Annotated in this window: 64 protein-coding genes (2 of these 64 running past the window's edge); 41 read left to right on the forward strand and 23 right to left on the reverse strand. The window is 70.7% G+C overall.

Translation table 11 applies throughout. The features are described 5' to 3' along the window. Nucleotides 1–78 carry the beginning of an ankyrin repeat domain-containing protein gene (locus LX16_RS08040; protein WP_147135382.1) on the reverse strand. Its footprint begins 330 nt before the window's first position, so 78 of the gene's 408 nt are visible here — the first part of the coding sequence; it begins with the start codon at nt 76–78; its stop codon lies off the left edge, out of view. An 81-nt stretch (nt 79–159) separates the two neighbouring features. Between LX16_RS08040 and LX16_RS08045 the strand changes: the two genes are divergently transcribed. After that, nucleotides 160–726 (forward strand): DinB family protein, encoded by a 567-nt coding sequence (locus LX16_RS08045; RefSeq protein WP_147135385.1) that lies wholly within the window; start codon nt 160–162, stop codon nt 724–726. A gap of 80 nt (nt 727–806) precedes the next feature. On the opposite strand, the gene LX16_RS08050 is transcribed toward LX16_RS08045, so the two are convergent. After that, nucleotides 807–1889 carry a coiled-coil domain-containing protein gene (locus tag LX16_RS08050; protein WP_211354341.1) on the reverse strand — a complete coding sequence of 361 codons (1083 nt, stop codon included), beginning with the start codon at nt 1887–1889 and terminating at the stop codon, nt 807–809. Between the two features lie 235 nt (nt 1890–2124). Between LX16_RS08050 and LX16_RS08055 the strand changes: the two genes are divergently transcribed. After that, nucleotides 2125–2946 carry an MBL fold metallo-hydrolase gene (locus LX16_RS08055; RefSeq protein ID WP_147135388.1) on the forward strand — a complete coding sequence of 274 codons (822 nt, stop codon included), beginning with the start codon at nt 2125–2127 and terminating at the stop codon, nt 2944–2946. Between the two features lie 89 nt (nt 2947–3035). Here the strand turns inward: LX16_RS08055 and LX16_RS08060 are convergent, their stop codons facing one another. Beyond that, nucleotides 3036–3767, reverse strand: coding sequence for an HAD family hydrolase (locus LX16_RS08060; protein ID WP_147135392.1), 732 nt, complete (start codon nt 3765–3767; stop codon nt 3036–3038). A 279-nt stretch (nt 3768–4046) separates the two neighbouring features. On the opposite strand from LX16_RS08060, the gene LX16_RS08065 reads away from it, so the two are divergent. Then, nucleotides 4047–4988, forward strand: coding sequence for a phosphotransferase (locus LX16_RS08065; protein WP_147135395.1), 942 nt, complete (start codon nt 4047–4049; stop codon nt 4986–4988). 129 nt (nt 4989–5117) lie between these two features. On the opposite strand, the gene LX16_RS08070 is transcribed toward LX16_RS08065, so the two are convergent. Continuing rightward, complete coding sequence (locus tag LX16_RS08070) at nt 5118–5663, reverse strand: hypothetical protein (RefSeq protein WP_147135399.1); 546 nt, start codon at nt 5661–5663, stop codon at nt 5118–5120. 349 nt (nt 5664–6012) lie between these two features. Between LX16_RS08070 and LX16_RS08075 the strand changes: the two genes are divergently transcribed. From LX16_RS08075 to LX16_RS08120, 10 genes are all read left to right on the forward strand, one after another. Beyond that, complete coding sequence (locus LX16_RS08075) at nt 6013–6504, forward strand: VOC family protein (RefSeq protein WP_147135403.1); 492 nt, start codon at nt 6013–6015, stop codon at nt 6502–6504. A 41-nt stretch (nt 6505–6545) separates the two neighbouring features. After that, nucleotides 6546–7376 carry a MerR family transcriptional regulator gene (locus tag LX16_RS08080; protein WP_147135406.1) on the forward strand — a complete coding sequence of 277 codons (831 nt, stop codon included), beginning with the start codon at nt 6546–6548 and terminating at the stop codon, nt 7374–7376. A 64-nt stretch (nt 7377–7440) separates the two neighbouring features. Beyond that, nucleotides 7441–7806 (forward strand): iron chaperone, encoded by a 366-nt coding sequence (locus LX16_RS08085; protein ID WP_147135409.1) that lies wholly within the window; start codon nt 7441–7443, stop codon nt 7804–7806. A gap of 158 nt (nt 7807–7964) precedes the next feature. Next, nucleotides 7965–8759, forward strand: coding sequence for a thioesterase family protein (locus LX16_RS08090; RefSeq protein ID WP_147135413.1), 795 nt, complete (start codon nt 7965–7967; stop codon nt 8757–8759). Nucleotides 8760–9010: 251 nt separating this feature from the next. Further along, nucleotides 9011–11152, forward strand: a complete 2142-nt coding sequence (helR, locus tag LX16_RS08095) for an RNA polymerase recycling motor ATPase HelR (protein WP_147137252.1) — start codon at nt 9011–9013, stop codon at nt 11150–11152. Nucleotides 11153–11538: 386 nt separating this feature from the next. Further along, a complete protein-coding gene (locus tag LX16_RS08100) occupies nt 11539–11736 on the forward strand; it encodes a hypothetical protein (RefSeq protein ID WP_147135416.1) in 198 nt (65 codons plus the stop codon). A 296-nt stretch (nt 11737–12032) separates the two neighbouring features. After that, nucleotides 12033–12452: a helix-turn-helix transcriptional regulator gene (locus LX16_RS08105; RefSeq protein WP_244615722.1), complete on the forward strand. Its 420-nt coding sequence runs from the start codon at nt 12033–12035 to the stop codon at nt 12450–12452. Between the two features lie 28 nt (nt 12453–12480). After that, nucleotides 12481–12891: a VOC family protein gene (locus LX16_RS08110; protein WP_147135422.1), complete on the forward strand. Its 411-nt coding sequence runs from the start codon at nt 12481–12483 to the stop codon at nt 12889–12891. A gap of 39 nt (nt 12892–12930) precedes the next feature. Next, the gene (locus tag LX16_RS27905) at nt 12931–13887 is read left to right on the forward strand and encodes a tyrosine-type recombinase/integrase (protein WP_147135425.1); all 957 of its coding nucleotides are present in this window, start codon (nt 12931–12933) and stop codon (nt 13885–13887) included. A gap of 250 nt (nt 13888–14137) precedes the next feature. Then, nucleotides 14138–15022 carry a sigma-70 family RNA polymerase sigma factor gene (locus LX16_RS08120; RefSeq protein ID WP_244615723.1) on the forward strand — a complete coding sequence of 295 codons (885 nt, stop codon included), beginning with the start codon at nt 14138–14140 and terminating at the stop codon, nt 15020–15022. A 54-nt stretch (nt 15023–15076) separates the two neighbouring features. Here LX16_RS08120 and LX16_RS08125 read toward each other — a convergent pair whose 3' ends face one another. Next, a complete protein-coding gene (locus LX16_RS08125; protein ID WP_147135432.1) occupies nt 15077–15655 on the reverse strand; it encodes a DapH/DapD/GlmU-related protein in 579 nt (192 codons plus the stop codon). 120 nt (nt 15656–15775) lie between these two features. On the opposite strand from LX16_RS08125, the gene LX16_RS08130 reads away from it, so the two are divergent. Then, on the forward strand, nt 15776–16474 hold the full coding sequence (locus tag LX16_RS08130) for a GNAT family N-acetyltransferase (RefSeq protein ID WP_147135435.1): 699 nt from the start codon (nt 15776–15778) through the stop codon (nt 16472–16474). A gap of 80 nt (nt 16475–16554) precedes the next feature. Here LX16_RS08130 and LX16_RS08135 read toward each other — a convergent pair whose 3' ends face one another. From LX16_RS08135 to LX16_RS08145, 3 genes are all read right to left on the reverse strand, one after another. Then, entirely contained in the window at nt 16555–17004 is a 450-nt protein-coding gene (locus LX16_RS08135; protein ID WP_211354344.1) for a DUF6228 family protein, read from the reverse strand. Nucleotides 17005–17118: 114 nt separating this feature from the next. After that, nucleotides 17119–19494, reverse strand: coding sequence for an ATP-binding cassette domain-containing protein (locus LX16_RS08140; RefSeq protein WP_147135438.1), 2376 nt, complete (start codon nt 19492–19494; stop codon nt 17119–17121). Nucleotides 19495–19822: 328 nt separating this feature from the next. Then, nucleotides 19823–20734, reverse strand: a complete 912-nt coding sequence (locus LX16_RS08145; protein ID WP_147135441.1) for a LysR family transcriptional regulator — start codon at nt 20732–20734, stop codon at nt 19823–19825. Nucleotides 20735–20827: 93 nt separating this feature from the next. Here LX16_RS08145 and LX16_RS08150 point away from each other — a divergent pair, with 93 nt between their 5' ends. After that, a complete protein-coding gene (locus LX16_RS08150; RefSeq protein WP_147135443.1) occupies nt 20828–21415 on the forward strand; it encodes a flavodoxin family protein in 588 nt (195 codons plus the stop codon). Nucleotides 21416–21442: 27 nt separating this feature from the next. Here LX16_RS08150 and LX16_RS08155 read toward each other — a convergent pair whose 3' ends face one another. Then, nucleotides 21443–22243, reverse strand: coding sequence for an ArsR/SmtB family transcription factor (locus tag LX16_RS08155; protein WP_147135446.1), 801 nt, complete (start codon nt 22241–22243; stop codon nt 21443–21445). Nucleotides 22244–22363: 120 nt separating this feature from the next. Here LX16_RS08155 and LX16_RS08160 point away from each other — a divergent pair, with 120 nt between their 5' ends. Beyond that, complete coding sequence (locus LX16_RS08160) at nt 22364–23872, forward strand: hypothetical protein (protein WP_147135449.1); 1509 nt, start codon at nt 22364–22366, stop codon at nt 23870–23872. Nucleotides 23873–23918: 46 nt separating this feature from the next. On the opposite strand, the gene LX16_RS08165 is transcribed toward LX16_RS08160, so the two are convergent. Continuing rightward, nucleotides 23919–24404, reverse strand: coding sequence for a glutathione peroxidase (locus LX16_RS08165; RefSeq protein ID WP_147135452.1), 486 nt, complete (start codon nt 24402–24404; stop codon nt 23919–23921). 73 nt (nt 24405–24477) lie between these two features. Between LX16_RS08165 and LX16_RS08170 the strand changes: the two genes are divergently transcribed. Beyond that, nucleotides 24478–25284 (forward strand): aminoglycoside 3'-phosphotransferase, encoded by an 807-nt coding sequence (locus LX16_RS08170; RefSeq protein ID WP_147135455.1) that lies wholly within the window; start codon nt 24478–24480, stop codon nt 25282–25284. On the opposite strand, the gene LX16_RS08175 is transcribed toward LX16_RS08170, so the two are convergent. Both LX16_RS08175 and LX16_RS08180 read right to left on the reverse strand, forming a co-directional pair. Beyond that, nucleotides 25257–27368 (reverse strand): hypothetical protein, encoded by a 2112-nt coding sequence (locus LX16_RS08175; protein WP_147135458.1) that lies wholly within the window; start codon nt 27366–27368, stop codon nt 25257–25259. The two genes, LX16_RS08170 and LX16_RS08175, sit on opposite strands and share 28 nt — an antisense overlap. A 12-nt stretch (nt 27369–27380) precedes the next feature. Beyond that, nucleotides 27381–27701 carry a TipAS antibiotic-recognition domain-containing protein gene (locus LX16_RS08180; protein ID WP_147135461.1) on the reverse strand — a complete coding sequence of 107 codons (321 nt, stop codon included), beginning with the start codon at nt 27699–27701 and terminating at the stop codon, nt 27381–27383. Between the two features lie 104 nt (nt 27702–27805). Here LX16_RS08180 and LX16_RS08185 point away from each other — a divergent pair, with 104 nt between their 5' ends. Continuing rightward, on the forward strand, nt 27806–28243 hold the full coding sequence (locus tag LX16_RS08185; RefSeq protein ID WP_147135463.1) for an SRPBCC family protein: 438 nt from the start codon (nt 27806–27808) through the stop codon (nt 28241–28243). Here the strand turns inward: LX16_RS08185 and LX16_RS08190 are convergent. Then, nucleotides 28240–28725: an NUDIX domain-containing protein gene (locus LX16_RS08190; protein WP_147135466.1), complete on the reverse strand. Its 486-nt coding sequence runs from the start codon at nt 28723–28725 to the stop codon at nt 28240–28242. The genes LX16_RS08185 and LX16_RS08190 overlap by 4 nt on opposite strands. Nucleotides 28726–28808: 83 nt before the next feature. On the opposite strand from LX16_RS08190, the gene LX16_RS08195 reads away from it, so the two are divergent. From LX16_RS08195 to LX16_RS08240, 10 genes are all read left to right on the forward strand, one after another. Continuing rightward, on the forward strand, nt 28809–29621 hold the full coding sequence (locus tag LX16_RS08195; protein WP_147135469.1) for an exodeoxyribonuclease III: 813 nt from the start codon (nt 28809–28811) through the stop codon (nt 29619–29621). Between the two features lie 77 nt (nt 29622–29698). After that, a complete protein-coding gene (locus LX16_RS08200; RefSeq protein ID WP_147135472.1) occupies nt 29699–30271 on the forward strand; it encodes an HhH-GPD-type base excision DNA repair protein in 573 nt (190 codons plus the stop codon). A 197-nt stretch (nt 30272–30468) separates the two neighbouring features. Further along, nucleotides 30469–30993 (forward strand): hypothetical protein, encoded by a 525-nt coding sequence (locus LX16_RS08205; protein WP_244615724.1) that lies wholly within the window; start codon nt 30469–30471, stop codon nt 30991–30993. A gap of 152 nt (nt 30994–31145) precedes the next feature. Beyond that, complete coding sequence (locus LX16_RS08210) at nt 31146–31946, forward strand: DEAD/DEAH box helicase family protein (protein WP_147135474.1); 801 nt, start codon at nt 31146–31148, stop codon at nt 31944–31946. 9 nt (nt 31947–31955) lie between these two features. Further along, the gene (locus LX16_RS08215; protein WP_147135477.1) at nt 31956–32234 is read left to right on the forward strand and encodes a DUF2277 domain-containing protein; all 279 of its coding nucleotides are present in this window, start codon (nt 31956–31958) and stop codon (nt 32232–32234) included. 25 nt (nt 32235–32259) lie between these two features. Continuing rightward, nucleotides 32260–33156, forward strand: a complete 897-nt coding sequence (locus LX16_RS08220) for an oxygenase MpaB family protein (protein ID WP_147135480.1) — start codon at nt 32260–32262, stop codon at nt 33154–33156. Beyond that, nucleotides 33153–35225 (forward strand): RecQ family ATP-dependent DNA helicase, encoded by a 2073-nt coding sequence (locus LX16_RS08225; RefSeq protein ID WP_147135483.1) that lies wholly within the window; start codon nt 33153–33155, stop codon nt 35223–35225. The genes LX16_RS08220 and LX16_RS08225 overlap by 4 nt, the downstream gene beginning before the upstream one ends. A 98-nt stretch (nt 35226–35323) precedes the next feature. Then, nucleotides 35324–35521 carry a hypothetical protein gene (locus LX16_RS08230; RefSeq protein WP_147135486.1) on the forward strand — a complete coding sequence of 66 codons (198 nt, stop codon included), beginning with the start codon at nt 35324–35326 and terminating at the stop codon, nt 35519–35521. A gap of 72 nt (nt 35522–35593) precedes the next feature. Further along, nucleotides 35594–36115: a chloramphenicol phosphotransferase CPT gene (cpt, locus tag LX16_RS08235; protein ID WP_244615725.1), complete on the forward strand. Its 522-nt coding sequence runs from the start codon at nt 35594–35596 to the stop codon at nt 36113–36115. A gap of 9 nt (nt 36116–36124) precedes the next feature. Then, entirely contained in the window at nt 36125–36544 is a 420-nt protein-coding gene (locus LX16_RS08240; protein ID WP_147135489.1) for a contact-dependent growth inhibition system immunity protein, read from the forward strand. A 10-nt stretch (nt 36545–36554) separates the two neighbouring features. On the opposite strand, the gene LX16_RS08245 is transcribed toward LX16_RS08240, so the two are convergent. After that, nucleotides 36555–37229 (reverse strand): ribonuclease FAU-1 family protein, encoded by a 675-nt coding sequence (locus tag LX16_RS08245; RefSeq protein WP_147135492.1) that lies wholly within the window; start codon nt 37227–37229, stop codon nt 36555–36557. Between the two features lie 105 nt (nt 37230–37334). Here LX16_RS08245 and LX16_RS08250 point away from each other — a divergent pair, with 105 nt between their 5' ends. Beyond that, nucleotides 37335–38141, forward strand: coding sequence for a potassium channel family protein (locus tag LX16_RS08250; RefSeq protein ID WP_147135495.1), 807 nt, complete (start codon nt 37335–37337; stop codon nt 38139–38141). Here LX16_RS08250 and LX16_RS08255 read toward each other — a convergent pair. Both LX16_RS08255 and LX16_RS08260 read right to left on the reverse strand, forming a co-directional pair. Further along, nucleotides 38120–38503, reverse strand: a complete 384-nt coding sequence (locus tag LX16_RS08255) for a MerR family transcriptional regulator (protein ID WP_147135501.1) — start codon at nt 38501–38503, stop codon at nt 38120–38122. The two genes, LX16_RS08250 and LX16_RS08255, sit on opposite strands and share 22 nt — an antisense overlap. A gap of 142 nt (nt 38504–38645) precedes the next feature. After that, complete coding sequence (locus LX16_RS08260; RefSeq protein WP_147135504.1) at nt 38646–38855, reverse strand: PspC domain-containing protein; 210 nt, start codon at nt 38853–38855, stop codon at nt 38646–38648. A 135-nt stretch (nt 38856–38990) separates the two neighbouring features. Here LX16_RS08260 and LX16_RS08265 point away from each other — a divergent pair, with 135 nt between their 5' ends. Together LX16_RS08265 and LX16_RS08270 are read left to right on the forward strand one after the other, a co-directional pair. Then, a complete protein-coding gene (locus LX16_RS08265; protein WP_147135507.1) occupies nt 38991–39677 on the forward strand; it encodes an alpha-ketoglutarate-dependent dioxygenase AlkB family protein in 687 nt (228 codons plus the stop codon). A 7-nt stretch (nt 39678–39684) separates the two neighbouring features. Continuing rightward, on the forward strand, nt 39685–40011 hold the full coding sequence (locus LX16_RS08270; protein ID WP_147135510.1) for a cupin domain-containing protein: 327 nt from the start codon (nt 39685–39687) through the stop codon (nt 40009–40011). Nucleotides 40012–40023: 12 nt separating this feature from the next. Here LX16_RS08270 and LX16_RS26535 read toward each other — a convergent pair whose 3' ends face one another. Next, complete coding sequence (locus LX16_RS26535; protein ID WP_158645524.1) at nt 40024–40683, reverse strand: pentapeptide repeat-containing protein; 660 nt, start codon at nt 40681–40683, stop codon at nt 40024–40026. A 121-nt stretch (nt 40684–40804) separates the two neighbouring features. Here LX16_RS26535 and LX16_RS26540 point away from each other — a divergent pair, with 121 nt between their 5' ends. Together LX16_RS26540 and LX16_RS08280 are read left to right on the forward strand one after the other, a co-directional pair. Beyond that, complete coding sequence (locus tag LX16_RS26540) at nt 40805–41434, forward strand: alpha/beta hydrolase (RefSeq protein ID WP_158645525.1); 630 nt, start codon at nt 40805–40807, stop codon at nt 41432–41434. 57 nt (nt 41435–41491) lie between these two features. Further along, on the forward strand, nt 41492–42292 hold the full coding sequence (locus tag LX16_RS08280; protein ID WP_147135516.1) for an SDR family NAD(P)-dependent oxidoreductase: 801 nt from the start codon (nt 41492–41494) through the stop codon (nt 42290–42292). 18 nt (nt 42293–42310) lie between these two features. Here the strand turns inward: LX16_RS08280 and LX16_RS08285 are convergent, their stop codons facing one another. Continuing rightward, nucleotides 42311–42733 (reverse strand): secondary thiamine-phosphate synthase enzyme YjbQ, encoded by a 423-nt coding sequence (locus tag LX16_RS08285; RefSeq protein WP_147135519.1) that lies wholly within the window; start codon nt 42731–42733, stop codon nt 42311–42313. Between the two features lie 52 nt (nt 42734–42785). On the opposite strand from LX16_RS08285, the gene LX16_RS08290 reads away from it, so the two are divergent. Continuing rightward, nucleotides 42786–45296, forward strand: coding sequence for a DEAD/DEAH box helicase (locus tag LX16_RS08290; protein WP_147137264.1), 2511 nt, complete (start codon nt 42786–42788; stop codon nt 45294–45296). A 4-nt stretch (nt 45297–45300) separates the two neighbouring features. Here the strand turns inward: LX16_RS08290 and LX16_RS08295 are convergent, their stop codons facing one another. Next, nucleotides 45301–45777 (reverse strand): MarR family transcriptional regulator, encoded by a 477-nt coding sequence (locus LX16_RS08295; protein ID WP_244615726.1) that lies wholly within the window; start codon nt 45775–45777, stop codon nt 45301–45303. A 61-nt stretch (nt 45778–45838) separates the two neighbouring features. Between LX16_RS08295 and LX16_RS08300 the strand changes: the two genes are divergently transcribed. Further along, nucleotides 45839–47023, forward strand: coding sequence for a questin oxidase family protein (locus LX16_RS08300; protein ID WP_147135522.1), 1185 nt, complete (start codon nt 45839–45841; stop codon nt 47021–47023). Nucleotides 47024–47175: 152 nt separating this feature from the next. Here the strand turns inward: LX16_RS08300 and LX16_RS08305 are convergent, their stop codons facing one another. From LX16_RS08305 to LX16_RS27910, 3 genes are all read right to left on the reverse strand, one after another. Further along, on the reverse strand, nt 47176–48099 hold the full coding sequence (locus tag LX16_RS08305; protein WP_244615727.1) for a bifunctional helix-turn-helix transcriptional regulator/GNAT family N-acetyltransferase: 924 nt from the start codon (nt 48097–48099) through the stop codon (nt 47176–47178). Between the two features lie 64 nt (nt 48100–48163). After that, nucleotides 48164–48817, reverse strand: coding sequence for a response regulator (locus LX16_RS08310; RefSeq protein WP_147135528.1), 654 nt, complete (start codon nt 48815–48817; stop codon nt 48164–48166). Beyond that, nucleotides 48814–49932, reverse strand: a complete 1119-nt coding sequence (locus LX16_RS27910) for a sensor histidine kinase (RefSeq protein ID WP_147135533.1) — start codon at nt 49930–49932, stop codon at nt 48814–48816. Before LX16_RS27910 ends, LX16_RS08310 begins: the two co-directional genes overlap by 4 nt. 196 nt (nt 49933–50128) lie before the next feature. Between LX16_RS27910 and LX16_RS08320 the strand changes: the two genes are divergently transcribed. The 4 genes from LX16_RS08320 (at nt 50129) to LX16_RS08335 (ending at nt 52658) form a co-directional block, all read left to right on the forward strand. Next, the gene (locus LX16_RS08320) at nt 50129–50539 is read left to right on the forward strand and encodes a hypothetical protein (protein WP_147135536.1); all 411 of its coding nucleotides are present in this window, start codon (nt 50129–50131) and stop codon (nt 50537–50539) included. After that, complete coding sequence (locus LX16_RS08325) at nt 50536–50862, forward strand: winged helix-turn-helix domain-containing protein (RefSeq protein ID WP_147135538.1); 327 nt, start codon at nt 50536–50538, stop codon at nt 50860–50862. The genes LX16_RS08320 and LX16_RS08325 overlap by 4 nt, the downstream gene beginning before the upstream one ends. Before the next feature lie 91 nt (nt 50863–50953). Further along, complete coding sequence (locus LX16_RS08330) at nt 50954–51739, forward strand: hypothetical protein (RefSeq protein WP_147135541.1); 786 nt, start codon at nt 50954–50956, stop codon at nt 51737–51739. 91 nt (nt 51740–51830) lie between these two features. After that, complete coding sequence (locus tag LX16_RS08335) at nt 51831–52658, forward strand: aldo/keto reductase (RefSeq protein ID WP_147135544.1); 828 nt, start codon at nt 51831–51833, stop codon at nt 52656–52658. A 46-nt stretch (nt 52659–52704) separates the two neighbouring features. On the opposite strand, the gene LX16_RS08340 is transcribed toward LX16_RS08335, so the two are convergent. After that, nucleotides 52705–54159, reverse strand: a complete 1455-nt coding sequence (locus LX16_RS08340) for a M81 family metallopeptidase (RefSeq protein ID WP_147135547.1) — start codon at nt 54157–54159, stop codon at nt 52705–52707. A 137-nt stretch (nt 54160–54296) separates the two neighbouring features. Here LX16_RS08340 and LX16_RS08345 point away from each other — a divergent pair, with 137 nt between their 5' ends. Both LX16_RS08345 and LX16_RS08350 read left to right on the forward strand, forming a co-directional pair. Next, a complete protein-coding gene (locus tag LX16_RS08345; protein ID WP_147135550.1) occupies nt 54297–54818 on the forward strand; it encodes a hypothetical protein in 522 nt (173 codons plus the stop codon). A gap of 190 nt (nt 54819–55008) precedes the next feature. After that, nucleotides 55009–55321, forward strand: partial view of a TraR/DksA family transcriptional regulator gene (locus LX16_RS08350; protein ID WP_147135554.1) — the 5' portion only. 47 nt of this gene lie beyond the right edge of the window; the window shows 313 of its 360 coding nt (coding positions 1–313); it begins with the start codon at nt 55009–55011; its stop codon lies beyond the right edge, outside the window.

Genomic DNA, 55321 nt, shown 5'->3' on the forward strand with positions numbered 1-55321 from the left:
GGACCGCGCCATGTCGAACACCGCCTCGGCGATCTCCAGCAGCCGGTCGGACTCCGCATCGTCCCGTTCGTCGCTCATGACCCCAGTCTGCGGCACACACGTCACCGTGATCCGGCAACCCGGTTGCGGACCCGCGTCGCGCCGACCACAATCGGCGCGATGACCGACGAGAAGCCCACACGATGGACCCGCGCCACCGTCTATCCGGACATGTGGCTGGACCCCGCCGACGATCCACGTGACAACGACGGCCCCGGTCCTGAGGGCGAACTGGAGACCTACCGCGACTACCTGCGCAACTACCGGTTGACGCTGGAGATGAAGTGCGAAGGGCTGAGCCCTCGACAGTTGGCGCACCGTTCGGTGCCGCCGTCGCACATGTCCCTGCTGGGGCTGGTACGTCACCTCGCCGAGGTCGAACGGGACTGGCGCACCTGGATACTGCCGCAGGAACCCGCCCGGAAGCTGTACGGCGCCCGTGACGCCGACTTCGACGAGGCCGTCGGTGAACAGGCGCCGGTGGATTCGGCGTTCGCCGACCTGGCGCGTGAACAGGCCTCCACCGATGCGGCCCTGGACGAGTACCGCGACCTGAGCCGGCGGCTGCCACGCGACGGCACGTCCATACGTGAACTGTTGTGGGTGCACCGGATCGAGGAGTACGCCCGCCACTGTGGGCACGCCGACCTGTTGCGAGAGTGCCTCGACGGCCGGGTCGGCCAGTAACGACCTCCACCGCGCGCGCCGCGAAGTCGTGGCGACGTCGTGGCGGCCGGTGTCGCCGTCCTTTCCGGCCGCCACGCAGATCACTCCTCGCCGTCGGCCTCCACCGAGTCCTGTGACCGGGCCGCCGCCTCGGCCGCCTCAGTGGCCGCCCGCGCGGCGATCTCGGCCGCCACGGCACGTTCCCGCAGACCGTCGGCGTCACGTCGGGACCGGTCGAGTTGCCGACGCACGTCCGCGAGTCGTTCTTCGGCGGCCTCGGCACGCCGTTCGGCCGCCGTCGCGCGATCCGTCGCCTCCTGCGCCCGCGCCGAGACCTCCGCCACGCGCACGCGCGCGTCCTCCCGCGCGGCCTCGGCCGCCGCCTCGGCCTGCTCACACCGCCGCACCGCCTGCGCGCGTTCGGCCTCCGCCACCGCCGCCGCCGACACCGCGCGCAACCGTTCCCGCTCGGCGGCCGCCGCGGTCCGCTGCGCCACGTCACGCTCCACGGTCATCACCGCCAGGTCCCGGCCCGCCGCGGCGGTCTCGGCCTGGGCGGCGGCCCGGGCAGCGGCCGCCTCCTCGGCCGCCGTCCGGGCGGTGCGGGCCTCTTCCTGCGCGTGCGCGGCCTGTGACGCCGAGACGGTCGCGTCGGCGCGGGCCTGTTCGGCCTCGGTCACCGCGGCGGCCGCCGCCTCCTCGGCGCGTGTCTTGGCCGACTCGGCGTCGCGGGCACGCGCCGAATCCTGTGCGGACTGCTCCAGGGCGTCCCGGGCCTGCGCGGTGGCGTCGTCGAGCCGCCGAGTCGTCTCGGCGAGTTCGCGTTCGAGGGCCTCGGCGCGTTGCCGGGCGTCGTCGCGTTCGGCCCGCGCGGCGGCGACCCGGGTGTCGGCGTCGTGGGCGGCCTGCGCGAGCCGGGCCTCCACCCGCGCCGGATCCAGTTCGGCGGCCAGACTCTCCGCCAACGGCGCGATCGCGGCGGCCAGTCCGGACTCCATCCGCTCGTACAGGTCTTCCGCACGCGCCAACGCGCCTTCGAGGCCGGGAGTCGCGCGCCGCAACTCGCGTTGCCGCTTGGCGATCGACTGGCAGTCGCCCTGTTCGCAGTACTGCCGGGGCCTGCCCCTACCGGGCTGCTGCGCGATCGGTGCGCCGCAGCGCTTACATGTCGTGGCTGTCTTCACGGGAGCATCATAATATGATTTCCGTATTTCTGGTAAGTCTAAATAAAAAATAATAAAAGCCGCCATTCCTGTCAATCCCCATAACTTACGAGAAGGCTAGTTCCCGCAAGTAACTTCGTCGCGGTCCCTACCCGACACCCGGGGCGTCGGCGCGGGACGTGTTCCGCGAGGGCGGGAACGTCGGTGCCCGCGGTTAGGCTGCCGCCCGAGTAAACGACAACTGGAAGGAGCCGCCGTGCTGACGCAGATCGCGGAAGGCGTGTGGACGCACCGGAGTGAACTGCTGAGGAACAACACCGTCGTCGTGCGGGGTCGAGACGGTGTGCTGGTGGTGGATCCGGGCATCACCGGCTCCGAGATGGCCTGCCTGGCATCCGACCTTCGCGAGCTGAAGCTGCCGGCGGTGGCCGGTTTCGCGACGCACCCGGATTGGGATCACGTCCTCTGGCACACCGAACTCGGCGAGGTGCCCCGGTACGGCACCGAGCGTTGCGCGGCCTTCATGCGAGACGAGCGGTCGACGCCGGACTGGCGGGCCCGTGCCGCCGAAGGACTGCCACCGGAGATCGAGGGCGAGGTTCCGTTGGATCTGTACGGCCTCATCACCGGCCTGCCCGCCGGGACGACGGACATCCCGTGGGACGGCCCGCGAGTGCGGATCATCGAGCACCCGGCGCACGCCCCCGGCCACGCCGCCCTGTTCATCGAAGAACACGGTGTCCTCGTCGCCGGGGACATGCTCTCCGATGTCTTCGTGCCCATGCTCGACACCTGGACCGACACCAACGACCCGGTCGAGGAGTACCTCACCGGACTGCGGCTGCTCGAGGCGGTCGCCGACGACGCCGAGTCCGTCGTCCCGGGCCACGGCACGGTCGGCGGCCCCGGCGAGGCACGCGCACGACTCGAACACGACCGCGCGTACCTGCACGCCCTGCGCGACGGCAGGACCGCCGACGACTCGCGGGTCACCTCGCCCGAAGCGGGCTGGGAATGGGTGGCCGACATTCACGAAGGGCAGGCCCGAGGACTCGCCGAGAGGCGCCGAGCGGCCTGATCCTGAGAACGTCACACGGCAGCCGCCGGGAAATCGTCGGTGTTCAGGTCACGACACGGGGCTTCCGATGACCTGATGTGCGGGCGTTGTCAGCGCGGGGGTGAGGTGAGGGCGGCCGGGAGTTCGTCGAGGGAGCCGATGACGTGGATGCCGGGGTCGATTGCGGTGCTGACTCCGGTGTTCGCCCGGTCGAGCCAGTAGGCGTGTAGTCCCGCCTCGTGTGCGCCTACCGCGTCGATGTCGTACTTGTCGCCGACATAGGCCACCTCATTCGGATGGAGGCCGAGCAGGGCGCAGCCGGCCAGGAAGATGCTCGCTGCGGGCTTGGCGACTCCGTGCTCGTTAGAACACACGAGCGTGTCCCCGAAGTAGGGCAGGAGCCCGAAGAGGTCGAGCTTGTGACGCTGACGTTTGACCGAGGAGTTGGAAACGACGCCAAGGCGATAGTCAGGCACGAGTTTCCTCAAGACCGGTTCGGCGTCGGGGAAGGCCGACCGGACGGCATGGCGATGGGCCTTGTATCCGGCGAACCACGCAGTGGCTTCGGCGTCCGACAGGTCAGCGTGGGTGCTGTTGATAGTGTGGGCGAGAAATTCGCGGGTACGTGCAAGCTGCTGCCCGGTGTAGGTCACTTCTCCTTCGAGGAAGCGGGCGTAGTGCCGGTCCATGATGTCCCGCCACACGCTGAGCGCGGTGGCGTGGTCCGGGAACTGGTCAAGCAATCCTTCCGACTCCAGATGGGCGAGTAGACCGACCGCTTCCGAGGCCGAGTGATCGACCAGGGTGTCATCGATGTCGAAGAGCACACCCATGATCGGCATAGACTTCGTCCCTTCTGGTCTTAGCGTCGCGGATTCCGGTCAGGTGATTCTGCGGTACTGATGCCGCCAAACGTAGTTGTCGTCGCTCCCAGACCGGCACGACGGTGCCCCAACCACCTAATCGCTTCTCACCTCGCGCAACAGTCTCAGATCACCGTGTTCCACTATGTCCTATTGCCCCTTTCCGGTGTATTGTGTTCGCCCCCGTGGTGGCCACCGGCGCCGTCCTTTGAAGCGGCTTCGAGAGGCGGCGTCGCCGGCACATGTGACAATGCGCGGATGTCACCGCGCGTACCGGCCGTTGATTCGGCCCGCCTCACCCAGTGGTGCGTGGAGCATCTGGGGAGCCCACCGAAGCAGGAGATCTTCAGATCCGGGCACCTGTCCGCGGTGGTGGGGCTTCGGTTGGCCGATGACCGCGAGGTCGTGGTCAAGGTGCGTCCCGGCTCGCCGCGGGTCGCCGCGTGCGTCGAGGTCCAGCGCCGCCTGCGCGATGCCGGTTATCCCTGCCCCACGCCGCTCACCGGTGCCGTGCCCTTCGGTGAACACGTCGCGACCGCGGAGGCCCACGTCCCCGGCGGCGCCCCGCTCCCCGCGACGGACGACGCGCCCCGGCTCTTCGCCGAGGCGTTCGCGCGACTGATCGCACTCGCCCCGGAACCCGCCGAGGTGCCCACGCTCGCACCCGTGCCGTCGTGGGCGGACTGGAACCACACCGGACACGGACTGTGGCCGCCTCCGGAAGACGCCGAGGTCGACCTCGACGAGGCCCCAGGTCCGGAGTGGATCGACGATGTGGGGCGCCGTGCCCGCGACCGGTTGCGCACCGGTCGGTGGGAACCCGTGATCGGCCACTGCGACTGGCTCGCCGGGAATCTGCGTTGGGACGGCGACACGCTGCTGGTGGTGCACGACTGGGACAGCATGATCGCCGAGAGCGAAGCCGTCCTCGTCGGTTTCGCCGCCGCACTGTACTCGACCGTCGACCCCGACGTGCCGGCCACCGTGGAGGACACCGAACGGTTCCTCGCCGCGTACTGCCGTGCCCGGGGTCGACCGTTCAGTGCCGACGAACGCGAACGGTCGTGGGCGGCCGGTGTGTGGACCAGGGCCTACGACGCCAGGTACCAGCACGCGATCGGTGGACCGATAACCTCGTTGTCCGAACCCGAGGCCCGCGAACGCCTGCGCCGCACCGGCACCGACGCCGGCACGCTCTGACCCGGCACAGCCGCCTCGCGACGGAACCCCGGTGTGACCGTGTGCTTCCCGCTCCGCACGGTCCCCCGGATCGGAGCCGGTGGCCGGCTTCTCGCCGGGGCGTTCAGTGCCGAGAACGCCGGCGGGGCCTCAGCCGAGGGTCGCCGCGACGGTCGCGTCGTCGCCGTCGTGTGCGAGCAGCTCCACCACGATGCCGCCGGAGCCGGGTGCACCCGGTTCTTCGTCACAGGTGAGACCTCCGCTGCCGTCGGCGCGGAACAGCAGTGCGCACGACGGGTGGTCGAGGTACCCGCCGCCCCCGCCCATGCCGTCGGGGTCGGTCAGGCTGATCTGTACCCCACCGTCCTCGATGGCGGCCTCCACCGTCCACTGGCCCTCCCCGCCGAGCGGGAACTCGACCGCACCGGAGAAGGACACGTCACAGACGCCGTCGTCGCAGGCCCCGAAGTCACCGTCCTGCGAGTCCGTCTCCGCTTCCTGACCTTCGACCTCGTCGGGTGTGGAGGAAGCGGCCTCGGACGGCGTGGCCGAGGACGGCTCAGTGGACGCGGCGGTCTCCGACGCCGAGGCTTCGGCGTCGGGCTCCGCGTCGGCTCCGCAGCCGCTCGCGGCCAGGACCGCCAGGAGTGCGCCGGCCGCCAGGACCCGCGTGAGGAACGGTCGAGAAGGGATCACCCGGCGAGTCTAAGCAGAGCAGCGGGAATCGCTCCCACAGGCGGTGCGCGGTGTGACCCGGCGGACGGCGTCGAGTGCCGCAAGCGTGGTGACGCGACAGGGTCCAGACGTCCTTCGGCGAGGTCACCGGGGTGGACCATCCACGACACGGCGGTTCTCGGAGCCGGATCCGCTAGTGCCCCGCCCAGGACGTGGCCTGCCCACGTCGCACCCGCCGGGGGCCGCGACATCACGGGGTTCCTCTCCCGGCCACCGGTACCGGCCCACGATCGCCCGCCCGTGGCCGGGCGTGTGAACCGGGCCACTGCCGATTGACCCTGACGCGACGTGAGGGCCGACGATTCGGGACATGACCGAATACCGAAGCCCCGTACCGACCCCCGCCCTCGACGCCGAGCCACCCGAGATATACCGGGAGTTCTACGGCATGCCGATGTTCACGATCTCCCACACCACCGACCTGGAGGCGTCCCGCGACTTCTGGGTCGAGGGCCTGGGATTCATCGACATCTTCACGATCCCCGGCCAGGTGACCCACCTACGCCGGTGGGCGTTCCAAGACGTCCTGTTGGTACCGGGCACGCCCTCACGGGAAACGCCCGGAGTGAGCGTCAACTTCTCGTGCGTGCCACGCCAGATCGAGGAGGTGCGGCAACGCTGCGAGGCACTGGTCCCCGGCTGCACCGACGGGCCGCGGGAGATGCCGTGGAACTCGATCGAACTGACGGTCCTCACGCCGGAGAACACCCGGGTCGTGATGACGGCCGCCCGACCCATCGACCCCGACAGCCGGCTCGCGCGGGAACTGCATGAGGTCGGCATCACGGTCCCCAGGCCGTGACGGCGGTGAACTCGGCGGGCCGGGTGGCCGACACTGGTGTCATGACCAGCGACGCCACCCGGCCCACATCCGGCACCGACGACACGCCCGAAGGCATGACGGTGGGCCGTATCGCGGAACTGGTCGGAGTGAGCGTCCGGACCCTGCACCACTGGGACGACATCGGACTGGTGCGACCCGGAGGCCGCACCTGGGCCGGATACCGCGTCTACTCCGGCGAGGACCTCGCCCGTGTTCACCGTGTCCTGGTGTACCGCGAGCTGGGATTCCCGCTGGCGCAGATCGGCAGGATCCTCGACGACCCCGACACCGACGCCGAAGACCACCTGCACCGGCAACGAGACGCCCTCGAGGAACGGATAGCACGGCTGCGTCGCATGGTCGACGCCGTCGACCAGATGCTGGAGGCGTCGAAGCGGGGGATCCGGCTCAGCCCGCGACGGCAGATCGAAATCTTCGGGGACGACTGGCGGCCCGAACAGGTCGAGGACGCCCGACGGCGCTGGGGCCGGACCCCGCAGTGGGAGCAGTACGCGCAGCGGGCCGCCGCACTGTCGGAGGCCGACTGGGAGAAGGTCGCCGCCGACACCGACACCTTGCACGCCGACCTGGCGGCGGCCAGACGCCGCGGCGTCGCACCCGGGTCGCCCGAGGCCGACGCCCTCGCCGAACGGCACCGCGCCCTGATGTCGACGTACTTCGACTGCACCCACTCGATGCAGGTGTGCATGGGACGCATGTTCGTCCAGGACCCCGGATACACCGCCTACTACGACCGGTTCGCGCCCGGACTGGCACGGTGGCTGAGCGAGGTGCTGTCGGCCAACGCGGCGGCCAACGGCGTCGACCCGCGGACGGCGGTCTGGGAGTGACCCGGCCCCCGGCCGGAGGAACACGTCCGGTCGTACCCGGCGCGGCGGAGGATATGGTGACCGCATGGTGCGTAGCGAGGCGACCGACGTGGACGAATACCTGGCCCTGGCCGCACCCGACCGCGTCGAGGTGCTGACCGCGCTGCGGCGGCTGTGCCGGACCGAACTGACCGGGTACCGGGAGAAGATGGCGTACGGGATGCCGGCGTACACGCGGGACGGAGTCGTCGAGATCGCCTTCGCCGCCCAGAAACGGCACCTGGCGATCTACCTGATGCGCCCCGACGTGCGCGAGGCGTTCGCCGCGCGTCTGGCCGGACACGACGTCGGCAAGGGGTGCCTGCGGTTCCGGACACCGCGCGACGTCGACCTCGACCTGGTCGGGGACCTGCTTCGGGCGACCGCCGCCACCCACGGGACCGCCTGCTGAGACCACGGACCGGTGGCGCGTGGTCAGGTGGAGTCGCCCCGGCGTCACACGGCGATGCCGGACCCGTCCACACCGCGGCGACCGTCGATGCGCGACGGGCGCACGGGAGGGCATGATCGACCGCGATCACTCACCGGTCGCACCCACCAGGAGGTCCCATGCCGCCGACTCCGCCGGCGTACTTCACCCGGCTCGACACCCACCGCTTCGCGCCCACCGGGCACGCCCAGGGCGCGTGGGCTTCCGACGAGCAGCACTTCAGCCCGTTGGGCGGCCTCATCACCCACGCCGTGGAACGACACGCCCGCCTGGACGACCGCACCGGCACACTGCTGAGCCGCATCTCCTTCGACATCCTCGGGCGGCCTGCCCTCGACGCGTGCGAGATACACGTCGAGACGGTCCGGCCGGGACGCACCATCGAGTTGATCGAGGCGACCGCGCGCATCGGTGGGCGGCAGGTGGTGCGTGCCCGCGCGTGGTGCCTGGCTGCGCACGACACCGCCGCCGTCGCCGGTGGTGGACCCGACCGGCTTCCCCACCCACGTGACCTCGACACGTACCCGCTGTCGCAGGCGTGGCCCGGCGGGTACATCGCTTCGCTCGACTTCCGGCCCGTCACACCGCCGCGCCCCGGACGCACCCGCGGGTGGGTGTCGACCGGCCTGGACCTGGTCGCCGGTGAGAAGGCGGGACCGTACGCCCGGTACCTCGCCCTGGTCGACACCGCCAACGGCATCGCCGTGCGGCGGCCACCCACCGAATGGATGTTCCCCAACGTCGACCTCACCGTGCACCTGCACCGCCGCCCCGAAGGCGACTGGACCGGACTGGACACCACCGTCGTGTTCGGTGCGACCGGTCTGGGGGTGACCGCCACCGTCCTGCACGACGTCACCGGACCGGTCGGATACGCCCAGCAGGCGCTGACAGTCCGGGCGTTGCCGGCGTGAATCGGGAAGTGCGGCCCGACCGGGCCTGAGAACGAAAAAGGCCGGGAGGTTCCCCCGGGCTCTTTCAATGTATAGCGCACGGCCCCCTTCACCAGGCACACCGGGGTCCCCGCGCGGCCGCGACCGTCCTGCACAATTGCCCGCCGAGACCAGATCACCACGACCGGGGGCGGGGTGGGAGCACGTGTGCCGGTGCCGCGGCGACCCGCCCGGAGGTGCCCGTGACCCTGTCACACGAGCGGAGCCATGACGTGAACCTGCCGACCACCAGTGCGTTCAACCTGACCGACGACCTCGCGCACAAGGCCGATCCGAGACTGATCGCCGCCGACGAGAACCACTTCGCGGCCATCGCCGCCGGCCTGCGCCGGTCGATCGCGGAACTGACCGACCGGCGCGACGCCGCCCGAAAGGAACCCGCGGGGACCGGGCAGAAGGCGCTCGACCGGGACATGGAGATCCACCGGCTCACCGCCCGGCTGCGCACGCTGCGCCGGTTCGGACTGGACCTGTGCCTGGGGCACATGGTCGGCGACGACGGCGAACCGGTGTACGTGGGACGGCTGGGACTCACCGACGACGAGGGACACCGGTTGCTGCTGGACTGGCGCTCCCCTTCGGCCGAGCCGTTCTTCGGTGCCACCCACGCCAATCCGATGGGGCTGGTCAGCCGCCGCCGGTACCGATGGACCGACGGCCGCGTCAGCGACTACTGGGACGAGGTGTTCACCACCGAGGCGCTGGAGGACCACGCGGCCGCGCTCGACGACCAGTCGGCGTTCATCGCCAGCCTGGGCGCCAACCGTTCGGGCCGGATGCGCGACGTCCTGGGCACCATCCAGGCGGACCAGGACGCCGTCATCCGCGCCGGCTCCCGTGGCGCGCTGGTCGTGGACGGCGGCCCCGGCACCGGCAAGACGGTCGTGGCGTTGCACCGGTCGGCCTACCTGTTGTACGCCGATCCCCGCCTGGGGCACCGCAACGGTGGTGTCCTGTTCGTCGGCCCGCACGCGCCGTACCTGGCGTACGTGTCGGACGTACTGCCGGGCCTGGGCGAGGAGGGGGTGCAGACCTGCACCCTGCGGGACCTGGTGCCCGAGGGTGAGACCGCCGGTGAGGAACCGGATCCGCGGGTGGCGCGGCTGAAGTCGTCGGCGGCGCTGGTACGCGCCATCGACGCCGCCGTCGCGTTCTACGAGGAACCCCCCACCGAGGCGATGACGGTCGACACCCACTGGGCGCAGGTCCGGCTCACCGCCGCCGACTGGGCGAGGGCGTTCGATGCGGCCGAGCCGGGCACCCCGCACAACGAGGCACGTGACCAGGTCTGGGACGAACTGGTGGCGATCCTGAGGGACAAACACGACGACGAGATTCCCGAGGAGACGTTCCGCCGGTCGCTGGAGCGCAACCGTGAGTTGGCCACCGCCCTGCACCGGGCGTGGCCGTCACTGGAGGCGACCGACCTGGTGGGTGACCTGTGGACGGTCCCGGCGTACCTGCGTAAATGCGCGCCCTGGCTGAGCCGCGACGAGGTGCGGCGGCTGCAGCGCGCCGACGCCGCGGCGTGGACGGTGTCGGACCTGCCGTTGCTGGACGCCGCGAGGCAGCGGCTCGGTGACTCCGGGCTGTCGCGGCGCCGGCGCGCCCGCGAGAAGTCGCTCGCGGCCGAACGCGAGCAGCGGGCCCGGGTCATCGAGGATCTCCTGGAGGCCGAGTACGACAACGAGGGCGCGATGATCATGTTGCACGGGCAGGACCTGAAGGACGCCCTGTTGGACGACACCTCTCCCCACCTGGTGGACCGGCTCGCGGGGCCGTTCGCGCACGTCGTCGTCGACGAGGCGCAGGAACTCACCGACGCCGAATGGCAGATGTTGTTGCTGCGGTGTCCGTCGCGCAGTTTCACGATCGTCGGGGACCGCGCCCAGGCCAGGCACGGGTTCACCGAATCGTGGCGGGAACGTCTGGAACGGGTCGGCTTCGACCGGATCGAGATGGCGTCGCTGAGCATCAACTACCGCACCCCGGAGGAGGTCATGGCCGAGGCCGAACCGGTGATCCGTGCCGTACTCCCCGACGCCAACGTGCCGACGTCGATCCGCAGCAACGGCATCGCCGTGCGGTACGGAGCGGTCGCGGAGTTGCCGTCGATCCTCGACGAATGGCTCACCGACAATCCCGAAGGCGTGGCGTGTGTCATCGGGGATTCGACGTTCACCGCGACGTCCCGCGTCCGTTCGTTGACACCGGAGTTGTCCAAGGGCCTGGAGTTCGACCTGGTCGTGCTCGTCGACCCGCACGCGTTCGGTGAGGGCGTCGAGGGCGCCGTCGACCGTTACGTGGCGATGACGCGCGCCACGCAACGGCTCGTGGTGCTCACCGGCGACTGACATCCCGCGAGTGAAGGGCTCCGACCGTCGTCAGTGGAGCCCGCCGGGCCGGGACGGCCACGACCGGATCGTTCCACGTGCCCCGACCCGTGCGGATCGGGCCGCCCGCGACGTCCTCGCCGGGGACCGCGTCGACATCGATCACCTGGGACGCTCGCCGTGGGTTCCACGCGGTGGCGAGCCGGCGTCGTGGGGCACCACGTCGTGCGCGGGAGCCGCCGACCGGTCGACTCCGGGCCCGGCGGACGGTACGGAGCATCGGTCGCTCCGCAGGTTCATGGATTCTTCATGGAAACGCCGTAGGCCGCTTATTGAACCGCCTGACAGCCTGACGACTCGCCGGGTGGCATGGGTCCGCCCGGTTTCCGTCGAATAAGAGGTGTGACTTGAAACTGTTCGCGACGATCGGCGACCTGATGCTGTCGAAGGTCCTCCCCCACGAGTCGGCGTCGGCGGCGTGCCCCACACGGAGCTGGTACCAGTACAAGTGCGTCCAGGGACGCCGCCGGCTGCGCCGCCGCTGCACCGACACGCCGCAGTGCACCACCACCTGCACGGCGTGGACGTACTACAGCATGTGCTGATGCGATGAACACCCGAATCGGCCCGTGACCGGCACAGGTCACGGGCCGATTCGGGTTCGGGGCCGTACGGTACGTCGGCGGCCGAGCCCGGCGAGGAGGCGCCGCACGCCGGCCGGGCACCCCATCGCGGTGAAGCCGCCGCCTCCGGGCTTCGACCGATGCCTCATGTCGGTGCGGCCGGGTGACGCACCGACGGTGTGATGTCGCGCGCGGAACACCGCCACACGCGTCGGCGGTCCGGCGGGGCGTTCGTCGCGGAGGGTCCCGATGTCGGCGGCGTGTGGCATGATCGGCCTGTGACCGGCAAGACCACCACCGAACAGCGCCTGCGCGACCTGGCCCTGCTGCGTCGTGTCCGCGACCGCATCGACCGGGACTACGCCGCACCGCTCGACGTCGAGGCGCTCGCGCGCGGGGTACACATGTCGGCGGGCCACCTCAGCCGCGAGTTCCGCAACGCCTACGGCGAATCGCCGTACAGCTACCTCATGACACGGCGCATCGAACGGGCGATGGCGCTGCTCCGGAAGGGTGACATGACCGTCACCGAGACGTGTTTCGCGGTGGGTTGCTCCTCGCTGGGCACGTTCAGCACCCGGTTCACCGAACTCGTCGGGATATCCCCCGGCGCATACCGGCGCCAGGCGGCACGGACCACGGCGGGCATCCCCTCATGTATGGCGAAGAAGGTCACCAGACCCGTCAGAAGCCGATAGGCCGACGCACGACACCGAGGTGGGGGCAATGGACATCAGGATTCACCACTCGTTCCTTCCACACGACGACGGAGAGGCCGCCCTGCGCTTCTACCGTGACGTCCTGGGTTTCGAGGTACGCAACGACGTCGCCTACGACGACATGAGGTGGTTGACCGTCGGGCCGCCCGGCCAACCGGAGACCTCGGTGGTGCTGTACCCGCCGGGGGCCGACCCGGGCGTCACCGACGCCGAACGCGACGTCATCCGGCAGATGATGGCCAAGGGCACCTTCGCCACGCTCGTCCTGGCGACCCCGGACGTGGACGAGGCGTTCACGCGGATCTCCGCCGCCGGCGCCGAGGTGGTGCAGGAACCCACCGACCAGCCGTACGGGGTACGCGACTGCGCCTTCCGGGACCCGGCGGGGAACCACATCCGCATCAACCGGCGGGACTGAGTCCGCCACCGGCACGGCTCCACCGATACGATGGCCCGCATGCTGCCAGAACCGATCGGCGGCCGTGCCGTGGAAGTCGCCTCGACCGATCCCTATCGGACCTACCTGTCGGGTCTGTCGAGTGAGGAGTCCCGCCGGACGATGGCCGGATGCCTGGACCGCATCGCCAGGATGCAGACCGGTGACCCGTCCGCGTCCGGTGCCGGTCAACCCTGGCACCTGTTGCGTTACACCCACACCACCGCCATCCGCGCCGCGATGCTGCGGACCGGCTGGTCGGGGTCGTACGTCAACAAGCACCTGGTGGCGCTGCGCAGGGTGCTGCAGGAGGCGTGGCGGTTGGGGCTGATGACCGCCGAGCAGTACCAGCAGGCCGCCGACCTGCCGGCCGTCGCCCACCACCGCGTCCCGGCCGGAGCCCACGTCCCCAAGGAGGTGCTGTCGGCGCTGTTGGCGGCCTGCGACCTGGAGGACTCCATCACCGGGCACCGCGACGCGGCCGTCGTGGCCGTCCTGTACTCCACCGGGTGCCGCCGCGCCGAACTGGCGAAACTCACACTCGCCGACTACGACCCCGCCGACCGCAGCCTCCTGGTGGCCGGCAAGGGCGACAAGCAGCGCCACGTCTATCTGACCGCCCAGGCCGTCACCCGGCTGCATCGGTGGCTGGCGTGGCGGGGCCGCCGAGAGGGCGCACTGTTCAGTCCGGTGAGCCGCGCCGGACGCATCAGGCTCCGGGACGGGCGGCCCGCCGCGATGACCGGTCAGGCCGTCGCCGACATCCTCCACCGCAGGGGAGAACAGGCCGGTATCGGCCGCTACACGCCTCACGACCTGCGCCGGACCTTCATCGGCGACCTGCTCGACGCCGGCGTGGACCTGGCGACCGCGCAACAGCTCGTCGGGCACTCCTCCCCCGACACCACCGCCCGGTACGACCGCCGACCCGGCAGGCGGCGACGCGACGCCGTCGACCGGTTGCACCTGCCGGAGTGAGCCCGCGACGACACGCACTACCGGCCCGCCGGGTGGTCCTCCCGGGAGTCGGCGCCGGGCCGGTTCCCGCGGGGACGGCGGGCAAACCACGCCCCACGGGAACCAGGCGCCTGCATGCCGGCGACGAGGATCGGGGACGTCACGTTCGCGCCTCCTGTCCGGTCCGCACCGCCACGGTACTGGGATGCTGGTGCCGGGACCGCGCGTGCGTGAATGCGAACTTGGACGACTCTGGAGGTGTGGGACGGCAGTGGATGAGGACACCGGGCTGGCGGAACGGTTCGAGCGGCAACGACCCCGGTTGCGCGCCATGGCCTACCGGATGTTGGGCTCCCTCAGCGAGGCCGACGACGCGGTCCAGAACGCCTGGCTGCGCGCCGCCGCGGCCGACACCGGCGACGTCGCCAACCTCGCCGCGTGGCTGACCACGGTCGTGACCCGCACCTGCCTGAACACCCTGCGGACCCGGCGTCGGCGGCGCGAGGAACCGTGGGACCACCGCGTCCCGGATCCGGTGGTGGCTCCCGCCGCCGGAGGCGACCCCGAGTACCAGGCCGTGGTGTCGGACTCGGTGGGACTGGCGTTGATGGTGGTCCTCGATGAGTTGAACCCGCTGGAACGGGTCGCGTTCGTCCTGCACGACCTGTTCTCGGTGCCGTACGAGACCGTCGCCGGGATCGTGGCGCGTTCCCCCGACGCGACGCGGCAGCTCGCCAGTCGGGCCCGCCGCCGGGTCGACGGCCGGGCGCCCCGGCCGGACAACGATCTCCAGACGCAACGCGACGTCGTCGACGCGTTCTTCGCCGCCTCCCGCGACGGCGACTTCGAAGCCCTCATGGCGCTGCTGGCGCCCGACGTGGTGCTGCGGTCCGACGGCGGGGACGCCCGGCCGCGCCTGAACCTGCTGCTGCGCGGGCCGCGAGAGGTCACCGCGCAGGCGTCGCTCACCCGGACGCTGGCACCGTTCGTACGCCCGGCACTGATCAACGGCACGGCCGGTGTCGTGGTGGTCGCGCAGGGCCGCCCGCTGTCGGTGATGGCGTTCACCGTCGTGTCGGGACGGATCACCACCATCGACGTCCTCGCCGACCCCGACCGGCTCACCGCGCTGGGGGTGGCACGGGTCGCGGAGTGACCGGCCACCGGGGCAAGACGTTCGTTCCCTCCGCAACGAACGTCTGCGCGTGACCTACCAGCGTCGCCGCACGGTGCCCTTCGGGCCGGTCACCAGGCTCCGGGCCGGTACGTCGTCGGCCACGACCGCGCCGGCGGCGACGACGGCGTCACGGCCGATGTGGACACCGGGCAGAATCGTGGCGCCCGCGCCGATCCACACGTTCTCCGCCACATCGATCGGCGCGCCGGTGAGGAAGTGTCGCCGTTCGCCGGGGTCCACCGGATGCCCCACCGTGATGAACGTGGCCTTGGGCCCGACCATGACGCCCTCACCCAACCTGATACCGGCGTAGTCGAGGAATGTGCAGCCCTGGTTCACGAACACGCGCTCCGCGAAGTCCAGACGCAGACCGTGATCGGTGTAGAACGGCGGGTAGATCGTGACCCTCGGAGGCAGCGGACGGCCCAGGATCTGCGCGAAGAGTGCCGCCTTAGCCGCCTCGTCGTCGAACGGGAGGACGTTGAGACGCGAGGTCAGCGCCGTAACCTGCAACACTCTTCCGCTCATCGCCCTGAACTCGGGGCCCAGGACGCGCTCCCCCCGGGCCAACAGCTGCGGGTCGTGGATCGGCATGAGGAGGTCGTCGGACATCCGACGATTGTCGCCTCACCCCCACCGAGGCCGCGGACCGGTCGGCGTACTCCGGATGCCGCCGGCCCGGTCACGCGTAATCGCGTTGCGGCGCGGGGCCGCCGGTCAGATGATGAAGCGATGAATCCCCGTGACCGCGCCGCCGACGCCCGTGCGTTGTGGACGGAGTTGGCGGGCGCGCCCGTCGATTTCGCCGCAGCACCGTCGATCGTGGTGTCGCCCGGATCCCGGTGGTGTCCGCCCGGCTGGGTGGGCGTGGTGGAGCTCGCCGGGCAGGTCGTCATCACCGCACCGGACGCGGCCACCGCCGAGGCCGTCGGGCCGCACGCCGCCACCGCGGGCACCGACCCCGACCGGTGGCGCGCGGCGCTGGAGGTCGGCGCGGTCCTGGGACCGGCGGGCCTGTTCTACCCGGGGGCCGGCCCGTTCCCCCGCGACGGCTTCACCGACGTGACCGCCGGGGCGTCGGCCGAGGAACTGGCCCGGCTGGAGGCGGTGTCCGGGGAGGACGACGCCGCCGAGGCCGGCGTGTCCGAGTCGACCTCACCGGTGTTCGTGGTGCGGGACGGCGGAAACGTCGTCGCCGCCGCCGGTTACGTGCCCTGGCTGGACCGGGCCGCGCACATCGGGGTCCTGGTGGCGCCGTCGCATCGTGGCCGGAACCTGGCCAAGGGCGTGGGCGCCGCGGCGGCCGCCCACGCCGACGCCGCCGGACTGCTGCCACAGTGGCGTGCCCGGATCCCCGCGTCGCAGCGGGTGGCGCTCGCGGTGGGGTTCGCGCGGATGGGAACGCAGTTGAGTCTGCGACTGGCGGGCTAGGGCGACGGCTTCGGCGTACCGGGCGGGGCGGGTCAGCGGCGGCACGGCGCCGCCCGGGGACGACGCCCCGTGGCCGCGGGTCAGCCCCAGGCGGCGAGGCCGATCCGGGTGAGGAACACCCCGGTCTCGGTGGCCAGGGCCCGCATGTCCTCACCGGCGCGCACCACGGTCGCCGCCGTGAACTCCCACGACGGCGGCACCGCGCTGTCCCGCAACGTCCACAACAGCCGGACGTGGCCGCCGGAGTGGTGGGTCGCGGACACGCCGAACGTGTGGTCCCGCGACCGCCAGACGCGTTCGCCCTCCCAGCCGTGGAAGTCCTCGGCCAGGCCGTCGAGGAACCGGTCGAAGCCCTCGTCGGCGTACTTCACCGACGTACTCACCGACACGCCGCCACCGAAGGCCGCCACCACGAACGCCGACACCGGCGGCTCCGGCCGCGGCTGATCCTGCGGCAGGGGGCTCAACACCACCGTCACATCGCTGCTCAGCGGTTCGCCGAGCCGGACGGGCGTCATCTCATGCGGCACCCGGCGAGGCTACCAGGCACACGGTGCGCCGACGGTTCTCAGTGGGCCCCGGGGCCACCGTCCCATCACACCGGGACTGCGGGGTGGGTCCGTCGTGGACCCACCCCGCAGTGCTCAGCCGCCGACGTAGTCGGCCAGGTGCTCACCGGTCAACGTGGAGCGGGCCGCCACCAGGTCGGCCGGTGTGCCCTCGAATACGACGCGGCCGCCGTCGTGGCCGGCCCCGGGCCCGAGGTCGATCAGCCAGTCGGCGTGCGCCATGACCGCCTGGTGGTGCTCGATCACGATGACCGACTTGCCCGACTCCACCAGCCGGTCGAGCAGCCCGAGGAGGTGTTCCACGTCGGCCAGGTGCAGACCGGTGGTGGGTTCGTCCAGGACGTACACGCCGCCCTTGTCGGCCATCTGCGTCGCCAGCTTCAACCGCTGCCGTTCACCACCGGACAGGGTCGTCAACGGCTGCCCGAGGGTGAGGTAACCCAGGCCGACGTCGTCGATCCGTTTCAGGATCTTGTGCGCGGCGGGCGTGCGGGCGTCACCGGAACCGAAGAACTCCTCGGCCTCCGACACCGGCATCGCCAGCACCTCGCTGATGTCCCGGCCGCCCAGGTGGTACTCCAGCACCGCCGCCTGGAACCGCTTGCCGCCGCAGTCCTCACAGGTCGACTCCACGGTCTCCATGATGCCCAGGTCGGTGTAGATGACCCCCGCGCCGTTGCACGCCGGGCAGGCGCCCTCGGAGTTGGCGCTGAACAACGCCGGTTTCACGCCGTTGGCCTTGGCGAACGCCTTACGGATCGGGTCGAGCAGACCGGTGTAGGTGGCGGGGTTGCTGCGCCGCGAACCGCGGATCGCGCTCTGGTCGATGGTGACCACGCCCTCGCGGCCGGACACCGAGCCGTGGATGAGGGAACTCTTGCCGGAACCGGCCACGCCGGTCACGACGCACAACACCCCCAACGGGATGTCCACATCGACGTCGCGCAGGTTGTGCGAGGACGCGCCCCGGATCTCCAGTGTGCCGGTGGCGGGACGGACCTTCTCCTTGAGGCTCGCCCGGTCGTCCAGGTGCCGACCGGTGACGGTGCCGCTCTTGCGCAGCTCGGCGACGGTCCCCTCGAAGCAGATCTCGCCGCCGGCGGTGCCCGCGCCCGGGCCGAGGTCCACGACATGGTCGGCGACGGCGATCATCTCCGGTTTGTGCTCCACCACCAGGACCGTGTTGCCCTTGTCGCGCAGCTGCACCAGCAGCCGGTTCATCCGCTGGATGTCGTGGGGGTGCAGACCGATGGACGGTTCGTCGAACACGTAGGTGACGTCGGTCAGCGACGACCCCAGGTGGCGGATCATCTTGGTGCGTTGCGCCTCACCACCGGACAGGGTGCCCGACGGCCGGTCGAGCGACAGGTAGCCCAGCCCGATCTCGGTGAAGGAGTCCAGCAGGTGCTGCAGTCCCGTCAGCAGCGGCGCCACCGACGGCGCGTCGAGTTCCCGGATCCACTCCCGCAGGTCGCTGATCTGCATGGCGCACAGGTCGGCGATGTTCTTGCCCCTGATCTTGGAGGAGCGTGCCTCGGCGGCCAGCCGGGTCCCCTCGCAGTCGGGGCAGGTGGTGAACGTGACGGCCCGTTCGACGAAGGCGCGGATGTGCGGCTGCATCGCGTCGACGTCCTTGGCCAGCATCGACTTCTGGATCTTGGGGATGAGGCCCTCGTAGGTGACGTTGACGCCCTCGACCTTGATCTTGGTCGGTTCACGCCACAACAGGTCGGCGAGCTCCCGGTCGGTGAAGTCGCGGATCGGCTTGTCCGGGTCGAAGTAGCCGCAACCGCGGAAGATCCGCCCGTACCAGCCGTCCATGCTGTACCCGGGGATGGTGAGCGCGCCCTCGTTGAGGGACTTCGTGTCGTCGTACAACACCGCCAGGTCGAAGTCGGTCACCGAGCCCTTGCCCTCACAGCGTGGACACATGCCGCCCAACAGGTTGAACGTGGCCTTCTCGGCCTTGGTCCTGCCACCCCGCTCGACGGTGATCGCGCCACTGGCCTTCACCGAGGGCACGTTGAACGAGTACGCGTTCGGGGAACCGATGTGCGGGTCTCCCAACCTGCTGAACAGGATGCGCAACATCGCGTTGGCGTCGGTGGCGGTGCCGACGGTCGACCGGGGGTTGGAACCCATCCGCTCCTGATCGACGATGATCGCGGTGGTGAGCCCCTCCAGGAGGTCGACCTCGGGCCGCGCGAGGCTGGGCATGAAGCCCTGCAGGAACGCGCTGTAGGTCTCGTTGATCAACCGCTGCGACTCCGCGGCGATCGTCTCGAACACCAGTGAACTCTTCCCGGAGCCCGAGACGCCCGTGAACACCGTCAGGCGGCGCTTGGGGATCTCGACACTGACGTCCTTGAGGTTGTTCTCACGCGCACCGTGCACCCGGATCATCGCGTGGCTGTCGGCGGCGTGCCGGTCGGTGCCGGTGGCCTTGGTCATCTCGTCTCCATCTGTCGGGTGGAGCCGCGGCTGTGGCGGACTCCGTCAGGGGTTTCCCGGCCCGATCCCTCCGGCCCCCAGCGGTTCGGTACAGGAATCACGGCCGGTCGAGGCTGTGGAGTGGTCTCATCCGGGCGCGTGGCCGAGGCGTCCACGCCGCCGGAGAGTGGAGCCTACGACGGTCGACGCCGCGATACTCACCGGGTCGGACGCGCCGGACGCCCATTCTGACGCGCACCTGCGACATCTCCGCCGGTCCGCGCCCTTCCCACGACGAATGCTAGACGCGGCGGCGCGCCGGTACTTCTCGATTCCTGACCGGCGCGTCTCAGGCGGTGGAGTCCCGCCGGGTACCGGCCGCCGCGCGGCAACAGGCGACGAAGTCCCGCACGACCGGGTCGGCGTCGGCCTCCGCGCGCCACGCCACGGCCACCACACTGGGGGCGACTCCGGTGACCGGCCGGTACACCACGCCCGGCCGGGCGTAGAACCGGGACGCCGACCGGGGTGCCAGCGCGATCCCGTAGCCGTCGGCGATGGCGTCGAGCCACTCCTCGGGCTGTTCGGTCACCGCCCCGACCGTGACCGGTCGTCCCCGCCGCGCGTCGGTGGCCAGCCACCAGTCCCGCCACCGACCGGTGTGGGCCGGCGCGGCCACGAACGGCTGCTCCCACAGTTCCCGGAACGGCACGCCGCCCTCGCCCGCCAACGGGTGGTCCTGTGGGAGTGCGACGTACCGGTCCTCGGCGAACAGCCGCAACGTGCGGTAGTCCTCGTCGCCGGGGAACGGAAGACGCAGCAGCGCGACGTCCACCTCACCGCCGGCCAGGCCCGCCGACGGGTCGCCCCAGCCGGCCTGCCGCATCGCGACGCGCCACCCGGGGCGGCGCCGCCGGAAGGCCGCCACAACTCCGCGGGTGGCCTCGTTGGCGGCGCTGGCGATGGCCCCGACCCGCAGCACCCTGGCCTCCGAGGCGGCGACGGTCCTGCTCTCGCCGAGGATGTCGTCCCACTCCGCCAACCAGTCGACGACCCGGCGCGCCAGGACCCGGCCGGGCGCGGTGAGGGCCATCCCCGACCGGGACCGGGTGAACAGCGTCATACCCAGCCGGTTCTCCAGTTGCCGTATCTGCCGGGTCAACGCCGGCTGTGACACGTACAGCCGTTGCGCGGCCCTGGTCAGGTTCCCCTCCTGCGCCACGGCGGCGAAGTAACGCAGCAGTCGGATGTCGACGTCCATTCCCGGAGCGTATGGCCACGGGTATTGGACGCGGCGCGCCACGGCCGGAAAAGTGACGACGACGTACGTGTCCACCGCAGAAGGAGCATCACCATGGAGAAGCAGACCCGGCGGCCCCGCATCGTGATCGCCTACGACTCCGGTTTCGGTCACACCGCCACCCTCGCCGGTGCGGTCGCCGAGGGAGCCGCCGATGCCGGGGGCGACGTCGCGCGGCTGGCGGTGCGGGCGGTCACCGAGGCCGACTGGGACCTGCTGGACGCCGCCGACGCCGTCGTGTTCGGGTCCCCCACGTACATGGGCAACGTGTCGGCGGCGTTCCAGTCGTTCGCGGAGGCGACGTCGAGCCGTTGCCAGGCCGGGACGTGGCGGGACAAGGTGGCGGCCGGTTTCACCAACTCCGGTGCCAAGAGCGGCGACAAGTCGCACGCCCTGACGTCGCTGGCGGTGTTGGCGGCCCAGCACCACATGCACTGGGTCAGCCTGGGCCTGGTCGCCGGTTGGAACAGCACCGCCGGTCGCGAGGACGACCTCAACCGGCTCGGGTTCTTCCAGGGAGCCGGTGCCCAGACCGACGTCGACGTCCCCGCCGAGCGGGTTCACGCCGCGGACGTGGCGACGTTCCGGCACCTGGGGGCCCGGGTGTGCGCGGTGACCCGCCGGATGCTCGGCGGCGGGTGACGCCGGTGCGGTGGTGGGGGTGGTCGGTCATTCCAGCCGCATGGCCGTACCGCCCTCCACGACCGTCTTCAGGTTCGAAAGGATCGCCGGCCATCCCCCGCCGACCGACGCCAGCATCGCGCTGCCGGGTGCGAAACCGTCGTGCACGACGGTGAGTTTGACCGCCGAGGCTCCGGCGGGTTCGATCGTGAAGGTGACCTTGGAGATCGGCTCGGTGCGCAACCGTTCCAGCGTCTCGGCGGTCCAGTCCGGATGGAATCGTGCCATCTCGGGTTCGTAGTTGTGCCAGGTGTACGACAGCCGGTGCGGCGGGTCGGCGACCAGGACTCGCTGGCCCCAGTCGTACGCGGGATCGTCGGCGGTCATGCGCCACCGCACGGGCGATCCCTCCCGCCAGTCCGATTCGGGGCCGGCGCCGTCGAAGTACCGCGCGATGAATGCCGGGTCGGTCAACGCGCGCCACAACGTCTCGGGCGTCGTGGCGATGTAGGTGACGTACACGAACTCGGTCTGTGACACGGTGTGTCCCTCCAGTGTGTGCTTCAGGTCGGTCAGGAGGCGGGCGCGGCCCTGGTGGTGCCTGCGGATCCACCGGTCGGTGATCTCGCTGATCGGTGCCGCGTTGAGGTGGTGCCGCCGGCTGCGGCCGTCCCGCCGCACGACCACCAGGCCGGCCGCCGACAGCACGTCGAGGTGCTTGGTGACGGCCTGCCTGGTCATGCCCAGCCCGGCGGTCAGTTCCGTGAGGGTCTGTCCGTCACGGTCGCGCAGCCGGTCCAGCAGGCCGCGACGCACCGGGTCGGCCAACGCCTTGAACACCTCGTCCACACCGACACCTCCACCGACATGCAACCATGTGGTTGCATGTCGGTGGGTCTCGGGGGTCCACATTTTCACCATCGCGACACGCCGACGGCCGCCGATCCCGCATAAAGTCGTTGTGTCCCAATGAATCCAGCTTCGCTGCCCCGCGCCCAGACCCGCGTCGGCGGCGGTTACGGAGACGCCGTGACACCCACACCCCGCCACCTCAGCCGCATCCTGATCACCGCCGCCGCCTGCGCGGCCGGAATCCTCACCGCACCACCCGCGTCCGCCGACCCACTCGACCACCCCGGACCCGTCGGATACGTCGCCGAACCCCACGACCTGTGGCCCGGCGGCGACCTCCACGCCGCCGCCGAACTACCCGTCGGCACCGAACCCGTGTACCCCTACCCGCAACCGGCGGACCCGCCCGCCGCCGGATGCGCCACCGTGGCCGACCCCGCCGCCCCGCCCGCCTCCAGCCCACCGGCCCTGCAGATCATCTACGCCTACCACGCCGACAACCCCAACCGCTACGAACAGGCCGCCGAGACCATCGCCGAGGTCATCGACCGCGTCGACTGGTCCCTCGACAACTCCAGCGACTACGACCAACACCTCGAACTCAACTGCAGCCGTGCACCCGACGGCAGCTACGCCGACTACGCGCGCGCCCTCGTCCAACCCCTGCGCGTCACCACCGCCGACCCCACCTTCGTCTCAAGCGGAGACGTCCGTGCCGACCTCCACGCCGCCGGATACACCGACCCCAACCGCTGGTACGTCGTGTTCACCGACTTCGACTCCGAATCCGACGCCTACCTGTGCCCCCAGACCGGCGGCCAATGGTGCAGCGCCGTCGGCGAACTGTGGGACAGCGGCCTGTTCGGACACGAGATGGGCCACCTACTGGGCGCCGGACACGCCTGGATGACCCAGAAAGCCGAGAACTACATCCCCGACGTCATGTACGGCTGGTGGGACTACTGGCTCTTCGACACCGGATACAACACCTACTACGACCCCAGCGAACGCACCGCGTCGTTCCACATCGACCCCTCCCCCTCCACCACCAGGGCCAACATCGCCAACCACCCCGCCCTGACCACACCCGTCCCCGGCGACGGCGGCCCCCACAACGACCTACTCACCGCACAGGAACGCACCGTCGAGGCCACCGCGCCCAGCACCGCCGCACCCGGATTCAGCAGGATCGGCACCACCTACCTCCAGGTCGCCTCCGCCTGCGGCACCACCGGCCAGTCCTGCACCTTCTTCGACGGACGCAGATCCCTCGCCGTGGTCGCCAACCAGTCGGAATCCGGCTTCACCGTCACCCGGCGCCCCGCCGTCACCCCCGGAGACACCTACAAACTGTTCGTGCGGATGCGCGGTGACCAACCCGGCGACACCGTACTCCGGATGCGCTGGTACGACGCCGCCGGAAACGTCATATCCACCAGCCAGTCGGCCCGCATCCCCACCGACACCAACTGGTACGAGTACCGGCTGACCGCCACGGCCCCCGCCACCGCCGCCACCGTCTCCGTCGGCGTGGCCGTACCGGCCGGGCAGGCGGCCTTCACCTTCCTGGCCGACACACTGCAACTCAACCACTGCCCCGCCGGACAGTGCCGATTCGACACCTGACCCGAGGAGTCGGGGCCGCCGGAGACGTCCGGCGGCCCCGACACGGTCACGGCAACACCGACTCCACCGCCCGCACCAACTCCGGGTCCTCCGGATCCGTACTGGGCCGGAACCGCGCCACCACCGCGCCTCGCGGGTCCACCAGGAACTTCTCGAAATTCCACTGCACGTCACCGGCGTCACCGGTCGCGTCCGGCGCGGCGGTCAACTCCCGGTACACCGGGTGCCGGCCCTCCCCGTTGACCTCGATCTTCTCGAACATGGGGAAACTGATCCCGTAGTTGGTGGCGCAGAACCTCGCGATCTCCTCCTCACCGCCCGGTTCCTGAGCCCCGAACTGATTACAGGGGAACCCCAGCACCGAGAAACCCCGGCCCGAGAACCGCGCCTGCAGACGCTCCAACCCGGCGTACTGCGGCGTCAACCCGCACCGAGACGCCACGTTCACCATCAGCAGGGCCTTGCCCCGCCACGGCTTCAACGTCGTCTCCTCACCGGACAGCGTGTGAATCGCCTCGTCGTAGATACTCACCCGCCCAGCCTGCCACGCACCACCACACCACCACCGCCTCCCCCCGCGACCCGCCCGTCACCACACCGGCACAATGAGCGACGTGCCCGACACCGCCGAGAAGACACTGCGCCGCAGGTACCCCGACCACGAATGGACACCCCTGGCCGCCCGGACCGCACACGTCCACCGGCTCCACGGCGACCCCGCGCTGGTCGTCAAGACCGCCCCCAGACCCGCCGGACCCGACCCCGGCCTCGACCTCGCCACCGAGGCCGCCACCTGCGCCTGGCTTGCCGACCAGGGAGTCCGCTGCCCCACCCCGGTCGACACCGGCACCCTCGACGACCACCAGTACCTCGTCATGACCGCCGCACCCGGGATACCCCTCGACGGCGACCTACCCGCCGACCTGCGAGAACCCGCGGTCGACGCCGTCGCCCGCGCCACCGCGCGCCTCCACCGGCTACCGGTCACCGCATGCGGCTTCGACCGGCGACTACGCGTCACCATCCCGATGGCACAGGAGTCCGCCGGACTCGGCGAAGTCGACCTCGACGACCTGGACCCGCCGCGCCGCGGATGGGACGTCACCCGCCTGACCACCGAACTACTCACCCAGGCACGACTCATCGGCCGAGAAGAGGTCGCCGTCTGCCACGGCGACCTCACCCCCGGCAACGTCCTCATCGACCCCGACGACCTCACCGTCGCATTCGTCGACACCGCCCGCCTCGGCCTCGCCGACCGCTACAGCGACCTGGCACTGTTCACCCGCGACCTCACCGGAACACCCGGATTCGGCCCCGCCGCCGCCGACCGGTTCCTACACCACTACGGCGAGGCACCCGTCGACCCGCAACGCCTGGAGTTCTACCGGCTCCTCGACGAGTTCCGCTGAACCACCCCGTCCGACGTCACGTGACGCGCGGCGGTGGCCACCAGCAACGGCGCCGCCACCGCCAGCGTGAACGCCGGCACCGCGATCCCCGAGTCGTTGAACGCGAACCCCAGGACCGACACCGTCGCCACACCGATCCCGACACTGAGCACCACCGGATACCGCGCCACGACCTGCTCCACCACACCGGTACGCCAGATCAACGGCAACGCCACACACGCCCCGATCACCAGCAACGTCAACGGCCCCGCGGTGATCGTCCCCAACGCCGCCGACGCCTTGCGCATCAACGTGTCCACCGCCGCGCCGTTGAGCACCTCACCGACGAACCGGCCCAGGTGCGTACGCTGCTCCGGCGGACGCAGGTAGTCCATCACCATGATCGCCGAGATGGTCAGGCCACCGATCAACAGACTGGCCAGGATCTTCTTCACCGACAACCGCCGCCCCATCGCGTGCAGGCCCGCCAGGATGAACGCCGGCGTCAACGCGATCACACCGCCCACGTCGTTACCGAAACCGGGCAGCCCGTCCACCAGCACCGCCGCCACGCCCACCGCCGCGATCACCGCGACCCGCCAGGCGCCCCGCAACCGCCACGACGCGTACAACGCCGCCATGACCGCGCCCGCCGCGAACACCCCGAACGCGTAGTTGCCCATACCGGTGAACCGGGCACCGGTGATCGCCGAGTAACCCGTCAGCGAGTTGAACTGCAGACTCGCCCCCGTCGCGCAGTCCACCCCGATGACCACCGCCGTCACCGCCGCGATCACCGTCGGCGGCCCCAACGGGTGACGCCGCCACGGACCCAGCCACGCCACCGCCGCCAGGACGAGGCAGATGCCCACCATGACCGCCCACAACGTGATCGCCGGGCGCTCGGCCCGCCACCACGGCAACGCGTTGACCAACAGCGACGCCACCGGAAGCGACGCCACCGCCAAGGTGATGGGAAGCAGCACCGCCGCCAGCCGGCCACCCCGGCGAGAACGCGTACCGCGACGACACAACACGATGGCCGCCGCGATCACGAGCAACCCCAGGATCGTCAACGTCGAATAGAACCCGTCCGACAACGGGGGGATCTGCTGACCGGCCAGATTCGTCGTGATGCCCCAGGTCACGGTGTCCGACACCCCGCCCGGACGCGACTCGGTCGGCCGCATCGGCTGACCCGTCATACCCGACCCGGCCACCTCGCCACCGGTCAACGTCACGATCGTCGGCCCGATGTCGGCCAACTGGACGTAACCGTCCCGGCGGGTCGCCGCCGACGTCAACCACCGGTCGGCATACCCGTCCGCACGCAACATCAACGGATGCAGATTCACCGGCATCGACGCGTCGGAGATGCCCGCCACCATCACCACCGCGTCCGGCGGCAACACCGACAACAGGTCCGCCACCGCCGCGTCGGCCGCCGCGGCCGAGGCGGCACGCTCGGCACCCTCCCCGTACACCGGCGCCTGCGGATCCACCAACACCACCGGGCAGCCCTCACCGAACTGCGTCATCTCCTCGGGCAGCTCGGGAATCGCCTTGCGGTACCTGTCGACGACCCCGTCGGGGTGCGCCGCCGCCACCGACGCCCCCGGGCCGATCGCCGCCACACAACCGACCAGGTCCGCCAACAGCCCCGGCTTGGTCTTGTACGCCAACTCCCGGTTGCTGGCCGTCAACTGGGTCTCCCCCGCCAACTGCCACGCCCCGTCCGACGTCGTCAACGGCGGCCCGATCAACGAACCCAACGGACACGCCAGGCCCGACCCGTAGTTCGACCTGGCGCGGTTGCCCGCCCCGATGGAGGCCCACGCGTCGTCGGGACACGACTTGGCCCCGTAGGACCGCACCGCCAGCGACGCCGCCGCGCTCTCCCCCAGCAGGCCCCACATCGCGGGGGTCTCCCGCTCGTCCAAGTCCGTCCACAACAGATTCGGGATACCGACGAAGTACACCGGCGCCGCCCCGCCCTCGTCGGCCCAGGCCGGCACCGGCAGACCCAGCGATACGACGACGGCCACGAGCAGCGACAACACCGGCGGCAACGACGACCGACGACAACGCCCAGGGGAATTCTGCATAGCAATGCCAGGTTAGAGGGCGGCCGTGCCGGGCGCCACGCGGCCGTGGCCGCCGTCCCCCGCCAACGTCGTCGCGGCGTAGACCTCCATCGCGTCGGCGTGGAAGTCCGCCAGGTCGGGGTCGATGCGGTCGTAGAAGGCGCGAAGCCCGCCCGGTCCCCGGTACAACCGGGCCAGACCCACGTAACCGGCCGCGTCGGGCGTCCAATGCCGTGACACCAGCCGGTGGTGTTCGGCCACGACGTCCTGCACCCGCCCGTCCGAGGGGGCGGCACCCTGTTCCCGCAGTGCGACGAGCCGTCGTCCCACGGCCGCGAAGTCCTCACCGTTCATCGCACGATTGTGCCCGAAGCCACGAACTCAACGTCGAATGAAATAGCGTCGGGCCGCTCCCATACCCTTGACACCACAGCGGCCCCCACACAGAACGGCGACCGATGGTAGAGATCCGCGCCACCGCGCACACCACCGCATCATCCTCACACGTCTGGGCGATCCTGGCCGACCACACCACCACACCCCACTGGTCCCCGATGGACGGATGCGAACTCGCCACACCCGCCCCCGGACCCGACCCCGAAGGACTCGGCGCGGTCCGCCGCCAATGGCGCGGCAAGACCGTCGGTTACGACACCGTCACGATCCACCAACCCACCCACCGGTGGGGCTACACCCACCGCGGCCTACCGGTACGCGACTACCACGGCCTGGTCGAACTCGCCGACACCCCCGACGGCTGCAAGATCACCTGGAGCGTCCGCTTCACACCCCGCTACCCCGGCACCGGCCGGCTCATGAAACGACCCATCGCCGACTTCATCAACGGATGCGCCACCGGCCTGGCCCGCCACGCCACCGAAACCGCCGGCGACTAACCCGCGCCACCCGTGGGCGGCACGCCCGCCGCCCACGGACCCGAGGCGTCCAACCGCGCCAACACCCCCGCCACATCCGGCGGCTGCACCGACTCCCCCGGCACCGGCTCCCGCCAATCACACCACCGGTGATCCACGTACCACTCCGACTCGTACGCCAACAGACCCGACAGGTCCAACCGCGGCCGCGGCGAATCGAACCACGCCACGAAGTACGTCTCGGTCCCCACATGACGCCGGCCGTTCCACCACACGTCACAGTCCACCGCCACCCCGGTCTCCCCCATCCGGTAACCGGTCAGGCCGGTCTCCTCGGCCAACTCCCGCACCGCCGCCTCACGCGGCGTCTCACCCGGCTCGATCCCACCCCCCGGCGGCTCCCACAACAACGCCCCACCCACCGGATCCCGCCACTGGAAGAACAACACCCGACGCTGCGAATCCACACACAGAACCCGTACCCGGCCCAGATCGACACTCATACGACGAGACTAGAGACACCGCACCGCCCCGCCACAGACGCGACGCCCCCGATCCGACACACCCGTTGGGTATCGTCGCCGACGTGCTCACCGTAACCACCGCCAACGTCAACGGCATCCGCGCCGCCGCCCGCAAGGGCTTCACCGAATGGCTGACCGCCACCACCGCCGACGTCGTCTGCCTCCAGGAGGTACGCGCCACCGACGACGAGATCCCCACCGAGGTCCGCGACGTCGACGGCTGGCACCTGCTGCTGGCCGCGGCCGCCGAGAAGGGCCGCGCCGGAGTGGCGATACTCACCCGGCAGGCCCCCACCCGCCGCCAGATCGGATTCGGATCCCAGGAGTTCGACACCTCCGGCAGATACGTCGAAGTCGACCTGCCCGGACTCACCGTGGGAAGCCTGTACCTGCCCTCCGGTGAGACCGGCACCGCACGGCAGGACCAGAAGGAACGGTTCATGAAGGAGTTCGCCGGCTACCTCACCGAACTCAAGGCCCGCTGCGACGCCGCTGGCCGCGAGGCCGTCGTATGCGGCGACTGGAACATCGCCCACCGCGAGATCGACCTGAAGAACTGGAAGACCAACCGCAAGAACGCCGGATTCCTCCCCGAGGAACGCGAATGGATGGGCCACGTGTTCGACCACATCGGCTACGTCGACGTCGTGCGGCGCCTCCACCCCGAGGGCCCCGGGCCCTATTCGTGGTGGTCGTACCGGGGCAGGGCCTTCGACAACGACGCCGGCTGGCGGATCGACTACCAGGTCGCCACCCCGGGACTCGCCCACCGGGCACGGACCGCGGTCGTGGAACGCGCCCTCAGCCACGACCTGCGCTGGTCCGACCACGCACCCGTCACGGTCACCTTCGACGACGCACCGGCGGTGGCCTGAGCCGTTGCCCGTGCGCGGCGGCGGTGACGTCGGCGTTCCGCTACGCGGGGTACGCGCCGCGTCCTAACCTGGACGGCATGACCGCCTCACTGTGGCTGACGCCCGACCAGGACGCCAACCGGCTGTTGAGCCGCAGCCCGCTCGCGGTGATGATAGGCATGCTGCTCGACCAGCAGATCCCGATGGAGTGGGCGTTCACCGGGCCCCACACCATCGCCGCCCGCATGAACCGCACCGACCTCGACGCCGCCGCCATCGCCGCGTACGACCCGCAGCGGTTCGCCGACCTCATGGCGACCACCCCGGCCGTCCACCGGTACCCGGCGGCGATGGCCGAACGGGTGCAGAAGTTGTGCCGGCACCTGGTGGACCACTACGGCGGCGACGCCCAGGCGGTGTGGGAAGGCGTCGACGACGCCGACACGCTCCTGAGACGACTGCGGGACCTGCCCGGTTTCGGCCCCCAGAAGTCACAGGTCTTCCTCGCGTTGCTGGGCAAGCAGCTGGGGGTCACGCCGTCGGGCTGGCGGGAGGCCGCCGGTGACTACGGCGCACCGGACGTACACCGGTCTATAGCCGACGTCACCGACGCGGCGGCCCTGGAAGCGGTGCGAAGGACCAAACAGGAGGCCAAACGCCGCACACGGTAGATCCGGCGGTGGGCACCGGATGTGTTCCACCCGCCCGCCGCCCCGCGACGTGCCACGGCACGCCGGGCATCCCGGTTTCGCTGCGGCCCAAGTGGAACCGGGCACGTCGTCGCCGACCAGCCGCCGTTCACCCCGCTTCGCTACGATGGCCGCCGACCACGACGCGACGAATCCGTCGCCGACACGCGAGGAGCGCCATGCAGCCGAACCCGTCGCAGCCCGTGCCTCCTCCACACTCACCGCCGCCGGCGGTCGGCGGCCCCACACCGAAGCGGGCGAACGCCGCGGCGGCGAGGGCCGCCGGCGTCCTGGCACTGCTCACCGTCGCCATGCTCACCTGGTTCGCGCTGCAGGACATCTTCTACCTCGACCAGGGAATGACGGGCGGCCTGACCGGCAAGGTGTTGGTGAACGTCCTGGGCGGGGCCACCGCCGCCGGCGTGCTGCTGGTGGCGGCGGGGTTCACGTTCGCCCGCCGGATCCCCGGCGCGTGGACGCTGTGCGGCCTGTGCACGGGCTTCATAGTGGCCAACGTCGCGTTGGCGCCGGTGATGTGGGGTGTGTCCATCGGTGACCAGCTCGCCTGGATCTTCGGGTTCCAGAAGAGCAACGGCATCGCGGTGGGCCTGGCGACGATCTTCGGCGCGTTGACGGCCGCCACGGCGGCGGCCGCGGCCCTCGTGAAGTCGCACGGCCCGGCCGTCACGCCCCCGGGTTCGTGACCTGCCGACCGGAGCGACCCGGCGCGAAACCCTCAATCATCCCTTAAGGACCGCGTCACTACGGTCTGCCCCGTAGGGGCGATTTTCATACCACCGCATAGGGCGAGACTTCTCAATATTTGAATGCCTCGGGGCCGATGTACATTGAACCGATGACCCGTGAACCCACGCTGTGGATCGGCGGAGCCCCCGGAAGCGGCAAGACCACCGCCGCCGCGACCCTCGCCGTCCGGCACGGCCTCCACCGCTACCACGCCGACACCCGCACCTGGGATCACCGCGCCCGGGCCGTCGCCGCGGGCAACCCGCACGCGATCCGCTGGGAGGAACTGACCCCCGCGCAACGGCTCGACCGACCCCTCGACGACCTGTTCGACATGTGGCTGCACGAGGAACGCGCCGACATGATCGCCCACGACGCCGCCACCTCCCCCACACCACTGGTCGTCGAGGGCACCCCCGTCATCCCCCGCGTCACCGGCCGCCACGCGGTGTGGCTGCTCATCGAACCCGCACTACAACGACACCGCCTCACCCGACGCGGAGTCGGCGACGCCCATCTACGCCTGTACCTGCACCTGGGCGCCCACATCACCGCACAGGTCCACGCCGCCGCCGCGCCCCACATCACCGTCACGCCCGACACCACCCCCGGCCAGGTGGTCGCCGCCCTGGAGACCCACTTCCGCGACGTCCTGACCCACCTGCCACCGGTGACCCCGCCCATGCGCGCCGCACTCACCCGCGAAGCCAACCGCGCGGTCGCCCTGCAGTACCGGCAGTTCTGCCGGCGCCCCTGGAACGACCACACACCCGACCGCCTCACCGCCGAGTTCGAATGCGAATGCGGCGGCCGAGACTGCCGCCGCGTCCTGCGGCTGCCCGCCGACCACACCGGCCCGATACGGGCCCCCGGCCACACTCCGGTGGGAAACGTCGGCCCCCCGGCATAACGTGGAGGCATGTGCCGAAACATCAAACGCCTGCACAACTTCACACCACCGGCCACCGCGGAGGAGATCCACGCCGCCGCCCTGCAGTACGTGCGCAAGATCGCGGGCACGACGGCGCCGTCCCAGGCCAACCAGGCGGCGTTCGACGCCGCCGTCGAGCAGGTCGCCGCCGCCACCGCCGAACTGCTCGACTCGCTGGTGACCTCGGCGCCGCCGCGCACCCGCGAGGAGGAGGCCGCCAAGCACAAGGCCCGCAACGAGAAACGCTTCGGACCCAAGGCCGCCTGAACCGGCACCGGCATACAGTCGCCTCATGAGCACCGACGACGGACTGTTCGGACCGCGATCGCTGACCTGGCGGGTCAACGTCGAACCCGTCATGTGGATCGCCGGCCTGCGCGCACTGCACCTGCAGTCACTCGACCCCAAGGTCATGCGCGGCACCTACCAGAACTCCGCCCTGTTCGACCGGCGTAAGGCGTGGGAGAGATTCCTGCGTACCGCGCAGTACGTCACGGTACGCACCTACGGCACCCACGCCGAGGCGCACACCGCCGCCGCCCGCGTCCGGCGGATCCACGCCCGCCTGACCGGGTTCGACCCCGACACCGGGACCCGTTTCCGGCTCGACGAACCGGAGGGTCTCGCCTGGGTCCACAACTGCGAGATCGACTCCTACGTCGACGTCGCCCGCCGTGCCGGTGTCCTCTCCGCCGCCGACGCCGACCGGTACATCCGGGAGAACACCGCAGCCGCCGCACTCGTCGGCCTCGACCCGCACACCGTCCCCGCCACGACCCGGGAGATGACCGAGTACTTCCACCGCAGCCGGCCACGTCTGCGCGCCACCCCCGAGGCCCTGCGGGCACTCATGCAGTCGTTCCATCCGCCGCTGCCGCGCCACCTCGCCCCCGCGCGGGTACTCGTACCGGCCGTCACCACCCTGGCGCTGGCGACCCTGCCCGCCTGGGCGCGCCGGAAACTGGGCATCCCGGTACTGCCGGGCTCCGACGCGGTCACCACCGTGCAACTCCGCGCCATCCGCGCGGCCACGACCGTCGCCGGCGCCGACACCACCGACCGCATCGCGCAGGCACGCCGATCCGCCCACGAGATGGCCGCCGGCACGTTCACCTCCATCCTGTCGACCAGGCCGCGACGCTCCCCGCGCCCGCCGACGTCACCGGCGGCGTGTACAACGGGAACGTGACCGACGAAGCCGCCGCCCAAGCCGTCCTGCGCCGCCTGGTCGGTGACCACGCCACACTGCGCACCGACCAGTGGCGCGCCATCGACGCCCTCGTACGGGAACGGCGACGCGTACTGCTGGTCCAACGCACCGGATTCGGCAAGTCGGCGGTCTACTTCGTGGCCACGGCACTGCTGCGGGAACGCGGCGCCGGCCCCACCCTCATCGTGTCGCCCCTGCTGGCGCTCATGCGCAACCAGATCGCCGCCGCCGAGGCCGCCGGCATCCACGCCGCCACCATCAACTCCGCCAATCAGCACGACTGGGACGACGTCGCCGCGCGGGTGGCCGCCGGAGAGGTCGACGTCCTACTGATCAGCCCCGAACGCCTCAACAACCCCGACTTCCGGGACCAGGTGCTGCCCAAACTGGCGTCGGCGTGCGGAATGCTCGTCGTCGACGAGGCACACTGCATCTCCGACTGGGGACACGACTTCCGGCCGGACTACCGGCGGCTGCGACGGTTCCTCGCCGACCTTCCCGAAGGCGTCCCGGTCCTGGCCACCACCGCCACCGCCAACGCCAGGGTCGGCGCCGACATCGCCGAACAACTCGACCGCCCCGGCAGCGAAAGCCTCGTCCTGCGGGGCGCCCTCGACCGCGAGTCGCTGGCGCTGTCGGTGGTGCGTCCCACCGACGACGCCGCACGGGTCGCCTGGCTCGACGAATGGCTGCCCAGGCTGCCCGGCAGCGGCATCGTCTACACCCTCACCGTCGCCGCCGCCGAGGACGTCGCCGCATACCTGGCCTCACGCGGGCACTCGGTGGTGTCCTACACCGGGCAGACCGAACCCGCCGAACGGCAACAACGCGAAGCCGACCTGTTGGCCAACCGCGTCAAGGCCGTCATCGCCACCTCCGCGCTCGGGATGGGATTCGACAAACCAGACCTGGGATTCGTGGTGCACCTGGGCGCCCCCTCCTCCCCGGTCGCCTACTACCAGCAGGTCGGCCGCGCGGGCCGCGCCACCGCCCGCGCCGAGGTGATCCTGCTGCCCGGCGCCGAGGACGCCCGCATCTGGCGGTACTTCGCGTCCCTGTCGTTCCCCGAGGAGGAGCAGGTCCGGCGGACACTTCGGGCACTGGAGGCCGCCGACGGCCCGATGTCCACGTCACGGCTGGAGACCGCCGTCGACCTGCGCCGGTCACGACTGGAACTGATGCTCAAGGTCCTGGACGTCGACGGCGCGGTACGACGCGTCCGGGGCGGCTGGGAGGCCACCGGCCGACCGTGGCGGTACGACACCGACCGTTACCGGCGGGTCGCCGACACCCGCGACCACGAGCAACGACGCATGCGCGACTACGCCGACACCACCGGGTGCCGGCTGGAGTTCCTGCGTCGCGAACTCGACGACACCACCGCCCGCCCGTGCGGCAGATGCGACAACTGCGCCGGTCCCCGGTTCACGTCCCAGGTGTCGGCCACGGCACTGGAGTCCGCCGCCGAGACACTGCGACGCCCCGGCGTCGACTTCGAACCCCGCCGGATGTGGCCCACCGGGATGGCGTCACTGGGCGTCGGCCTCTCCGGCAGGATCGACGCCGGGCTGCTCGCCGAACCCGGGCGGGCACTGGCCCGGTTGTCCGACATCGGCTGGGGCACCGCCCTGCGCCCGGTCCTGTCCGGCGGGGACGGGCCGGTCCCCGAACCGGTGTTCGCCGCGGTCGTCGAGGTGCTGGCCTCCTGGGAGTGGCAACGCCCCGACACCGTCGTGTCGGTCGGCTCACTCACCCGACCGGCCCTGGTCACCGGCCTCGCCGAACGGATCGCCAAGGTGGGACGCCTGCGGTACGCCGGGACGATGCGCCGCCACCACACCGCCACCCGCCACACCGGCAGCAACAGCGCCCAACGGCTCCGGCAGGTACACGACGCCTTCGAGGCACCCGAGATCCCGCCCGGCTGCGGAGTCCTCCTCGTCGACGACCTGCGCGACTCCGGTTGGACGTTGACCGTGGCGGCGGCCGCGCTGCGCCGCGCCGGAGCCGAACGTGTATACCCGCTGGTCCTGGCGTTGGACGGCTGAACCACGGGACCTGTCGATGCCGTTCTCGTGGTGTTTCCATGGCCGCGGCGGGCAGTCTCATCCGGTCCGGGGCGTCCGTCCCCGGCAGGAGGTGAACCATGAGACCGTTCCGTGCCCTGGGCGACGCGCTGCTGGCCCGCCTGATCGACCCGGCCACCGCCACCGCCGCCTGTGACCCGCGAAGCTGGACCGAGGTCCGCTGCGCCAGCGGCCGCCGCATGACCCGCGGCTGCCAACTGTCCCCCGACTGCGTCATCACCTGCGGCGCGTGGCGCGACTCCGGGGTCGGCTGCTGACACACGGGCGGCCGGAGCCGGGGGCCACCCGCCCGGCAACGGCCGCCCGGACCCGTCCATTACGGTGTCACGATGGCCGTTCAAGTGATCGTTCTCAATGGCGGGTCGAGCTCCGGCAAGACCGGCATCGCACGCTGCCTGCAAACGATCCTGCCGCACCCGTGGCTGGCGTTCGGCATCGACGACCTGGTGTCGGCCCTGCCGGCCACCGGCGGAGGCATCGACTTCGACGCCGACGGCGGCGTCACCGTGCACACCGCGTTCCGGGAACTGGAACGCGCCTGGATGGCCGGTATCGCCGCCACCGCGGGCGCCGGCGCCCGCGTCGTCGTCGACGACGTGTTCCTGTCGGGCGTGGAGTCGCAGCGGCGGTGGCGGACCGCCCTGTCGGGCCTGTCGGTGCTGTGGGTGGGGGTGCGCTGTTCCGCCGAGGTCGCCGCCGACCGTGAGGTCGCCCGAGGCGACCGGGCCGTCGGCATGGCCCTGCGGCAGGCCGAGTCCGTCCACACCGGTGTCGGCTACGACCTGGAGGTCGACACCACCCACACCGAGGCGATGGGCTGCGCCCGCATCATCGCCGGATTCATCGACTAGACCCGTCACATGGTTCGCCGCCGTTCACCGGCACCGTCCGCCGGCGGCCCCTGCCTGGACGACGTGGACGGCCCACCGTGGCCGCCGGCACCGGCCGACGCCACGCGACTGGTCGCCGCCGCGCACGCGCTGCGGCGGGTCCCGCTGGACTCCCTGGACGCCGGTGCCCTCGGGCTCCTCATCGGCCAGGACGTCGGACTGCCGCACCTGCTGCCCCGGGCCGTCGCGATGCTGCGCGACGATCCGTGGACCTGCGGCGGCCACTACGACGGCGACCTGCTGGCCGCGGTCGTGTCGCGGCACCCCCACGTGTGGACGGGGACGCCGGAGGCGGCCCGGGCACTGCGTGAGATCCTCGACGGCCTCGACCTGCCGCCTCGGTTGCGCCCCGCCGCCCGGGCACTGGCGGCGGCGTTCCCCACCGACTGACCCGGCGGGTTCACGCCCAGTACGCCGCGTCTTCGGGTTCGCGCAGGAAACCGGCCCTCGACGGCCGGTCCCACCACCACGGCAGACCGGTCGGCGCCCACGCCGGGTCGGGAGCGAAGTCGCACCAGGTGCCGTCGAACGGGAACCGGCGTTCCTGCGCCAGCTCCGCCAACCGAAGCCCCTCGGCCCGCACCGCCCTGCCCGTCGCCTCGTCCCAGAAGTGCGGGTGCCCGGTGCGGGCGGCGAACTCGTCCTCGTCCTTCCACCGCCACGGCCCGTCGGCCGGCACCCACACGTCCAGTTCCTGGTCGACGGTGTCGATACCGCCCGGCCACCGGTGCGCCGGCTCCTCCAGGTTCACGTACCAGCCCCGGAACGTCCCGTCGGGCCGGAAGAACCACCACACCGAGTGCGCGCCCCGCCGCGGCGTCCACATCAGGACACCGGGACCGCGCCACGCCCCCCACGTCAGGCAGGTGACCGCCCGCACCGCCTCCGGCACCGGCAGGCCGCGCACGGACCCGCCGTCGGCGAGCGACCGGTCCATCACGACCGAACCCGGCGCCACCCACATCAGCGTCCCGGTGTCGTCGTCGGCCACCACCCGCCCGCACACGACATACCCCAGGCGCCCGTCGTAACGCAGATACCGCCGCAGCACCGTCTCACCGGTCTGGAACCTCACCGTCCGACCGTACCGTCCCGCCGGCCGCTCCGGTGGTTCCGCCGGGTCGCTTCGGGCCACTACCCTCGGTCCGGCCCCGACACCGAGTTTCCGGAGAACCACCTCATGCCGTTGCTGAGATCGCAGACCGAACTACCCCGCGTGGAGGCGTGGGAACGCCGCTTCCACATACCCCTGACGATCCTGGCGGCGGTGTTCCTGGTCGCCTACGCGGTCCCGATACTGTGGCCGGGGCTGCCGTCGTGGGTGCACACCACCGCACTGGCCGTGGACGTCCTGGTGTGGGCCGCGTTCGGCGTCGACTACGTCGCGCGGCTGATCATCGCGGAGAACCGCCTGCTCTTCGTGAAGGTCAACCTGACCGACCTGGTCCTGTTGGTGGTGCCGCCGCTTCGGCAGCTGCGGCTGCTGCGGGTGGCGGCCATGGCGGTGGAGGCGATGTGGCGTCACACCAAGAACCACACGCGCGCCCGCCTGGCGACCTTCGTGCTGGGCACGACGGTCCTGCTGCTGCTGATGGCCAGCCTGGCGGTGCTGGACGCCGAACGCGGCCGGGCCGGCGCCCAGATCCACGACTACGGCGACGCGGTGTGGTGGACCCTGGTGACGGTCACGACCGTCGGGTACGGCGACGCGGTCCCGGTCACCGGCGAGGGCCGCGTCGTGGCGGTGTTCCTGATGCTCACCGGCATCGGCCTGATCGGTTTCGTGACGGGTTCGGTCACCAGTTGGGTGGTCGAGAAGATCGCCGCGATGAGCCGCGACCAGGAGACAGTCGACGTGGGCGCCGTCTTGACGTCGGTGCACACGCTGCGCGCCGAACTGACCGTCGTGCGCGACGAACTGGCGCAGTTGCGCGCCGAGATGGCCGACCGTCCCCCGGTGTCCGGTCAGGCCGACAGTCCACGGTAGTGGGCGATCTTCGCCGCGATGCCCGCCTGCTTCTCGCGCAGGTCCCGCAGGTGCTCCTCGACGCGCGCGTTGTGGCGTTCCAGCAGCGCCACCCGCTCGGGGACGGTGTGGTCGCCCGCGCGGCACAACTGGGTGAACCGTTGCATCTCGGCCACCGGCATCCCCGTGTCGCGCAGGCACCGCAGCATCCGCAGCCACCCAAGGTCGGCGTCGGAGAAGCAGCGTTGCCCGGTGGAGGTCCGCGCGATGTCGACCAGCAGGCCGATCTTCTCGTAGTACCGCAGCGTGTCCATGGAGAAGCCGCTGCGTCGCGCGGCCTCCCCGATGCCGTGGCGGGGTGGGGAACCGGTGAGGACCGTCATGTCGATGGATGCTACCCGCCGCCCGGCACGGTCACGGGTCGCGCCGACAGTGCACATGCGACACCGCATCCGGTCCGGTACCGGACCCGGTGACGGGTGTGGCCCGGTGAATCGCTCCACCGGGCCACACCCCGTCCGCCCGTCAGGGCGAGTACGCCCGGACCGGTTCGCGCTCGTTGGGTACCAGCACCCAAAGCGCCAGGTAGATCAACACCTGAGGCCCCGGCAGCAGACACGACAGCACGAATATCAACCGCATCGTCGTGTTGCTCACGCCGAACCGGCGGGCCAGTCCCGCGCACACCCCGGCGATCATGCGGCCGTCACGTGGGCGGCTCAGCCTGCCAGTCATGTCCATCACTCCCCTGTCGTCTCCAGGTCGTTCGCCTGTCACTCCATGGTGCGGGCCACGACGGCCACCCGCATCGGGGACGACCCCTGAGACATCCCTGATCAACGCCCCGCAGGGTGGTGGCAGGCTGACACGATGCCGTTGTTCTCGCCGCCGCCGTCGCGGATCGCCCCGGGCGCCGTGCACCTGCCCGGGCTGCTGTCACCGGACAGGCAGGCCCGGTTGGCTGCGGCGTGCCGGCGTTGGGCGGTACCGCTGCGCCGGGTCCGGTTGCCGTCGGGTGGTGTCATGTCGGTGCGGCAGGCGTGCCTGGGGTGGGAGTGGACGCCGTACCGGTACCGGCGGCACCACCGGGACGGTGGACCGGTCGCGGCGTTCCCCGCCGCGCTCGGCCGCCTGGCCGTGGAGTGCGTCGCCGCCGCCTACGGCACCGCCGGCGACTTCACGCCGGACGTGGCGTTGATCAACTTCTACGCACCCGAGGCCCGTATGGGCATGCACCGCGACGCCGAGGAGGTGTCGCCGGCGCCGGTGGTGTCGATCAGTCTGGGAGACACCGCGGTGTTCCGGTTCGGCAACACCGCCGGTCGCGGCTGGCCGTGGCGGGACGTCCACCTGGACTCCGGTGACGTGTTCGTGTTCGGCGGCCCGTCCCGACGGGCCTTCCACGGCGTCACCCGGATCCTGCCCGGCACCGGGCCGGCCGATATCGGCGTCGGCGTCGGCCGGTGGAACCTCACGATCCGGCAGACCGGCCTGGCCGTGCCCGGCTACGCCGGTTTGCCCGATTCCGGCCCCGGTCCGGGGCGGCAGGGGCGATAGTGACGGCATGGACAAGTTCTCTTTGACCGCCCTGGCCGGCGATCACCTCGACCAGGCGCACGACTCCCACGCCGGGCGCAGCACCGAGACCCTCGTCGGTGGATCGCGGCGGCGGCTGCGTCAGACCCTCATCACCCTCACCGACGGCACCCACATGTCCGAGCACGACTTCCCCGGTGAGGCGACCCTGCACGTGTTGTCGGGCCGGATCCGGTTGGAGGCCGGCGCCGACGGCGGTGAGGCCGCCGAGGGCGACCTGGTGGTGATCCCACCGGAACGGCACAGTGTCACCGCGTTGACCGACACGGTGTTCCTGCTGACGGTCGTGAAGTGACCCGCGGGTCTCTCAGTCGACCTCGACGGTGATGCCGAGCGCGCGGGCCAGCGCGAACGTCAACGGGATCAGGTCGGCGGCCTTGACCGTCGCGCCGCGCAGGAACTCCACGCCTGAGACGTCGTCGATGACGCAGTCCTCCACGCGGGCGCCGGCCATCTTGACCTGGTGGAACTTCGCGCCGGTCAGGTCGCAGCGCCGCAACACGACACCGGTCAGGTCGGCGCCGGTGAAATCGACACTCGTCATGCGGCAGTCGGTGAACACGGTGCCGCTCAACCGGGTGAACCGGAACCCCGTCAGGTCCATCCGGCAACCGGTGAACGTCACGTCCTTGACGACACCGTCGGTCCACTGCAGACCCGTCATGCGGACGTCGGTGAACCGGCTGCGGAACGCCGAACCGGACTCGGCGAACACGTTCGCCAGGTCGCCGTGGTCGAACACGCAGTCACGCCACACCCCGCCGCGCCACCGCCCACCCGACAGGTCGGCACGCGTGAACCGGCACTGTTCGATGTGGAAGTTCGCCGCCACGGCACCGGCGTAGTCGGCGCCCGAGGCGTCGACTCGCCACCAGTCGGCCTCGTCGACCAGGCCGTCCGCGTCGGGCGGCCCCAACACCTCCGGCAACTGCGGGTCGGTCGCTTTCGGCCCGGACCTGCCTGCCATGTCCGCCCCCTCTCCACATTCCACCACACCGGTCGCGGCCACCATACCGGCCGCCACCGACACCACCACCCACTCCACGGCGGTAACCTGCAACACCCACCCACGCCCGAGGAGACACCACATGCGGCTGTTCCTGATACCCGGCGGCCTCTGGGAACCCGAGATGACCGCGCAACGGTTCTGGGGCCACAGCGGCATCCTGCCCGCCCTTACCGCGCGCGGCATCACCTGCGTCGCCCCCGACCGGCTCCCCCGCCCCGCCGACTGGGACACCGACACCGCGCACCTGGCCGAGGCACTGCCCGACGGCGACGTCGCGATCATGGCCGCCTCCAACGGCACCACCCCCGCGATCGCCTTGGCGCGGCTGTTGGGGAGGCGTCTGACCGCGTTGATCCTGGCGTGGCCCGCCACCTGCGGTGACGACCGCGCCGACCGGCACACCCGGGCGGCACTGTCGGCCGCCGGCGCCACCGGCGACACGATCGAGAACCTGTTGACCGGCCAGACGCTTCGCGGCGTCACCGACGCGCGGATCCGGGAACTGTCACCACCCCGGGCGGCCCTGATCCCGGCGCCGCCGGCCTCACCGTTCCACCGCCGCCACACCGTGACGGCACTGTCCGGGCTGCTGCCGTCCGCGCACGTGCTGCCGGAGTTCCCCGAACCGCCCCGCCCGGAGTTCACCGGCCACACCGACCGGTTCGCCTCCACTGTGGCCAACTGGCTGCGCCCCGCCCCGGGCCCGTGACGCGACACCCGATACCGTCGCGGTGAACACCCCACACCTCGACGAAAGGCCACCGGAATGGACCGCTTCACCGGCCGCAGAGTCCTCATCACCGGAGCCGCCCGCGGCATCGGCCTGGCCTGCGCCCGGCGGTTGACCTCCGAGGGCGCGACCGTGGCCGTGGCCGACATCGAACTCGACGCCGCCACCGAGGCCGCCGAGACACTTCCCGGTGCCGTCCCCGTCGAATGCGACGTCACCGACACCGAGTCGGTGACACGTGCCGTGGCCGAAACCGTGCGGCGACTCGGCGGCCTCGACGTCCTGGTCAACAACGTCGGTATCGCCGGGCCCCTGGGATTCGAGTCGATCGACGACCAGGAGTGGATACGCCAGACCGACCCCACGCTGCAGGGCGCCGCCCGCGTCACCCGCGAGGCGATCCCGCACCTGTTGGGCGCCACCGGCGGAGGCGCGGTCGTGTCGATCAGCTCGGTCAACGGCATGGCCGCCGTCGGTAACCTGCCCTACTCGGCCGCCAAGGCCGGCCTGATCAACCTGACGCAGAACCTCGCCGTGGCGTACGGGCCGCGCCGCCGCGGCAGCATCGACGCCGACCACGGCTGGATCCGGTTCAACGTCGTGTCACCGGGAACGATCCGCACCCGCGCCTGGACGCACAGCCCCGAGTCGCTGGAGCGGATGCACCGCATGGCGCGGCTGTACCCGATGGGGCGCGTCGGCGAACCCGAAGACATCGCCGCGGCCGTGGCGTTCCTGGCCTCCCCCGACGCCGCCTGGATCACCGGCGTGAACCTGCCGGTCGAGGGCGGCTTCCTGGCCGGGCCCGCCACCGTCATGGACACGCTCACCGACTGACCCGCGCGGAGCCTCCGCCTATGCCCCCAGCCAGGTGAACCGGAGCAGCCGGGTCGGGTTGTCCACGTTGGTGTCGACCAGCACCACCGACTGCCACGTACCCAACGCCATCCGCCCCTCCACCACCGGCACCGTCGTCGACGGCGACACCAACGCCGGCAACACGTGGTCACGACCGTGCCCGGGACTGCCGTGCCGGTGCCGCCACCGGTCGTCGGCCGGAAGCAGGTCCGCCAACGCCGCCAACAGGTCGTCGTCACTGCCGGCGCCGGTCTCGATGACGGCGATCCCGGCGGTGGCGTGCGGCACGAACACGTTGAGCAGCCCGTTCTCCGCACCCGCCTCGCCCAGGAACCGGGCGCACCGGTCGGTGACGTCGACGGCGGCGGCCCGGCCGCCGGTGGTGATCTGAATCGTGTCGGTGTGAAACCGCTGTCCCATGGTGGTGATCCTGCCACTCCCGGCGCCGTGGCGTGATGACCCACCAGGCACCATGGTCCGGGTGAGCCTCGTTGACTTGTTTCCCGAAGACCCTCAACCCGACGCGGTGTTCGACGCCTTCACCGGTTGGGCCGCCGACCGGGGACTGACCCTCTATGACGCCCAGGAGGAGGCGCTCATGGAGATCGTGTCGGGCAACAACGTGATCGTGGGCACCCCCACCGGCTCCGGAAAGAGCCTCATCGCCGCCGGCGCGCACTTCGCGGCGCTGGCCGCCGACCGCACCAGCTTCTACACCGCGCCCATCAAGGCGCTGGTCAGCGAGAAGTTCTTCGACCTGTGCGACCAGTTCGGCACCGACAACGTCGGGATGATGACCGGCGACGCCAGCGTCAACGCCGACGCGCCCCTCATCTGCTGCACCGCCGAAGTCCTGGCCAACATCGCGCTGCGCGACGGCGAGTATGCCGACGTCGGCCAGGTCGTCATGGACGAGTTCCACTTCTACTCCGAACCCGGGCGCGGCTGGGCGTGGCAGGTGCCGCTGCTGGAACTGCCCCACACCCAGTTCGTGCTGATGTCGGCGACACTGGGCGACACGTCGTTCTTCGAGAAGGACCTCACCCGCCGCACCGGCCGCCCCACCGTCACCGTCACCTCCGCGACCCGCCCGGTGCCCCTGTACTACCGCTACTCCACCGAACCGCTGCAGAACACCATCGAACTGCTGCTGGCCGACGACAAGGCCCCCGTCTACATCGTCCACTTCACGCAGGCCGCCGCGATGGAGCAGGCGTCGGCGCTGATGAGCATCAACGTGTGCACCAAGGCCGAGAAGGCCGCCATCGCCGACCTCATCGGCGGGTTCCGGTTCACCACCGGGTTCGGCAAGGCACTGCAACGCCTCGTCAAACACGGCATCGGAGTCCACCACGCCGGGATGCTGCCCAAGTACCGCCGACTGGTGGAACGACTGGCGCAGGCCGGACTGCTGAAGGTGATCTGCGGAACCGACACCCTCGGCGTGGGCGTCAACGTCCCCATCCGCACCGTCCTGTTCACCGGCCTGTCCAAATACGACGGGCACCGGGTCCGGCGGCTGCGCGCCCGCGAGTTCCACCAGATCGCCGGCCGCGCCGGCCGCGCCGGTTTCGACACCGAGGGCCTGGTGGTGGCGCAGGCACCCGAGCACGTCATCGAGAACCAGAAGGCCGTCACCAAGGCCGGCGACGACCCCAAGAAGCTGCGCAAACTGAAGAAGAAGGCCGCCCCCGAGGGCTTCGTCGGCTGGTCGCGGGAGACCTTCGAGAACCTCCAGACCGCGCCCCCCGAACCACTGGTCAGCCGGTTCACCGTGTCCAACGCGATGCTGCTGAACGTGATAGCCCGCCCCGGCGACGCCTTCGAGGCGATGCGGCGACTGTTGACCGACAACCACGCACCGCCCGGCATCCAACGCGCCCTCATCAGGGAGGCCATCGCCATGTACCGGTCGCTGCTGGCGGCCGGGATCGTCGAGACGCTTCCCGAACCCGACCGTTCCGGGCGGCGGCAACGCCTGACGGTCGACCTGGACACCGACTTCGCCCTCAACCAGCCGCTGGCGCCGTTCGCGTTGGCGGCCCTGGAGATCCTGGACGCCGACGACCCGGACTACCCGTTGGACGTCATCAGCGTCGTGGAGTCCATCCTGGAGGATCCCAGGCAGGTGCTGGCCGCCCAACAGAACCGCGCCCGCGCCGAGGCGGTCGCCCAGATGAAGGCCGACGGCGTCGAATACGACGAACGGGTCGAACGGGTGTCGCTCATCGAGTACCCCAAGCCGCTGGAGGAACAGCTCACCGCCGCCTACACCGCCTACGGCCGCAGCCACCCCTGGATCAAGGACCACCCGTTGCGGCCCAAGAGCGTCGTACGCGACCTGTACGAACGCGCCATGACGTTCGGGGAGTTCATCGCGTTCTACGAACTGTCGCGCGCCGAGGGCGTGGTCCTGCGGTACCTGGCCGGGGCGTACAAGACCCTGGACCAGACCATCCCCGAGTCCGCCTCCACCGAGGAGCTGCGGGACGTGACGGCGTGGCTGGGCGAACTGGTCCGCCAGGTCGACTCCAGCCTGTTGGACGAGTGGGAGCAGTTGTCGAACCCACAGGCGCAACCCGACGACCGCAAGGCGTTGACCGAGCAGACCACGTCCCTGACGTCCAACCGCAGGGCCTTCACCGTCGCGGTCCGAAACGCCATGTTCCGGCACGTGGAACTGGCCGCCCTCGACCGCCCGGACCTGCTGGCGGGCCTGGAGACCGGCCTGACCCGCGAACAGTGGCAGGACGCACTGGACGACTACTACGACGCCCACGACGACATCGGCACCGACGCGGCCGCCCGCAGCCCCCGGCTGCTGCTGATCGAGTCCGAGACACCGCAGCGGTGGCGGGTGGCGCAGATCCTCGCCGACCCCGCCGGCGACCACGACTGGCGCATCGAGGCCGAGATCGACCTGCCCGCCAGCGACGCCGCCGGGGTCCCGGTGGTGACGGTGACGGGACTGCGCAGCCTGTAGGGAATCAGGGCCGCCAGTGGCGCAGCTGCTCGGCCCAGGCACGGATACCGGCGGCGAAACCCTCGCGCTGCTGCGGGGTGAGCCGGTCCATCGCCGCCAGCAACGGCGCCGCCCGCACGGTGACGTAGTACCGCATGTGGTCGACGCGGTGCGCGGCCAGGCTCACCAGGGTGCGCCGGCGGTCGCCCGGGTCGGGGCGGCGGTCGACCCAGTCGGCCGCGTCGAGGTCGCCGACCAGTTCACTGACCGTGGACAGGGCCAGCCCCATGGCCTCGGCGAGTTCACCCACCGACACCGCCGGACGGGCCAGCAGTTGCACGCACACCGCGCCGTGCCGGGCGGTCAGGCCGTGGGCGGCGAAGGACTCGGCCTGTTCGGGCGGCATCTGGCCGCGTGCCTTGTCGAAGTAGGTGGCGATGAGTGGCAGGAAACCCAGTACGGCGGTGATCTCGGCGGGTTCGGGGGCGCGTTGCTCGGACACCGCCGCATCATATATCTTCGGAAATCCGAAAGGTTCGCTTATCCGAAGCAAGGAGTCCGTGATGACCGGTTACCTCGACGCCGTACACGACGCCCTCGAACGCCTCGACGACCTCGGATACGAACGCCGCCTCGGCGGCGGCGACCTCGCCAACCACGGCCCCATGGCCGCCGAGACCATCGCCGTCCTCGGCCACGGCGACCACGTACCCGCCTGGATCGACCTCTACCGCAGCGCCGCCCCACACCACGAACCACCCGTCCCCTACCAGGCCATCGACCCCGACGACGACACCGACTGGCGCGCCGCCATGGGCGACATCGGCCGCGCCGGCGACTTCGAGGTCCTGTTCACCCGCCACATCGACACCCACGGCTGGCAGGACACCCTCACCACCTGGTGGCCCCGCCTACTGCCCGGCCCCATGACCGGCCTCACCCACGGACTCATCCGCACCGCCCACGCCGTCCGCTCCATCACCGCCACACCCACCCCCAGCCGCGCCCAACTCACCGAACTGGCCCGCGGACTCGGCTATTGGGCCGCCCGATTCATCGACCACCCCGGCCCCGGCCGCCTCACCGGAACACTGTCCATCCCCCACGCCGTGGCCGCGCTACGCCGACTCGACACACCCCCGCAAGACCCCCGCCACGCCGCCCGACTCCTCAAAGACGCCCACACCCTTCCCGGCTTCCGCGAGGCACTCGAACGACCCGCCGGCGGCGACCCCCACCGCATCCTGTCCGACATGACCGCCGAATTCGCCGGAATATGCGTCTCCCACACCGACCACCGGTTCCCCATACCCCTCGTCCACGGCGTCACCGCACCCGCCGCCGCCCGACTCGTCCTGCCCTGGCTCCCGCCACGACTCCACGAAGCCACCGTGGCCGCCGCCGCCCGACTCGTCCTGCCCTGGCTCCCGCCACGACTCCACGAAGCCACCGTGGCCGCCGTCTGGCAGGCACAGGTCACCCTCCTGATGCTGGCCGGCGGCGACCCCGCCGCAGAGACCACCGCATGGCGACGCGCCCGCGACCACGAACCCACCCCCTGGCCCGCCCTGGCCGAGGCCGCCGTCGCGCACGGCGACGAACACGTCGTCAAGTTCACCGAGGCCCTCATGCGAGAACACACCCTGCGACCCGACCCCCGCTACGCCTACGCCGCCCGCGCCGCCATCGACCACATCGCACGCCCCGGCCACGGACACAGCGCCGCCACCGCCCGATTCGGCACCTGAGACGTTCTCTCCGAACCCGCTGTTCTGCCGGGCGTCGCCCGGTCGGCGCTCGCGGCGTCGTCGCAGGCCCTACGTACCGGTGTCGTATGCAGGACCTGCGACTTCCGATCCTCCATCGGAACACCGCTCGCAACGGACGACGAACGAGACCTCTAGAGCGCCCGCTCCCACGTCTGCGCCGTCAACTCGTCACCGAACATGGCGACGGCGCTCTCCTCCACCACCTCGAAACCCGACCGCCGGTACAGGCGCGCCGCGGCCGAAAGCCGGTCGACCGTCCACAACCGGATCCTGTCGTACCCGGCCGATGCCGCGAACTCCAGGCACGTGTCGATCAACGCCGCACCCACCCCCTGGCCACGCGCGTGCGGCTCCACCAGCAACACCCGCAGCTTCGCCACACCCGGCGCGTCCCCCGCCACGCACATCACCGACCCGACCATCTGACCACCCTGATCGGCGATCCACACCGCCTCCCGGCCCGGCTGCGCACCGGTGGCGAAATCGGCCACGATCGTGGCCACCAACGCCTCGTACTCCTGGTTCCACCCGTACTCACGCGCGTAGATCTCACCGTTGCGCGCCACGATCCGCCCCAGATCACCCGGACGCGGCCCACGGATACGAAACCCCGGCGCCTCACCGGGTGCGAAACGACGACGGATGACGTCCATGGCCGCCAACAGGTCGGCGCGCGCCTCCGCGCCCAGACCCGCGACGAGCTCGGCCACCTGCGCGTCGGAACGCCCGTCGAGCTCGTCGAACAGTTCCCTCCCCCGGGCCGTCAACCGCAGCAGCAGACGCCTGCCGTCGCCGGAGTCGCGGTGCCGCGCCACCAGGCCGTCCCGGGTCAACCGGCCCAGCATCCTGCTGAGGTAGCCCGCGTCCAGGCCGAGCCGGCGGCGCAGGCCCGCCGCGTCACCGGCCTCGCCGTGACGCAGCTCGTACATCACCCGCACCTCGGTCAGGCTGTACGGGCTGTCCAGAAGTCCCTCGTCGAGGACGCCCAGCAACCGGGTGTAGAACCGGTTGAACTCCCGGATCCGCCGGATCTGCCCGGCCTGAGTGTCGGCCACGTCGCCACCGCCTAACAAGTTGACTGAGGCAACCATATGAGCCGCGCCACCCCCACGTCAACACTCACCGCCGCGGCACCACCAGACCCGACTCATACGCGAACACCACCAACTGCGACCGATCCCGACACCCCAACTTCACCATCGCCCGACTCACATGCGTCTTGGCCGTCATCGGCGAGATCACCAACGACGCCGCGATGTCGGCGTTACTCATCCCCTGCGCCACCAACGCCACCACCTCACGCTCCCGCACCGTCAAACCGTCCGCCCCCGGCACCGGCCGAAGCGGCCTCGACACGAACTCCACCATCAACCGCCGCGTCACCTGCGGCGACAACAACGCATCACCCCGCGCCGCCGACCGCACCGACCACAACAGATCCGCCGGCTCGATGTCCTTGACCAGAAACCCCGCCGCACCCGCCCGCAACGCCCGATACACGTACTCGTCGAAACCGTAATTCGTCAACATCACCACCCGCACACCCCGGCACGCCTCCTCCGCCGCGATCGCCTCCGTCGCCGCGATACCGTCCATCCCCGGCATCTCGATGTCCAACAACGCCACATCCGGGCGATGCCTCACCGCCTCGGCCACCGCCTGCGCACCGTCACCGGCCTCCGCCACCACCTCGATGTCGTCCTCCGCCGACAACAACGCCCGGAAACCACCCCGCATCAACACCTGATCATCGGCCAACAACACCCGGATCACGCCTCCACCTCCACCGGCAACACCGCACGCACCCCGAACCCACCCGCACTACGAGGCGCCGCCTCCAGACGACCACCCAACGCCTGCACCCGCTCGGCCATACCCGCCAACCCCCAACCCGCCTCACCCGGCACCACCGCCGGACCGTCGTCCTCCACCCGCACCTCCACCGCGTCCTCACCCACCCGCACCGACACACACGCCCGCGACCGCGGCGCATGCCTGGCCACATTCGTCAACGACTCCTGCACCACCCGGTACACCGTACGGTCCACAGTCACCGGCAACCCACCACCGTCACCCTCCACCGACAACGTCGCCACCACCCCCGCCGCCCGGCTCCGCTCCACCAGCTCACCCAACGCCCCCACACCACGCCGCCCATCGGCCGCATCGTCCCGCAACAGGCCCAGCGTCGCCCGCAACTCCCGATTCGCCTCCCCCGCCGCCTGCTGAATCGCCGCCAACTCCGGCGACACCACCTCACCCCGCTTCCCGGCCAGATGCACCGCGACCCCCGCCTGCAACTTGATCACCGCGATCGCATGCGTCAACGAATCGTGCAACTCCCGCGCGATCCGCAACCGCTCCTCACCCGCACGCCGCGCCGCCACCTCCTCCCGCGTCCGCTCCGCCTCGACCGCCCGCTCCTCCACCGACCGCACATACGCCCGGTACTGACGGAACACCTCACCCAACACCGCCGCCGCCACCAGCCAACCCACCGGCAACACCGCCGCGGCTATCGCCTCCCGCAACGGATCCCGCGCACCCACCACCGCCTGCGCCACCGTCGCCACCACCACCGGCGCCACCACACACACCGTGAACACCCGCCGCCCGGCCCGCACCGCCGTATAGATCGCCACCAACACCGGCAACGTCGCCACCGGCCCCGGCGTCACCACCGCCGCATGCGCCACCAAACCCAATACCGCCACGACCAACACCACCCGAGGCACCCACGACCGCAACACCAGGGCCGCGGCCGCCACCACCGGCGGAACCACCGCCGCCACCGGATACCCCGCCAACGCGCCGTCCGCCGCCACCACCGCGGCCAGACCCGCCACGGCACACACCTCCGCCACCCGACGGCCCTGCACCTTCGCCATCCCCGCAGGGTATGCGACGCCGCGAACCCCCCACATCGCCCGCACGACGCACCCGACGCCTACTCCCACGGCGGTACCCGCGTTGTGACCGGTAACCACGCCCCTTCGGCGGCGCCGCGACCCACTCCAACCTACTTGACGCAACGGCAGATACTTGACGTATATTCAAGTACTCACCCGAAGGAAAGGGACGGTAATGGAACCCGACCGCGAACTCACCCCCGCCGAGGCCCTGGAACACACCCTGCGCACCCACACCGCCCTCCGGCGCGCATCACGATGGCGCATCCTCGGCTGGTGGATCATCACCCTGTTCATCGTCACCCTCGTCGTCGGCGACGACCTCTTCCCCCGGCTCCTCGACCGCTACGAGACCCCGTTGCTGCTCGTCACCGTCGCCGCCCTGGGCGCGCTGACCTGGAACGCCCGCGCGTTCCGTCGCCGCCACGACCGCATCGAGGTGATCCTCTACCTCACCGTCGCGGTACTCGCCGTCACCCACCGCCTGCTACTCCCCGACGACACCCCCGTCGCCCCGTCCCTGGCACTCGCCCTCACGCCACTCGCCGCCTGCGCCGCGGCCACCACGATGGCGCTGCGACGATGACCGGCCGCCACCCGCGACACGACCTCGACGAGGTCATCCACACCCCCATCAGACTGTCCATAATGGCGGCCTTGGCCGACGGCGACCGGATCCACTTCGGCCTACTCCGAGACCACCTCCAGGTGTCCGACTCACTGCTGTCGAAACACCTCACCACCCTGGAGACACACGACTACCTCACCATCGACAAGGGATACCTCGGCAAACGCCCCCGCACCTGGCTCCGCATCACACCCACCGGCCTGGCCGCCTACCGGCGATACCGACACACCCTCCAGCAGATCCTCACCCCACCCGCCACCGGGTCACCCCCACCGGAGTAGCGCCCGATACCCCCGGCGCGGTAACCCCGCCCCCACACGACACCACCACGAGCCGACGCGCCACACCCGCCACCCGCCATACCGTCACCACATGATCGCCACCATCACACGACTGCCCGCCCGCATCTGGCACGAAAGCACCACCGCGCAACGCGTCTGCTACACACTCGCCGCCCTGTCCGCCGCGTCCGGCATATTCCACATCGGCATCCAACTCATCGACGGCGGCCCATGGACCGGCCCGGTGTCCTGGCGCAAACCCGTCACCTTCGGACTGTCCTTCGCCATCGTCCTGGCCACCGTCGCCTGGATCATCGGACACATCCGCATGCCGGCCACCCTCCGCCGCGTCCTGCTCACCGCCTTCGCCACCGCGAGCCTCGCCGAAGTCACCGGCATCACCATCCAGGCATGGCGCGGCGTACCCTCCCACTTCAACGACACCGACCCGGTGTCCGCGCTCATCTCCCACACCATCCTGGCGCCCATGGGCGGAATCCTCATCGCCGTCGTCCTCGTCCTGACCGTGGCCGCACTACGCCCTCAACCCGACACCTCCGCACCACTGCGCCTGGCGATCCGGGCCGGACTCCTCGTCCTCACCCTCGCCATGGTCACCGGCGCCGTCATGATCGCCACCGGAGCCGGCCTCACCACCACCGCCGGCCACACCGCCGCCTACCGGTCCGGCGGCTGGCTCAAACCCAGCCACGCCCTCACCATGCACGCCGTCACCGTCCTACCCCTCATCGCCTACACCACCGACGCCGTCACCGGCGACATCCGCCTCACCCACCGCGTCACCACGATCGCCACCACCGCATACGTCCTCGCCACCATCACCGTCATCGCCCTCAACCTGACCGCCGCCCCCTGACCCGCCAGCAATCCCCCAATCGGCGGCCACCACCACACCTTCCAAGGCACACTGACCGGGAGACCGCACCGACGAGGGATGAGGACCGACCGTGAACCACGCACCCACCGTCACACTCAACAACGACGTCACCATGCCCCAACTCGGCTTCGGCGTATGGCAGGTCTCCGACACCGACACCGTCGACGCCGTCGCACGGGCACTGTCGGTCGGATACCGTGCCGTCGACACCGCCGGCGCATACGGCAACGAGGCCGGAGTCGGCCGCGCCATCGCCGCCAGCGGCCTCGATCGCGGCGACGTCTTCATCACCACCAAACTCGCCAACCCCCACCAGGGCTACGAGAACACCATGCGCGCCTTCGAGAAGTCCCTCCAGGAACTGGGAACCGACTACGTCGACCTCTACCTCATCCACTGGCCCATGCCCGCCCGCGACCTCTACACCGACACCTGGCGCGCCTTCGAACGCCTCTACCGCGACGGCCACGCCAAGGCCATCGGCGTGTCCAACTTCGAGATCGCCCAACTCGACCGCCTCGCCAACGAATGCACCGTCACACCCGCCGTCAACCAGATCGAACTCCACCCACACCTGGTCCAGGACGAACTACGCCGCTACCACGCCGCCCACGACATCGCCACCGAGGCGTGGAGCCCACTGGGACAAGGAGGCGACCTCCTCCAAGACCCCGTCATCAGCCGCATCGCCGCCGGCCACGGCAAGACGCCCGCCCAGGTCGTCATCCGCTGGCACCTGCAACTGGGCAACATCACCATCCCCAAATCGGTGACACCCTCCCGAATCGCCGAGAACTTCGACGTCTTCGACTTCACCCTCACCGACACCGACATGGCCGACATCACCGGCCTACCGCAGGGCCACCGCCTCGGCCCCGATCCCGCCGTCTTCCAATGACCGACCCCGGGGGCGGCGGCCGGTTGCCGCCACCCCCGGGAGCCCGTCACGACGACGCCACCACCGGCGCCGGCAACTCCACGACCGCCTCGGCGTCCAACGGGAACATCGGGCGCGCCACCCGGTGATGCCCCAACCGCACGATGTCCTGATCCACCCCACCGGGAGTCAACGCCAACACCCAACCCTCGGCCGCGTCGAACAGGTCCGGGACCAGGTAACCGATCTTCACCACCGTCACGTCCACACCCGCCGGGTCAAGACCCAACGCGTGGAAGTCCGACACGTAATGGAACGGCTTACGCCGCTGCGTCAACACCGCCGACACACCACCGCACCGCACCACCGCGACATCACCACCCACGGCGTCCTCGGCCAACCGCACCACCTCACCGGTCAACTCCACCGAATCGGGCCAACCCAGCTCACCCCCCACGGTCACCGTCACCGACGCACCCTCACCCGCCGCCCGGCACACCGCCACCGCCGCCGGAGCCACCACACTCGCCCAGATCGCCGACGCCTCCCCGGCCGCCAACCGAGGCTCCGCCGTCAACCTCCCCAACATGAACGGCACATCGCCCGAGCCACCCGCCGTCGGGTTGTCCCCCGAATCCGACACGAAGAACGGCCCCCGCGGCGAATCCAACGCCGACGCGATCGCCGTGTCCGCGTCCATCGCGTCGGTCGAGAAACCGAAGTCGCGACGCGCGTCCCACCACGCCCGCGCCAAGCCCGCCGCCTCCGCCACGATCGACTCCTCGTCGGTGCCGGTCACCACCACCGCGGCCCGGCATCGCGGCTCGTCCGCCCACGCGTAACCGATCCAGATCGCCGCGTCGATGATCCCGTCCGCCGCCTCGATCCCCGGCAACAACCCGTACAGGCCCTTCGCGGGCTCGTCACGAGTACACGCCTTCTCGCCGGGCAACAACACCGGAACCGTCGTCCACGCCCGCTTCGGCCGCACCCCCTCGTCCAGGCACGCCACCAGGTTCGCCCTCGCCCGCGCCGACGTCAGCTTCGCGTCCTCGTGAGGCGACATCCGGTGCGACGTCAACAGGTCCACATTGTCGAACAGCAGCCGGGACACGTTGCCGTGCGGATCCATCGACGCCGACACCAGCACCTTCGGCCCCACCACGTCACGCACCCGCGCCGCCAGGTCGCCCTCGGCGTCGTCGAGTCCCTCCACACTCATGGCGCCGTGGATGTCCAGGTACACACCGTCCAACGCGGCCTCACCGTGAACCCGGGTGAGCTCAGCGACGATCTCGGCACTGATCCGGTCGTAGAAGTCCCGCGTCACCGCGCCCCCGGGCAACGCCCGCGCGTGCACCAACGGAATCCACTCCGGCCCCTCCGCCAGATCGTCGTAGCGCGCCAGGAGCTCCCGGCCGCGCGTCACCGTGAAATCCGGGTCCGACGCCCGGTGAGGCGAGAAGGTCGAGGACTCGATGTGTATGCCGCAGATCGCGATCCGGTGCTTACGTGAACTCATGCGCGGCAGCCTACTTTTTGCTCGCGGCAAGATCAATACCGTGACGGTCACACCGCGACCACACCGCGCCGTCACCGTGACCGCGACGTGCCCCGGGCACCCCTAGCCTGAGGAACACGCCGTCAGAAAGAGCCGCCATGCCCCGCCGCGCCACGATCGCCGCCGCCCTGGCGGTGCTGACCGTACTGGCCACCCTCACCGGCTGCAGCCGCCGAGAGACCATGTCACTGGCCGTCTTCACACCCGACGGCACACCCCACCTCATCGTCGTGCCCTGCCCCGGCCAGGACCTCATAGGTCTCGGCATCGAGACCGCCGACTCCTACAGCGCATACGCGCTCGCCGGATCCGCCGTATGGGAGGCGCACGACAAGACCGACCCCGACCCCGAACCCCTCGCCCACAACACCGTCATCCCGCTGCTGCACACCCCACCGGGATGGACCCTCGAACCCGGATCCGCCACCACGCTCGATCCCGGCACCCGGTACGTCGCCAAGGGATACGGCGGCCTGGTCACCCACCCCGTCGGATTCACACTCGACGCGCTGTTCGGCCTCCCGAGCGGACAGGTCATCACCAACGACGACCACGATCCCGGATCCAGCACCACCATGGCACTCGACGAGTTCCACGCCCGGGCTGCCACGTCCTGCTGACCATACGGTCGCCGGCGACGAACCGGCCCGGCCGGACCGTTCCGATGGCCGCGTGGGGTTTTCGATCTTCCGAAGGTTGACACCTCGGGTGCGATATATCTCAGTGTACGAACCGAGCGAATGCCGGCCACCGGATTGACGACGCCACACGTGGGTATCCCATCGCCAAGCGAAAGCGAAGGACACCCGGATGGCCGACCCACACCAGGAGACCCGCCGCCTACTCGACCGGCGGGCCACCCTGCTGCGCGAACGCATCCACCACATCGACCCCACCGCTGCCCGCCGCGACTGCCTCCTCGACACCGGCGACGCGGCGGCGGCGGCCGCCGCCGAAACCGAACAACTCGCCCTCAGAGACCGCGCCCGTGACGCCCTGCACGACGTCCAGGCGGCCCTGCACCGCCTCGACACCGGCGACTACGGCCGTTGCGTCTACTGTGGCCGGCCCATCTCCGCCGACCGCCTCGACGCCGTACCCACCGCGGACACCTGTACCGAAT

The sequence above is a fragment of the Stackebrandtia albiflava genome, assembly GCF_007994225.1.
GTDB classification, from domain to species: Bacteria; Actinomycetota; Actinomycetes; order Mycobacteriales; family Micromonosporaceae; genus Stackebrandtia; species Stackebrandtia albiflava.

Bases quoted from the DNA above. Each gene is read 5' to 3' on its own strand.
- LX16_RS08045 (WP_147135385.1), top strand. From the start codon at position 160: ATGACCGACGAGAAGCCCACACGATGGACCCGCGCCACCGTCTATCCG.
- LX16_RS08060 (WP_147135392.1), bottom strand. From the start codon at position 3,767: ATGCCGATCATGGGTGTGCTCTTCGACATCGATGACACCCTGGTCGAT.
- LX16_RS08065 (WP_147135395.1), top strand. From the start codon at position 4,047: ATGTCACCGCGCGTACCGGCCGTTGATTCGGCCCGCCTCACCCAGTGG.
- LX16_RS08075 (WP_147135403.1), top strand. From the start codon at position 6,013: ATGACCGAATACCGAAGCCCCGTACCGACCCCCGCCCTCGACGCCGAG.
- LX16_RS08080 (WP_147135406.1), top strand. From the start codon at position 6,546: ATGACCAGCGACGCCACCCGGCCCACATCCGGCACCGACGACACGCCC.
- LX16_RS08085 (WP_147135409.1), top strand. From the start codon at position 7,441: ATGGTGCGTAGCGAGGCGACCGACGTGGACGAATACCTGGCCCTGGCC.
- LX16_RS08090 (WP_147135413.1), top strand. From the start codon at position 7,965: ATGCCGCCGACTCCGCCGGCGTACTTCACCCGGCTCGACACCCACCGC.
- LX16_RS08110 (WP_147135422.1), top strand. From the start codon at position 12,481: ATGGACATCAGGATTCACCACTCGTTCCTTCCACACGACGACGGAGAG.
- LX16_RS27905 (WP_147135425.1), top strand. From the start codon at position 12,931: ATGCTGCCAGAACCGATCGGCGGCCGTGCCGTGGAAGTCGCCTCGACC.
- LX16_RS08125 (WP_147135432.1), bottom strand. From the start codon at position 15,655: ATGTCCGACGACCTCCTCATGCCGATCCACGACCCGCAGCTGTTGGCC.
- LX16_RS08130 (WP_147135435.1), top strand. From the start codon at position 15,776: ATGAATCCCCGTGACCGCGCCGCCGACGCCCGTGCGTTGTGGACGGAG.
- LX16_RS08140 (WP_147135438.1), bottom strand. From the start codon at position 19,494: ATGACCAAGGCCACCGGCACCGACCGGCACGCCGCCGACAGCCACGCG.
- LX16_RS08145 (WP_147135441.1), bottom strand. From the start codon at position 20,734: ATGGACGTCGACATCCGACTGCTGCGTTACTTCGCCGCCGTGGCGCAG.
- LX16_RS08150 (WP_147135443.1), top strand. From the start codon at position 20,828: ATGGAGAAGCAGACCCGGCGGCCCCGCATCGTGATCGCCTACGACTCC.
- LX16_RS08160 (WP_147135449.1), top strand. From the start codon at position 22,364: ATGAATCCAGCTTCGCTGCCCCGCGCCCAGACCCGCGTCGGCGGCGGT.
- LX16_RS08170 (WP_147135455.1), top strand. From the start codon at position 24,478: ATGAGCGACGTGCCCGACACCGCCGAGAAGACACTGCGCCGCAGGTAC.
- LX16_RS08175 (WP_147135458.1), bottom strand. From the start codon at position 27,368: ATGCAGAATTCCCCTGGGCGTTGTCGTCGGTCGTCGTTGCCGCCGGTG.
- LX16_RS08180 (WP_147135461.1), bottom strand. From the start codon at position 27,701: ATGAACGGTGAGGACTTCGCGGCCGTGGGACGACGGCTCGTCGCACTG.
- LX16_RS08185 (WP_147135463.1), top strand. From the start codon at position 27,806: ATGGTAGAGATCCGCGCCACCGCGCACACCACCGCATCATCCTCACAC.
- LX16_RS08190 (WP_147135466.1), bottom strand. From the start codon at position 28,725: ATGAGTGTCGATCTGGGCCGGGTACGGGTTCTGTGTGTGGATTCGCAG.
- LX16_RS08200 (WP_147135472.1), top strand. From the start codon at position 29,699: ATGACCGCCTCACTGTGGCTGACGCCCGACCAGGACGCCAACCGGCTG.
- LX16_RS08205 (WP_244615724.1), top strand. From the start codon at position 30,469: ATGCAGCCGAACCCGTCGCAGCCCGTGCCTCCTCCACACTCACCGCCG.
- LX16_RS08210 (WP_147135474.1), top strand. From the start codon at position 31,146: ATGACCCGTGAACCCACGCTGTGGATCGGCGGAGCCCCCGGAAGCGGC.
- LX16_RS08215 (WP_147135477.1), top strand. From the start codon at position 31,956: ATGTGCCGAAACATCAAACGCCTGCACAACTTCACACCACCGGCCACC.
- LX16_RS08220 (WP_147135480.1), top strand. From the start codon at position 32,260: ATGAGCACCGACGACGGACTGTTCGGACCGCGATCGCTGACCTGGCGG.
- LX16_RS08230 (WP_147135486.1), top strand. From the start codon at position 35,324: ATGAGACCGTTCCGTGCCCTGGGCGACGCGCTGCTGGCCCGCCTGATC.
- cpt (WP_244615725.1), top strand. From the start codon at position 35,594: ATGGCCGTTCAAGTGATCGTTCTCAATGGCGGGTCGAGCTCCGGCAAG.
- LX16_RS08240 (WP_147135489.1), top strand. From the start codon at position 36,125: ATGGTTCGCCGCCGTTCACCGGCACCGTCCGCCGGCGGCCCCTGCCTG.
- LX16_RS08250 (WP_147135495.1), top strand. From the start codon at position 37,335: ATGCCGTTGCTGAGATCGCAGACCGAACTACCCCGCGTGGAGGCGTGG.
- LX16_RS08255 (WP_147135501.1), bottom strand. From the start codon at position 38,503: ATGACGGTCCTCACCGGTTCCCCACCCCGCCACGGCATCGGGGAGGCC.
- LX16_RS08260 (WP_147135504.1), bottom strand. From the start codon at position 38,855: ATGACTGGCAGGCTGAGCCGCCCACGTGACGGCCGCATGATCGCCGGG.
- LX16_RS08265 (WP_147135507.1), top strand. From the start codon at position 38,991: ATGCCGTTGTTCTCGCCGCCGCCGTCGCGGATCGCCCCGGGCGCCGTG.
- LX16_RS08270 (WP_147135510.1), top strand. From the start codon at position 39,685: ATGGACAAGTTCTCTTTGACCGCCCTGGCCGGCGATCACCTCGACCAG.
- LX16_RS26535 (WP_158645524.1), bottom strand. From the start codon at position 40,683: ATGGCAGGCAGGTCCGGGCCGAAAGCGACCGACCCGCAGTTGCCGGAG.
- LX16_RS26540 (WP_158645525.1), top strand. From the start codon at position 40,805: ATGCGGCTGTTCCTGATACCCGGCGGCCTCTGGGAACCCGAGATGACC.
- LX16_RS08280 (WP_147135516.1), top strand. From the start codon at position 41,492: ATGGACCGCTTCACCGGCCGCAGAGTCCTCATCACCGGAGCCGCCCGC.
- LX16_RS08285 (WP_147135519.1), bottom strand. From the start codon at position 42,733: ATGGGACAGCGGTTTCACACCGACACGATTCAGATCACCACCGGCGGC.
- LX16_RS08290 (WP_147137264.1), top strand. From the start codon at position 42,786: ATGGTCCGGGTGAGCCTCGTTGACTTGTTTCCCGAAGACCCTCAACCC.
- LX16_RS08300 (WP_147135522.1), top strand. From the start codon at position 45,839: ATGACCGGTTACCTCGACGCCGTACACGACGCCCTCGAACGCCTCGAC.
- LX16_RS27910 (WP_147135533.1), bottom strand. From the start codon at position 49,932: ATGGCGAAGGTGCAGGGCCGTCGGGTGGCGGAGGTGTGTGCCGTGGCG.
- LX16_RS08320 (WP_147135536.1), top strand. From the start codon at position 50,129: ATGGAACCCGACCGCGAACTCACCCCCGCCGAGGCCCTGGAACACACC.
- LX16_RS08325 (WP_147135538.1), top strand. From the start codon at position 50,536: ATGACCGGCCGCCACCCGCGACACGACCTCGACGAGGTCATCCACACC.
- LX16_RS08330 (WP_147135541.1), top strand. From the start codon at position 50,954: ATGATCGCCACCATCACACGACTGCCCGCCCGCATCTGGCACGAAAGC.
- LX16_RS08340 (WP_147135547.1), bottom strand. From the start codon at position 54,159: ATGAGTTCACGTAAGCACCGGATCGCGATCTGCGGCATACACATCGAG.
- LX16_RS08345 (WP_147135550.1), top strand. From the start codon at position 54,297: ATGCCCCGCCGCGCCACGATCGCCGCCGCCCTGGCGGTGCTGACCGTA.